Raw genomic sequence first — 57,671 nt, forward strand, 5'->3', positions numbered from 1 at the left:
ACATGATGAAAATTCTTAAATTGCGTTATAAACTCGTCAAACTATGCAAATAAAAGTTGATACGGTAGAAGAATTAATCGGTGAACTTGCCACAAAAATTACCGTTGATGAATGGATTAAAACGTATGAAGAAAAGTTTGGAATCGCATAAATCATGATAAAGAAAATCTCTAAAATTAAAACTCTTTTCAAAGAGAAAAGTTAAACTTATAGAACAATCAATTATTGAAAATATGGTAATTATTATTGGTGCAGGGATTGCAGGTTTAACTTGTGCAAAGTATTTAAAAGATAGAGGAATTCAATCTTTAATTTTAGAGGCTTCCGATAACATTGGCGGTCGTGTTCGCACGGATGTACACGACGGTTTTTTATTAGATAGAGGCTTCCAAATTTTATTGACGGCTTATCCAGAAGCGAAACAATTGCTTGATTATGAATCTCTTGGTTTGAAAGCGTTTAAGTCAGGGGCGATGATTAGAGACATTCAGAAACAAGATTTTTCAGTAATGGCGAATCCTTTTAAAGAACCTTCAACGATACTTTCTTCTTTGACTTCCAATGTAGGTTCATTGGCAGATAAATTACGAGTTTTACGTTTGGTGATGGACACAGGTAACATTCAAGAGGAGGTTTTTGAGCATCAAGGCAAATCAACCCTTGATTATTTGCATGATTACGGTTTTTCGGATAACATGATTCAGCAGTTTTTTAAACCATTTTTCGGGGGTGTTTTCTTGGAAAATGAGCTTTCGACTTCTTCCAATTTCTTCAAATATATTTTTGGCAAATTTTACGAAGGCGATGCCGTAATTCCTGCAAATGGTATTCAACAAATAGCCGAACAAATAGCTAAAAAATTGTATGTTGGCACGGTCAAATTAAATACAAAAGTGGCTAAAATTGAAGGAAATAGAATTTATTTAGAAAATGGGGATAAATTGTACGGTGAAAAAATTGTTTTGGCAACAGACGGTTTTCAAGCGGATAAATTATTAGGAAAAACGACAGAACGTAAATTCAACGCAACTACCTGTACTTATTTCTCGGCTGAACGTTCTCCTTTGAAAGAAAAAATGTTAGTATTGAACCCGAACCGTGCATCATTTGTACATAATATGTGTGTGCCAAGTGACATTGCTCCTGCGTATGCACCCGAAGGAAAGTCGCTAATTTCGGTTTCTACACAAGGGTTTGATTTATTTGATGAAAACGAATTAGCCAAAAATATTAAGCGTGAATTAACCACTTGGTTTGGCAAAGAAGTAGATTCTTGGAATCATTTAAAAACGTACCACATTCCACAAGCTTTATCAACTTTCGACAGCTCAGCAATGGGAGATAATCATCTGAAATTATCGGACATTTTATATCAATGTGGAGATGCTACGGCATATCCGTCATTAAACGCTGCTATGGCAACGGGGAGAAAAGTGGCGGAGATGTTGTCGGAAGTGTAGTGGCGAATAGCATTCGCCAATTGAAATATAATGTAGTGACAAATAGCATTCACTAATCAAAATATTATGTAGTGGCGAATGCTATTCGCCACTACATAACCTCTTAAAAATACCGACCCACCGACGGATTTTCTACAATCATTGTCTTCATTTTCAGAAGATTAATTGTTCCTTGTTTCTGATAAATAATTTTACCGTTTGGCTCAATTAAAAGGGTGTAAGGTAAAGCTCCTTGCCATTTCGGGTCAATTAATTCAATCAATTTATAAGCATCATCCGAGTTGAAAATATAGTTTTTACTCGAAGCCTGCAATCTTTTCAAGGTTGCCAAAGCCTTCTCTTTTTTGTCAGGTTTATCAGCACTAATAGTTACTAATTCAAAATCACGGTGACGATACATTCTATTAATATTCAAAAAATCAGGGATTTCCGCCACGCAAGGGCCGCACCAAGTTGCCCAAACATTTACTAAACGTAATTTCCCAGAATCATTTTTCAATAGCTTTTTGATACCCTCGTCGTCAATGCTTTCTAAAGTAACAGGTTCTTTTGCCCAATCCTCTTTTTCATTATTTGTCAAAACTCCTTTTTCCTTCCATTTTATTGAGCAACCAAAGGTTTTTGTTTTTTCTACGGGTACTTTTTTGCCTGCTAATAAAGCCTCAATGGCATTTCGGGCATCTAAGCTTTTAGGTTTGCCCGTTGGTTTTTCAACGTCGTCAATTCGTCCAGAATAACGAAGAATACGTTTTTCATCGAAAATGAAAATATGAGGTGTTGCCACAGGGCCATATTTTTTTGACGTAATTTCTGTATCTCCATCAAATAAATATGGAAAATTAAAACTTGCATTTTTAGCTCTAATTTTCATGTCTTCGTAGGTATCCCCCAAATCTGTATAACCCATTTCGTCTAATCTAACAGAGGTTGGGTCATTGGGAGAAATCGCTACAACTTGCAAACCATTTGCTTTGTACTCAGCTGCAATTTTCTTAATTCTTTCTTCATAAGCTTGTGCGGTTGGGCAATGATTGCAGGTGAAAACAATGGCTAAAACTTTGGCTTTTGCAAAGGACTGTAATGAATACATTTTGCCATCTACGCCTTTTAAGCTGAAATTAGGAGCAGATGCCCCAATTTCGAGACTTGGATGTTCATCTGGTCTGAACGAAAACAGGATTGTGACAATCAGTAAACCGAAGAGTTTTTTCATAATTTGAATAATTTAAGTATTGAGATTGGATATTAGTAATTTTGTTCAATTTTAAATCAATGAACACTATTGAAATTTAGTAAATTTACGGAACACTAATATCCTGTATTATGCAAAACCTATCGGTTACTCTTATTCAGACGGATTTATTTTGGGAAAATCCAACGGCAAATTTGGCAAATTTGGAAGAAAAAATTGCTCAAATTTCTTCTCCGACAGATTTGATAATTCTCCCAGAAATGTTCAATACGGGTTTTACAATGAATGTGAAATCGGTAGCTGAACCGATGAATTTCACAACTTTCAAATGGATGAAGCAACAAGCGAAAAAGGCAAATGCCGTTGTGACGGGAAGTTATATCGTAAAAGAAGGCGAAATTTGCTATAATCGGCTAATTTGGATGCGTCCCGATGGCAGTTATGAGACTTACGACAAACGCCATTTATTCAGAATGGGAGGTGAGAATAATAACTTTTCGGGTGGTGAAAAACGCCTCATTGTGGAATTGAAAGGCTGGAAAATATGTCCGCTGATTTGCTACGATTTAAGATTCCCTGTTTGGTCAAGACAAGGAATGTTAGAGGATAGAGAACAGAGTTTAGAATTTAGAGGGGAGAGTTTAGATGATAGAAATAGTGACGTTAATTCTGCTCCCTCCTCTAAACTCTATCCTCTATCCTCTAATTCCTACGATTTACTAATCTACGTCGCCAATTGGCCTGCGGTTCGTTCCAAAGTTTGGGATACACTTTTACAGGCACGAGCTATTGAAAATTTGAGTTATTGCATCGGTGTCAATCGGGTAGGAGAGGATGGAATGGGTTTACATTATAATGGAAATTCTGCCATTATTGATTATAAAGGAAATCAAACTTTCTATCAGACTGATTCGGAAGTAATGTGTACACAAACGCTCAGTAAGCAAGATTTGGATGATTTTAGAACGAAATTTCCAGCATTTTTAGATGCAGATAATTTTGAAATTCAGTAACATAGGTTTTAACCTGTAAGTATAATTATTACAGGTTAAAACCTGTGTTACTTAAACTGCAACAGGAGCTTTAATTCCTGGATATGGATTATAGTTTTCCAGTGTGAAATCTTCGTATTTGAAGCTAAAAATATCTTTTACCGCTGGATTAATTTTCATGGTTGGTAACGGACGTGGTTCACGGGCAAGTTGCGTATTTACCTGTTCAAAATGGTTTGAATAAATATGCGTATCGCCACCTGTCCAAATAAAATCACCTAATTCTAAATCACAAACCTGAGCAATCATCATCGTCAAGAGTGCGTAAGAGGCAATGTTGAAAGGTACGCCCAAAAATACGTCTGCCGAACGTTGGTATAATTGACACGACAATTTATTATCTGCCACATAAAACTGAAAAAGAGCATGGCAAGGCATCAATGCCATTTGTGATAATTCGCCTACATTCCATGCACTCACAATGATACGACGTGAATCTGGACTCTTTTTTAATGTCTCGATAACCTCTTTCAATTGGTCAATTACTTTGCCGTCGGGCGTTGTCCAACTTCTCCATTGCTTGCCATAAACAGGACCTAAATCTCCATTTTCATTCGCCCATTCATCCCAAATACCTACGCCATTATCTTTCAAATATTTGATATTGGTATCACCATTGATGAACCAAAGTAATTCATGGATAATTGATTTCAAGTGGACTTTTTTGGTAGTTACCATCGGAAATCCATCGTTTAAATTGAATCGCATTTGATACCCAAAAACAGAAGTTGTTCCTGTGCCAGTACGGTCAGTTTTTTGAGTGCCAGTTTCAAGGATATGTTTAAGCAGGGCTTGATATTGTTGCATTTTTTATATTGTCTATTTCTCAAAATTACTTCTAAAAAAACATCTTGCAAAGATAATCTGATAAAACCCGAAGAATCAGTGGTAACCTTGATTTTAGGCTTTTACGAGTTTTTTGCTTAAATTTGTGTCCTAATATGTAGTTAAAAGTAACCATACCCAATAGATGAACGCACAAAAACGTTATTCTATGAGCCAATTATTTTATTAACTAAAAAGTAACAAAATTCAATTTTTAAATTACAATCAATTGATTATTAGTAATTTAGAATAAATATAAGCGAATAGAGTTACTTATCAATTATGATTTTAAAAAGTGTATTTGCTTTTGTTTTCCTTGCTGTTGTTAAATTCGTAAACCCTTCAAACGAAGACAACGTTTCCTCTGGTAAAGCGTCTTATTACGCTCATAAATTTGAAGGAAAACGTACTTCAAGTGGACAACGCTACCGAGCTTCTGATTATACTGCTGCTCATCGTTCTTATCCCTTTGGAACTTTATTGGAAGTTACAAATAGAGCTAATGGGGCAAAAACTTTAGTCAGAGTTAACGACAGAGGTCCACATTCTCGGTCACGTTTATTAGATGTTTCTTATTCCGCAGCCAAAGATTTGGGATTAGTAAGTTCGGGAACTGGCAATGTTAGTATTAAAGTAGTTTCGTTAGGTTCTGGATTTATTCCGAATAGCGAAGATTTAACAGATGATTTTACGGTAGATAATTCAGAAAATAAGCCCCAATCTTTACCTTCATTTCCAACCTTTTCTAATACGAAACATCAGTATATGGTTCTCGTAAAAAATCCAGATGGAAGTGTAAAAGTTGAATATTCTGAAACTCGTCCGAATCCTTAATTAGTTATCGGTGATTAGGAAATGGGGAAAGGGATTATTGGCAACATAATTTCCAAGAACGGCTTAAAAGAGAAGTTGAATAAAACTCGCATAAATTGGAAAGTAATATTATCCAGTTTATGCGAGTTTTTTATGTAAAATGCAATAATATAAAAAAGCCTTCCAAATATGATTTGGAAGGCTTTTCATATAGAAAATCAGTTCTTAGTTTTTCTTTGGAGCAGCAGTTGCTGGTGTTGTTGTTGCTGGAGTAGCAGCAGCAGGAGCTAACGGCTTAGGAGTTACGCCCATTCTCTTCAAGATTAAATCAGAAATGTTAGCATCTTCTGGTGCGTGCAAAACGATAGGAGTTGTTCCTTGTCCTGCATCGTAGTTGAATACAAATGCAAAACCGTTTTCTTTAGCAGTTGCGTGCATATTGTCTTCAATTTTCTTTAACAAAGGTTGTAACAATTGAGCTTGTTTCTTTTGTAAAGAAGTTGAAGAATTTTGACGAAACTCTTCGATTTGTGATTGTAAAGCTTGTAATTCTTTTTCTTTATCAGCTTTGATAACGTCTGCCATTGTAGCACCGTTTTTCTCATAATCAGCCAATTTAGTTTGAAAATCCTTCACTTTAGACTGATACATATTATCGTACTGCGTCTTTGTCGTTGTCAATTCAGTCTCTACTTGTTTTGCTTCGGGCATTTGGGCTAAGATGTAGTCTAAGCTGATGTAACCGATTTTTTGTTGTGCATTTGCGTTAGCTACGGCTAAGCCAAAAAATGCGAATAAAGCAATTAAAAATTTGTTTCTCATTTTGTTGTTATTATTCTGGTTGGTTTTACTCTTTTTTAGGGGTTGTATTTTTTCTATTTGACTTTGGTTTTTCAGTTGCGTCACTTCCCTTATTGTCTTCGCTTGTTTTAGCTTCGTTTTCTTCTCGTTCTTTTTCCTTGATTTGGTCTGGCGAGATACCTAATTCCTCCATTACATAATCTGTATAATCATGGATTGGATTGGTATAAAGCATCGCTATCCCATCAGATGATTTATCGAAAAGAAAGTCTAACTTTTTAGACCTTGCTATTTTTTCAACTGCTTTGGCTACTTCGTCAAGCACAGGTTTCATAATATCCTGTTTCTTTTTGAGTAATTCACCGTTGATTCCGAAAACTTTATTTTGAAGGTCTTTAGCTTCTTTTTCTTTTTCGGTAATAGTTCTTTGACGTTGTTGTTTCATTTCTTCGGTTAGTAGAATTTCTTCTGCCCGAAAACTTTTCTCTAACTTAGCAACCTCATCATTTTTATCTGATACTTCCTTTATCCACTTAGTCGTGAGTTTTTCAATTTCTGCCTGTGCAGTTTGGTACTCAGGCATTTTTGAAGTGATATATTCTGTATCAATGTACCCAATCTTTTGTGCCTTCAAATTGAGGGCTACGCAAAAGAATGGTAAAATTAGTAAAAATATCTTCTTTTTCACGGCTTTAAGGAATAGTTAATAATTTACAGTTAATAATTAATAGTAAAACGCTGATAAATCAGGCTGATTTGTTGTATTAACGTATCTCAATTTAGGTTATTGTAGAATGCTTTTTTTTAACAAAAGATTAACAATTATGATAGAATTTAAAGAGTAGATGATAGAGAATAGATGGTAGAGTTTAGATTTCAGTGTTTAACTAAATAATTCATCCAACCACTAACTTCTGAGTAATTACTCTATTCTCTTTACTCTAATCTTATCTATTCTCTAACTAACTATCTAATCTGCTGTCCAATTGAGAAGGTAAATGCTTGACGACCTCCATCTGAAACGCCTGGAATTTTGTCAAATGCAAAGCCATAGTCAATACCAATCATACCGAATGCTGGCATGAAGATTCTTGCTCCAAAACCTGCTGACTTATACAATTTGAATGGATTGTATTCTGTATAGTTAGCAAAATTGTTGCCACCTTCTGCAAAACCTAACAAGAAAATTGTAGCAGACGGATTAAGTGACACAGGATAACGTACTTCCATTACAAATTTGTTGTAAGCCACACCACCATTTGGCACAGAACCTTGCGAACCTAATGAACGGTCTTTGTATCCACGCAAAGCAATAATATCACGGCTAATTACATTGTAACCAGTTTGCATACCCGAACCGCCTAAGTCAAAACGTTCGAAACGTGTAATGTCTTTATCTGGACTATATGAACCCAAGAAGCCCATGTGTGTTCTCATGTGGAATACCAATTTATTTGTGATTGGCGTAAACCATGAGGCATCAAACATCCATTTATGGTATTCAATTAAGTTGCTATTATTACCACCAAATAATGAATATGGAGGTGTTAATGATGCTGTTAATGAGAAACTTGAACCTGAACGTGGGAAGGTCGGATTGTCAATACTGTTTCTTGAGAAGTTTGTTACAAATGCCGCTGAAACAGATTGCCCTTCTGGATACCCATAGTAAGGAAGGTTTTTTACATCAATTAATTGGAATGAAAGCGAATTACTCAATGAGAAATAATCATCAGGCCATTTTAAGCGTTTTCCTAAACTAAATGATAGTGATGTACTATTAAAGTGAGCGTCAGATTGTGCTTGTGATGCACTGTCAGATACAGAAGTTGTTCCTAAGGTACTTCCATATCCATAACTACCTAAACCTCCTCCATATAAACTGCTTCCATAGCCACTTCCATATCCGCTACCATAACCACTTAATTGGTTGTATTGCTGAATACGATAAGGATACGAAATACTACGACTTAATGTTACCGAGAATGAGTTTGGTTTTTTACCACCTAACCAAGGCTCAGTAAATGACAACGAGTAGTTTTGGAATGATGAACCATTCGCTTGAAAACGTACAGAAAGTTTCTGTCCATCGCCAGATGGAAGTGGTTTCCATGCTGATAAATTGCCAATGTTACGAGCTGAGAAGTTATTGAAGGTTACTCCCAAAGTACCCACAAATCCAATATAGCCACCCCAACCACCAGAAAGTTCAATTTGGTCAGAAGGTTTTTCTTCTACGTTATATTCGATGTCAACCGTTCCATCAGCTTTAGGAATTGGGTTTGGTGTGATTTTCTCAGGGTTAAAATAACCAATTGTTGAAAGTTCACGAACGGTACGAATAATGGCAGATTTACTGAATTTTTGTCCAGGAAGTGTTCTGATTTCACGCATAACTACATGGTCAGATGTTTTTGTATTCCCGTTCAGAATTACTTTATTAATTGTTGCTTGTTTTCCTTCTGTAATTCTAAAAGTAATATCAATTGAATCTCCTGCTACGGCAGTTTCAACGGGTTCGCATTGGTAGAATAAATAGCCATTATCCATATAAGCAGAACTTACGTCTTCGCCTGGTTTACCGTTTAAGCGTTTATCTAAGTCTTCAACATTGTAAACATCACCTTTTTTTACACCTAAAACCTCCGTCAACACGGTGTCAGGATAAATATAGTTACCTTCCCAATAAATATTACGGTAATGATATTGTTTTCCTTCATCAATTTTCATGATGATTTTTACCGTTTTATCACTGTCTTTATAAACAGAATCCATTAAAATTTGGGCATCACGGTATCCTTTTTTGTTATAAAAGTCAACCAATTTACCTTTGTCTTCTTCAAATTTTTTCGGGATATATTTCGAAGGACTAAAAAGACGGTAGAATGCTTTTTGTTTTGTATTCTTTAATTTACGGCGTACTGTTTTTTCAGATAGTTCAGCAACGCCATCAAATTCAATTTTAGCGATTTTTACTTTATTTCCTTTAACAATGTCAATTTTCATAACAGCATTATTTCCACGTGCTGTATCTGTTTTTTCGGTAATCTTGATATTGATATTCAGGTAACCTTTGTCTTGGAAGTGTTTACGAATAGCAAGGTCAATATTCTTTTTAACCGTAGCCGTTACAATTTTCCCTTTGTAGGTTTTAATTTTATCGCTAATAGTTTCTTGTTCACCTTTTTTGATACCCGAATATTCAAGTTTGAAAAGTCTTGGACGTTCTTTAATGGCAAGATTTAGCCAAATTTTATCGCCTTCAATTTTCAAGGCATCCACTTCAACTTCTTCCAAAATTCCTTGTCCCATCAATTTCTTAATGGCAGATGAAATGGCATCTCCAGGCACTTTGATTTTATCGCCCACTCGTAAGCCTGACAATGAAATCATCGAATTTCCATCGTAATATTTTGACCCTGTTGTCGTAATTTCAACAATTTCGTACTCTTTGGGTTCGGCATAGTTTAGTTCTAATTCACTGGCTGATGCCGTCGAACGTTGCCCCAAAGCACCACGCAACTGTGCTTGCGACAGATACGAAAGGATTAGAAGGGAAAAAAGCAATGTATATTTTTTCATATTTTAATGTAGCTTTCGGCGGTGTGCTTTCGGCTGTCAGTAGTTTTTATTCGTTCAGTTAGAAGTTGTTTTATCTGCCTTCTGATTACTTCATTAACTATTTTTCACTTGTTCTGATGTTTTTCCAAATCTTCTTTCACGGTCTTGATAGTCCAAAATAGCTTCGTGAAGATGTTCTTTTCGGAAATCAGGCCAGAATAATTCTTCAAAAATGAATAATTCGGCATAAGCCAATTGCCACAACAAGAAATTACTAATTCGGTGGTCGCCACCTGTACGAATCATTAAATCAGGATTTGGAATTCCTTTTGTATCCAATGATTCTTCAAATAATTGCTCGGTAATATCTTCAATGGCTAATTCACCATTTTGAACTCTTTGGGCTAATTTTTTAGTAGTATTTACAATGTCCCATTTGCCACTGTATGACAAAGCCAAAATTACGGTAAGCCCCGTGTTGTTTTTAGTTTCGTCAATGGCTGTTCTTAACTCTTTCTGCGAACTTTCGGGTAAAGTGTGGGTTGCTCCAATGGTTTCCAAACGAATATTATTCTTTTGCATTTTGGGCAATTCATCTTTGATTGTTTTCACTAAAAGCATCATCAAAGCATCAACTTCTGCTTTGGGGCGATTCCAGTTTTCTGTTGAAAAAGCATAAAGTGTTAAATACCCTATTCCTAATTCGCCACAACCTTCAATTACTTCATTTACAGCTTTGAGTGCGTTACGATGCCCGAAAATTCTGTCAACAAAACCTTGTTGTTTTGCCCAGCGTCCGTTCCCGTCCATGATAACGGCAATATGTTTTGGTAGATTGTTTGAGTCTAATTGTTCCTTCACTGATTTAACACAATTTAACAGAATGTCTTTTTTTGAGTTGGCTATTTAGTGCCGTGCCTTTCTCTCTATTTTTTTGAGAATGATTTTTATCTTTATTTCAAATCTAAAACAATATTGATGTTATTATTTTATTTCAATTATAAATGTCTGAAAATCAGAAATTTATAATTGTTTTTGAATAAAAAGAGAACGTCTAAATAAACCCTCATCTATCATTTGAAAATGAGAATACAAATTTACGGAATTATGAGTTAGTATAAAAGGTATCGGACTGCAAGAGGAGTAAAAGAAGGGATAAATTAAGAAAGGTTGTTCTGAATAATATTTCAAGAACAACCTTAGTTTTTTATTTTGGACAGTAAATTTTGATAAACTTGTAAGTAAGTGCGAGTGATGTGTAGTAGTACATATCTCCTCGTGAATAATCATTTTGGATATTGCGTGAAAGTGCAGGATTGTCGCCGCCTAAATTATCAAGATAATCAGTGAATGTTTTGCGAGTTCCAAATTCAAGGTTTAAGTCCCAAGGGCCAGTTAAATTGTATTTAATTCCCACTCCGAAAGGAATAATTACGCCAGCTTGTTTATAATCAGAAACGGGTGTATCTCTTGGCGAAAAGCCCATAAAGCCAATTCCACCAAATACATACGGTGACCAGTCTTTGTGCATACGACTGTACTGATAACTAAAAAAATTGTATTCAGTAATTAAACTTACTTCTTTAATACTGGTTTTGAAAGTCTGTCCACGTTGTTGATTAAATGAGTCACTCACTTCTTTATCATTGCCATAAATTGAACCAAAGGTGGTGCTTAATCTGAAAGTAACATCTTTTTTAAGATTATATCTGAACAATAGATGACCTCCCAATTGTGCAAAAGATGGGTGAAAATCGGGTGAAATGTCTCCTTTGTAATTCATGGCTCCCAAACCTCCACCAATTTCTATTTTTTGAGCAAATGATTCAATACTTAGGAGTATAAAACTGAAAACAAAAAAGAGGCTTTTGATTAATTTCATATCTAAAAAAATAGTCAGGTTTCGTTATACCTGACTATCATTATTTAATTTCTTTTATACTAACGAATGCCAGGGCATTTAATTTTACCAGGAATATGATAAATTAATTTGATGGTTGTTAGCATATAACTATCGTTATATTTTGGATTACCACGTTGGTCGGTACGGTCAGAAAAGCCTTGTACCGACGTTACAACGGTGAAAGGGTTTAAGCCAGAAGTAGGGTCATATAAACCTTGTTTTTCTAAATAATTAGCAACGCCTTGAGTACGGTCAATGCCACGATTAGCGGCATATCTTTCTAAAGTTCTATTGCCCATATCACGAGCTAATGGGCTTTGAGATGCTAAATCGTTGGGGTCAGCATAATTTCCACCTGCATCATCCAAATAATCAGTTAATGTGTAACGGAAGCCCATTTCAAAACCTAAATCCCAATTTGGATTTAATTTATAACGAACACCAAAACCAATTGGGAATGAAACACTGATTAAAGAATATGGTGTTGAGTAACCAGGTAAACCTTGTCCTTCAGTGTTGAGTGGTTGTAAACGTACCCAATCGTTGTTGTCATAAACACTACTGTCTGGACGAGCCACAGGGTCATGAGCAAAAACGGCAATGCCACCGAAAATGTAAGGAATAATTGGTTCACGACGTAAATAACTGCGTTCGGTACGAATTAAATCGTATTGTCCTACAATTGAAAGTTCTTTAATATCGTTACGGAAATGTAGGTTACGCATAAAATTAGCTTCATAACCTGTCACGCCATCCATATAACTGTCATCGCCCGAAATTCTTGCCCATGTAAGTCCAAAGCGGATACCTACTGTTGGTGAAATTTGACGAGTAAAATTAAAGTTAGCATTCCAACGAACACCATTGATAGTTGACTGTACAATACGACCATAAGGCGATAAATCTCCGTAATAACTTGAAGACCCAAAACCTAAACTAACCGTTGAGGTTGGTTCAAAAAGGCGATTTTTACGTGGTTTTTCTTTTCCTCCAAAAAGATTTGAAAACTTAAACTGTGCCACTACTGATTGCGAACTTAGGGCTACAATGAGTAATAAGCCAAGTAATTGAGGCAGTTTTTTCATATTATTAAATTAAATTGAATCGAATTTTCGACAAAGATACCGTTTTACTTTACATAAAATTTTAACGTAAAAAAAAACAGTTTGTTATACTTAGTATTTAGTTTTTTTAGCACGAAAATAATGCCAGTTTTACCGTTAAGGCTTTATTTGGATTAATCATCCGAATGATTAAGTTTGAATTTTAGTCAAGTCTAAATTACTAAAACCGATTGCCTAATTCCTAAAACCTAACACACTTTTCTTAAAATTTGTTAAAACCATTAAACTAATGCACCTCAAAATAAGTTTTAACGTTAATTTAGTGACACGATTTTTCAGTAAACGAAATTCGAACGAAAGGTTCGCCCAAGTTTTAAAAAACGTTTACTATTAACCAGTAATTTCGTTCATGAACTTTAAATTAATCACAAACATGGAAATTAAAAGTAATTTAAAAACCCTTGCGATTGTCGGAGCGTTGAGTAGTGCAACAACGCTCGGAGCTTATAAGTTATTCTTGGAGAAATCGCCTTCTGACTCTGTATTTACCAATACGCCTTCAGCTTTTACTCGTTTAGTTTCAGACGCTTCGTCAGTACCTGCGGGTTCTCCAGGCGAGTTTACGTATGCAGCCGAGAAAGCGACTCCAGCAGTTGTACATATCAAAACTAAAATGACTCGTAATGTTAGCCGTCAAATGATGGATCCTTTTGAAGAGTTCTTCGGAGGAAATCCTTTTGGTGGAGGTGGAAACCGTCGTCAGCCTGAGGCTCAAGAAGCGTCTGGCTCAGGTGTAATTATTAGTTCAGATGGTTTTATTGTAACCAATAATCACGTAGTTCAAGATGCTGATGAAGTTTCGGTTATTTTGAATGACAAACGAGAATTGAAAGCAAAAGTTATCAGCACAGACCCATCAACGGATTTGGCGGTTATTCAAGTAAAATCGAGTAATCTTCCTTTCTTAACTTTTGGTGATTCTGATAATATTAAAGTAGGAGAGTGGGTTTTGGCAGTCGGTAATCCTTTCAACTTAGAATCAACCGTTACGGCAGGTATTGTTTCGGCAAAAGGTCGCCAAAATATTATCGACCGTGACAAAGATGTTAATCCTTTAGAATCTTTCATTCAAACGGATGCGGCCGTAAATCCTGGAAACTCAGGTGGTGCTTTAGTAAACTTGAAAGGTGAGTTAATCGGTATTAATACAGCAATTTATAGCCGTACAGGTCAATTTGCAGGATATTCATTTGCAGTGCCAGTAAGTATTGTGAAAAAAGTATCAGGAGATTTGATTAAGTACGGAAATGTTCAGCGTGGATTCTTGGGCGTGAATATTCAAGAAGTGAACAGTAAATTGGTAGAAGAAAAAGATTTGAAAGTGAATGATGGTGTTTACGTGGGCGGCTTCCCTGCAGGTGGGAGTGCAGCACAATCAGCAGGTTTGAAAGTAAATGACGTAATTGTGAAAGTTGATGGAGTAGGAACACCTTCGCAGTCAAAATTAATGGAATTAGTTGGTCGTAAACGTCCAGGTGAAACTGTTGTGGTAACGGTAAATCGTGATGGTGCAATTAAAGATTTTAATGTGATTTTGAAGAATAAAGACGGCAATACCAACATTGTGAAAGGCGAAACGGCTACTTCGGTTTCAAGTGATTATTTAGGAGCTAAATTGGCGAATCTTTCTGAAAATGATAAAGCTAAATATAAAGTACAAGGCGGAGCAAAAATTACCGAAGTTGACCCAAATGGACGTTTAGGTTATCAAGGTTTTGACAAAGGTTTTGTTATCACAAAAATTGATGAAAAAGCAGTTACTGATGCCAAAGAAGTGGCTGAAATATTAGCAAACCGTAAAGGCAGAGTGAAAATTGAAGGAATTGATGTAGATGGTACTCGTGTAATTATGGTGCTTTAGTTTAATTGTGAATGAGTGAATTGTGATTTAGTGATTATTATTTGTCCGATAATCACTAAATCACAATTCACTCATTCACAAATTTTCAACTAATTGTATGTCCCATTTTATCTCTTTTTGTATTCAAATACTTCTCATTATGAGGATTTGCAGGAATTTCAATTGGTAGAGATTCTACAATTTCTAAACCGTAACCAAATAAGGCAGCCCGTTTTTTAGGATTATTCGAAATTAATCTAAGTTTGCTAACTCCCAAATCACGAAGAATTGAAGCACCTACGCCATAATCACGCTCATCCATTTTGAAACCTAATTCCAAATTAGCTTCAACCGTATCACGTCCCATTTCTTGTAATTTGTAGGCTTTCAATTTGTTGATTAAACCGATACCTCTTCCTTCTTGGAACATATACAAAATAACGCCTTTTCCTTCTTTTTCAACCATTTCCATTGCTTTGTGCAATTGTGAACCGCAGTCGCAACGACAAGAACCAAAAATATCACCCGTTACACATGAGCTATGTACACGTACCATTACAGGTTCATCTTTTTCCCAAGTTCCTTTGGTAAGTGCCAAATGAGTTTCTCCTGACTGAATTTGTTTGAAAGCAATTAAATTAAAATGTCCAAATTCGGTCGGTAAATCAACGCCAATTTCACGTTTAATTAAGCTTTCGTGTTTTAGTCTGTATTCTACTAAGTCTTTGATTGTTACCAGCTTAAGGTCAAACTTGTCAGCAATTGCTCTTAAGTCGGGTAAGCGAGCCATTGTTCCATCTTCATTCAAAACCTCAATCAATACACCTGATGGCTGAAAACCTGCTAAATGAGCAAAATCCATAGCGGCTTCTGTATGTCCAGTTCTTCTTAATACTCCTTCTTTTTTAGCTTTTAATGGGAATATATGCCCTGGGCGACCTAAATCGTCGGGTTTTGTAGAAGGGTCAACTAAGGCAGCAATCGTTTTAGCTCTATCCTGAGCCGAAATACCTGTGGTACAGCCATTGCCTAATAAATCCACAGAAACGGTGAAAGGGGTTTCATGTGAAGTGGTATTTTTGCCAACCATCATTGACAAACCCAATTCGTCACAACGTTCTTCTGTGAGAGATACGCACATTAAACCACGTCCTTCACGAATCATAAAATTGGTCATTTCAGGAGTGATTGCTTCAGAAGCACAAATCATATCTCCTTCATTTTCACGGTCTTCGTCGTCAGCAACAATGATGATTTTTCCTTGACGAATCGCTTCTATTGCTTCTTCTATTGTATCTAATTTTATCTTTGACATTTTAATAAATAATTAGCGAAGAGCGTTAAACTTTCGGCTAATTTTAATGGTTTTGTGTTTTTAGATTTTCTGATAACTCAAAAGAGAAGAATTATGTAAATTTTGAGTTCATAATTTATCGGAGTTCAAAGTTACGATTTTTTGTTTCTATACTTTATACTTATAACCAAACTCTATTCGAGTAAATTCAAATTACTTTAGGATAAATTCATAACGTGTTGACAATAAAATAATTAATGCCAAATTCTAAAATGAAATACATATAATTTGTTAAATTTACTATTGAAGTTATCCTCATAAAATTCCTTTCTTGATTAATATTTATCTTCACCTTGTCCAAAACATTTTTTGGCACGCAAATAGCGTATATTAACTTAATCCAAAAATTTTAACGGTAATCTACTCTTTAAAGAACAATTTGAAAAAATTAGCACAATTTTTGCTTGTTTTTTGCAATAACCCATGTGACAAAGCCTAAGAATTTCGTTCAAAGTAGTATTAAATTGTCAGGATAATGCTAAAGTTTATATTTAAGCGTTTTCTGATAGCTATTTGTAGAATTGGCTTTGAAGAGATTGATACCCATAAAATATGAATAAGATTATAAAAAACATTGCAACAATGATGATAGGCATTGTTGTTTGGTCTCTCGTATCAACAAAATCCTCAGCTCAATGTAAACCAAGAGCTGCTGCTGGTGAAGTGGCTGGTCAGTTGAGTATTAATGGTACAAAAGTGATTGTGGACGGTGATGCAAATGCTTCAAATAATATTCCCATCAAAATTTGTGAAGGTGAATTAATCACACTCAAAAGCACTCTGGCTGTATCCTCGGGTACGGATGTAAATTATTGGATAACAAGTCTGAATTCTTATAATACTTTATCTGCACCACCTATCAATCCAGGAAGTGCATCAGCGAGTTATAATCCTGCCACAGGAGGTGTAAATGTTGATATCAGAATGACTGATAAAACTGCATCGACTCCTGATGGAATAAGATTTTATGGTGGACCGGGGAAATATGTTATCACACAATATCAAACTGCTACCGCAATAGGAGGAGGCTCAACTATTACAACGCATACTTGCCAAGTAATTGACATTATTACTCCACAACAACCTGTTGCCACGGTTACTACTTGTTCTGGGCAAGAAGTACAAATTACTTTACCTGCCAATGCTGCTAATAATTTTGATGATTATGAAATTCAATTCAATGCCACGTCAGGTCCTTTTAATCCAATCTTAAAAACAGGAAAGCCAACCAGTTATCCATTTACAATTAAAAGTGGAACAACTTTGCCAGATGCTCAAGATAGAATTATTACGATAAAAGGACTTTCTGCAACGGGAGGTTGTCCAGCACCTTTAAATAATTTAGGTCAATTTGCCATCAATGGTGCAACCATGTTTAGACCCGCAATTAGTACCATTGTAGGAACAGTTAATAAAGGTGAATTCAAATTAGCGGTATCTGGGCAATCAAGTTTTGGGAGAAATATTTATATGCGAGAATCATCAGCTACATATAATTATTCGTCAACTTTCAAAACGTATGGTTCTTTAGCCGTAACACCTTTTGATACAACGACCTTACAAGTACCTAATGGTGATAAACAATATTGTTTTCAAGCAGAATCTGTTGATTTAGCTTGTGCAGCTTCTGGAAGTTTACTTAGTGCCGAAGAAATTTGCACTACTCCTGCCCAATTAACTGCTGAAAGTAACAAAAACGTAATCGAGTGGTCGCCTGCGGCTACGGGATTAATTGGGGGTATTTTTAACTTTTATCAAGTGGAAAGATTAAATCCAGATGGAACAATTGACAAAGTATTTCCTCCGATTACCAATCCTTCAGAGCTAAAAGTAGAGGATACAGGAGTTACTTGTGGACAAGAATATACCTACCGAGTAGAAACGAATTATAATCAGAAATCACTTTCACAGATTATGAAAGTAAGGGCAGTATCAAATGATGTTCCTTCAAAGATTCCGAGAGTTTTTGCTACCATGACCAACGATGCAAAAAATGCCAATATTCAAGGGCAATTTGACCCCGCTAATACACCTGTGAATATTAAAGCAAACAGTTATAAATTTTATAGAGCAAACTCCATCAACGGTGCTTATTCACTTTTATATACAGGAAATACGGTTTTTAGAGATTTGACAGCCAATGTTGAAGATAAGTCTTATTGTTACTATATGACATGGACAAACCTGTGCGATAAAGAATCGACCCCTTCCGAGAAAGTTTGTACTGTAAATCTGAAAGCGAGTGGTGCGAGTGTAAATTGGACTAAGGAATCGTCTATTTCATTGGGTACTGATAGTTATATTGTACAAAGAGTTAATCCAACTGACGGAACAAATATCAAAGAATTAGCAAGTAATTTGATAGGAGTTTACAGTTACAATACCCAGATTTTACCCGAAACAGAAGGACAAGAAATTTATATTCAAATTGAATCTCGTCCAGTAGGCTGGAATATCATCAGTGGAAGCACTTTACCAAGTACACTTTCTAATATCGTTAAGATTTTCAGACCATCTTTAGCCATTAGTCCACAGATATTTACACCAAATGGCGATGGGCAAAATGATAAATTTATGGTAAGAGGTAAATTTATCAAGGAATTAAAAATGACTATTTATGACCGTTGGGGCAATGCGATTTTCTATGATGAAACTAATAGTTATCCCATTGAGAGTAATCAAAACGAAAGTACAGTAGTCGGTTGGGACGGTACTATGAACAACGGCAATAAAGCTTTAGAAGGAAGTTATGCCTACAAAATTGAAATCATAGATACTATCGGGCAAACGACTGTAAGAGAAGGAGCTTTATTATTAGCATATTAAAGTAAATACGTAATCACTAACATAAAAAAGAAACCTCGACGGATATGTTGAGGTTTCTTTTTTGCGTTACATCAATAGTAATTGTAAATTGCAATAGAAATAAATCAATAATAATATGTTTGACATGATGGGAATGCTTGGGAAAGTGAAAGACCTCCAAGCTAAAATGAAAGAAGCTCAAGAATCTTTAGGCTCAATCACCGAAACGGGTGAAGCAGGAGCTGGAATGGTGAAAGCAACCGTTAATGGTAAAAAACAATTACTGAAAATTGAAATTGATGAAGACCTCATCAAACCTGAAGACCGTGAGGTTTTACAAGATTTAATTATAGCAGCTACCAATAATGCTATGGAAAATATTGAAGATAAAGTAAAAGCCCATCTTCAAAAAGCTACTCAAGGTTTGGTGCCTAATATTCCAGGAATGGATTTGGGAGGAATGTTTTCGTAATTAAGGTGTCAGGTTTTAGGAGTTAGGTTTTAGTGGTAAATAGCCTCTTTCCTAACTCCTAATATCTAATACCTAACCCCTTCAAAAATGCTAAAAGTACAGAATCTAACCAAAATTTACGGAATACAAAAAGCCGTTAATGATATATCTTTTGAAGCAAAAAAAGGTGAAATTGTAGGTTTCTTAGGGCCAAATGGTGCTGGAAAATCTACCACCATGAAAATTGCTACTTGTTATTTAACCGCTACATCTGGAACGGTTGAAGTTTGTGGTTTTGATGTTCAGAAATCACCGATGGAAGCTCGTAAAAATATTGGCTATTTACCCGAACATAACCCACTTTATTTGGAAATGTACGTAAAAGAGTTCTTAGAATTCATTGGTGGTATTTACGGACTGAAAGGGCAAAATCTCCAAAAAAGAATTGATGAAATCATAGAATTGCTTGGTCTTACGCTTGAATACAAAAAGAAAATCGGGCAACTTTCAAAAGGTTATCGCCAAAGAGTTGGACTTGCTCAGGCTCTCATTCATGACCCACAAGTATTGATTTTAGATGAACCTACCACAGGACTTGACCCAAATCAATTAGCTGAAATCAGAGGAGTTATCAGAGATATTGGTCGTGAAAAAACGGTTATTTTTTCAACCCACATTATGCAAGAAGTAGAAGCTATTTGTGATAGAGTTATTATCATCAATCGTGGAAATATCGTAAAAGATACTTCATTAAGTAGTTTACAACAGGCAGGAAAAACGATGGAGGAGGTTTTTAGAGAATTAACAGCAAATTAAGTATTTAGTGATTAAAATGGATTTGCAGTTCAAATATCACATAAAACAAAAATCCCTCATTGGTATTCAATGAGGGATTTTTTATTCTTTTATTAAATCTGAATCTTCTTCTTTTGTATTTTCTTCAATAACAATATTTTCTATTTTATCAGAAGTTTCTTCATGGGTGCTATTTCCTATTTTTTCAACATTTTCTTCAATTTCTACATCTTTAGGTTGTTCAAAGAATTTATTTTGAAAAATTAGAATTGTCACAACTCCGCAAAAAATAGCAGCATCTGCAAAATTAAAAATTGGAGTTGAATACCAAGTTCCACCCCATAAAGGTACCCAATCTGGAATCCAACCTTGATATGGGTCAAAGAAAAACATATCAATAACCTGTCCATGAAACCAAGGAGTAGGTGAACCGGGAGGATTATTCCCCAATAGTTTTCCGTAAAATGTACTATCAATTACATTTCCGATTGCTCCGCCCAAAATAGCAGCAATACTCCATAAAAGTCCTTCTGGGGCTTTTCTGCTTGCCAAACGCACTAAATAAAAGCCAATACCAAACATGGCAGCTAAACGGAAAAGGCTCAAAACGATTTTGGCATATCCACCTGGAATAAAACTGAGTTCCATGCCAAAAGCCATTCCTCTATTCAAAACATAATGTAGCTTAAACCAATGTCCAAAAACCTCAATCTCATTGCCTTCGTACCGCATATAGTGATGTACCGCAAATTTGATGAGCTGGTCAACAACAATCAATAAAAGTGTAAGCAAAAAATATTTATACGGAGAACGAAACATAATAAATACAGTAAACAGTTTTCAGTGAACAGTTATCAGTCGGGTGGCGAACCGCTATTGGTAAACAGTTATCCTTAAATGAGTCTAAAATATAGTAGTTAAATTACAATATCAAGAAATTTTTCAGATAACGGTTCGCCGTCCGACTGATAACTGTCTGGCAAAGATACGAAATAAAGAAGCCACAAATTGTGTAAATCTGTGGCTTCTTTGAAATTTTTGGAATAATTAATATTTACTTTCCTTGAAACATAAGTCTTTTCCGACGAACAATTTCTCTTTTTATCAACGTAAATTCCCGACTTGCTTGTCCTGCTACCGAAGTATTTTCATCTGCTCTTCTGAATAAATAAGGCATTACCGCATCAACAGGGCCATAGGGTACATATTTCGCAACATTATAACCTGCCTTAGAAAGATTGAATGAAATATTATCAGACATTCCTAATAATTGTGCAAAGTAAAAATGAGTATCTTTTGCTTCAACTTGATGTTGTGCCATTAAATCAACCAAAAGTTTACAACTGTATTCATTATGAGTACCCACGCAAATAGATATAACTTCACGATTTTCAACAGAATATTCCATCGCTAAATTAAAATCTCTATCGGTATCTGCTTTCGTTTCGTGGACAGGTTCACAATAATTATCTTCGTGAGCTCGTTGGCGTTCTTTTTCCATGTACGCACCTCTAACCAGTTTTACCCCCAAATAATAATTATTTTTGCGAGCTTGTTCAGTAGCGTGCTTCAAATTCAACAACATTTCTTTACGATACATTTGGAAAGTATTATAAACCACACATTTTTCGTGGTTATATTTTTCCATCATTTCGTAAGTTAAAGTATCAATAGCGTCTTGAATCCAAGACTCTTCTGCATCAACAAAAATTCTAACATTCATGTCAGCAGCTTGCTTACATAAGGTATTTATTCTGTCTTTAACACGTTGAAAAGCATCTTTTTCCTCTTCGTCCAAAATACTATTACTTTGAACTTTCTCTAATAATTCGGCACTACCGATACCCGTAATTTTAAATACAGCAAAGGGAATAGCTAAATTTTGATGAGCTTTTTCGATAGTTAAGAGAATTTCTTTGGCTGTCTTATCGAAACTTTTTTCATCGTCTTCACCTTCAACGGAATAATCCAAAATTGTGCCGATTTGTGATTTCCCCAAATTTTCTATGGTTTTATTGCACTCTTGCAGATTTTCCCCTCCGCAAAATTGTTCAAATACCGTAATTTTTATTAGTTTTTTTATCGGAAAATGAAGAAAAAGGAAGAGTTTGATAAAAAAAGTCCCTAACTTTACGAGCCAATTCTGATTCATACTTGCAAAAATCAAGTATATCTTTTTTAACTGTAAGTTTGACTTGGAAGAGAAAGCAATAGAAGTATCCTCAAAACTAACTTTGGGAGCCTTCAAAAAGGTTTTGGTGGTTGGCATTTTGGTCATGTTACAGACTTGATGTTCTATAATATTTAGAAAACTGAAAAAATAATTTAATTGTTGATAATCAGTTTAATATGATTCAGAGTCTCGTCACTTGTTTTACAAAAACGTGCAAATATAGTATATTAGAATAATACAAAAATACGTTTTGCCATATTAAATTTATAAGAGGAAGATTTTTATTGTATTTTCCGTATTATTTTTTTGTAAAGTAACTATAATTTTGACGATAAGTCATACCGTTTAGTTACATTTTGTGATTAAAAATTGTTTTAAAAGAATAACGAATAAAGTTAACCAAATGAATGCGAATTTAGAGATAACGCCGATGCAGGAATGGATTAATACTGACGGCAAACCATTGATAATTGCTGGACCATGTTCAGCTGAAACTGAGGAGCAAGTGTTGGAAACAGCCAACCGTATCAAAGCGGAAGGTTATGCCCACATTATGCGTGCAGGAGTATGGAAGCCACGTACTCGTCCAGGAAGTTTTGAAGGAATGGGTGAACCAGCTTTGAAATGGCTCGTGGAAGCGAAAAAACAAACGGGTCTTCCGTTAGCAATTGAGGTGGCAACACCAGAACACGTTGAACTTGCTTTGAAATATGGCGTTGATGTGTTGTGGATTGGTGCAAGAACAACTGTAAACCCTTTTAACGTTCAGGATTTAGCTGATGCTTTGAAAGGTGTTGATGTTCCTGTCTTGGTGAAAAACCCAGTAAACCCAGATTTAGCTCTTTGGGTTGGTGCGTTTGAACGTTTACAGAACTCTGGTATCAAGAAATTAGGTGCTATCCACCGTGGTTTTTCGAATGCTCAGGAAACAAAATATCGTAACTCTCCAATGTGGCAATTAGCCGTTGAGATGAAACGTTTGTTCCCTCAATTACCAATGATTGGTGACCCGTCGCACATGGCAGGAAAACGTTCATTGTTAATGGAATTGTCGCAGAGAATCCTTGATTTGAACTACGACGGTATGATTATCGAAACTCACCGTGAGCCTGATGCCGCTTGGTCTGATGCTTCACAACAAGTTACTCCAGAAGTTTTGGGTACAATGTTACGTGAATTGGAAGTTCGTAAAGCAAATTATGGTGCAGATTTTACAGATGAATTAGCTGCAATGCGTGCTAAAATCGATAATATCGACCGTGAGTTAATGGAAGTATTGGCAGCTCGTATGGCAATCGTTGAGAAATTAGGAGAATATAAGCGTGATAATAGCGTAGCTGTTCTTCAACTTGACCGTTGGAAACAAGTTCATGCTGACCGTGCTAAACAAGCTTCTGGTTTAGGTTTATATCCTGAATTTGTAGAAGAATTGTTTAAATTGGTTCACTTAGAATCAATCCGTAAGCAAACTGAAGTGATGAGTTCAATTGTAGCTTAATTAATAAGTTACTTAGTTTGATTCAGACTTAAAAATAAATTAGCAAAAAAGCTGTTTTCGTTTAGGAAACAGCTTTTTTGTTTTTGGAAGCTATTGATAATTTACTTCGAAAGAAATAAAAAATGACTAATTGGGTATTATCGTCTGCTCTTTTGCTTAATTTTGAATAGACGAAACAAATACCAAGAATATACATGAAAATAGCCATTCACGGGCGAAACTTTAAGGAAGAAACCAAGCCTTTTTTGCAGTCGATGTTTGATACATTGGCACAAAAAAATATCGAAATTCAAATTTCAGAATCTTATCAACAATTTCTTTCGGAGGTTGGCGTAGTTCATACAAGCAATTCATTTTATTCAAATAAATCTACTCTTTTTGATGCTGATGTCGTTTTAAGCTTAGGCGGTGATGGTACACTTCTGGATGCTGTTACACACGTGGGTGACCGTGAAATTCCAATTTTAGGAATTAATACTGGTCGTTTAGGTTTTTTGGCAACGGTTTCTCCTGATAAAATTCAGGAAGGTTTAGCCGAAATATTTGCAGGCAATTATTCACTTGACCAAAGAACGTTGGTTAGTATTAGTTCACGATTGAATGATGAGCCATTGGATATTTTTAATGGAGTAAATTTTGGTTTGAATGAATTAGGAATCATGAAAACGGATTCATCGTCAATGATTATGGTTCGAGCATATTTGAATGGCGAGTTTTTGAATACCTATTGGGCTGATGGTTTAATTATTGCAACTGCCACAGGTTCAACGGGTTATAATTTAAGTGTAGGTGGCCCTTTGGTAATGCCAAGTTCAGATATTTTTGTAATATCACCTATGAGTCCACATAATTTGAATGTACGACCTTTGGTGGTTTCTACTGATGTGGTTTTGGATTTTGAAATAGAAAGTAGAAGTAGTAATTGTTTGATTTCGTTGGATGCTCGTTCAAAAGTGGTTCATAGTAATGTGAAAATCAGAATGGAACGAGAAAAATTCAAAGCAAATATCATTAAATTATCAGGTACTAATTTTTTAAATACTCTCAGAAGTAAACTAAACTGGGGCTTTGATGTTAGGAATTAATTGTGATTGAGTGAATTGTGAATTAGTGATTGTCGGACGAATAATAATCACTAATTCACTAAATATGATTTGTAATTGTCGGACGAATAATAATCACAATTCACTCAATCACTAAATAAATCACGCCACTGCGATTTCTTTCACCGCAGGTTTTAATTCTTCTTTTTTAGGAATACCTACGTGTAAAATACCTTCTGCATAAGTTGCATCAATTTTATCGCCATCTACATTTTTGGGCAAATTGAAAGTACGCTGAAAAGACGTGTAGTTAAACTCTTGGCGAGTATATTTCTCATTTTTTTCCTCCGAATTTCCTGTTTGTTTTGCTGAAATTGTTAAGCGGTTTTCATGAAGACTTAATTTGAAATCTTCTTTCTTTAAACCTGGAGCAGCGACTTCGATTTGAAAGCCGTTTTCGCTTTCTTTCACATTTACGGCTGGAATATTATTATAAGTTACGTTGTTGAATGATTTTGATGGAAACATAGTGTCTAATTGGTTAAAGAATTGATTGAATTCTGAATTGAAAAAGTTATTTGTTGGTTGGTTAAATCTCACAATTTTCATGATTTTATATTTTTTATGATGAATTTAAGTTTTACTAATTTCTCTCATTTTGAGATATTCCCTTTTCATCAAAAGCTGTACCAGTAGATTTTCAATGACACTTTGTCTTGATTTTCCTAAAAGCCTAAATTTTCAAATGACATAATTTCCGATTTCAATTAAATAGCAAACCCAAATTGTCAGAATACTTAATTATTGAGCGTTCCTAATTATTTAGTAAATGGTCAAATAGACTTATTAAATGGTTAACAACATCTGATTTAACCTTTATACCTTGCATCCATATTAAAGTCCACAAAATCCATCAGAATCATGAAAAATCATATTATCCTTGCCTTGTTATTAGTTTGTATGAGTGGTACAATAGCATTGGCTCAGACCAAGAAACCAACGACTACAACGAAGAAACCAACGACTACGGTGAAAGCTTCACCAGCGAAAAAAACTACTAAAACTACCACCACAACTTCAACTCCTGTGGTTTCGCAACCAATAGAACAGAAGAAAACGACAACAACTACCACGAGTTCATCTCCACAACAGACAAATTCTTCAACTACCACAACGATACAATCTACTGGCCCATCAAAAGGGACAAAAGCAAAAACTCCTGAGCCTGAAAGAGAAGAAAAGGTAGAAAAAGTACGAGAAGAAAAGCCTGAGAAAGTTAGAATTCCGAAAGTTGGTCCTGACAATGATGGTAAAGTCAGATTTGGTATTAGAGCAGAAGCAACACAACTTTATACACTCGAAAGCGGAGGTAATTATGATTTGTCGCCTGGGGTAAATGCAGGTTTAATCGTTAATTTACCAATAAGCCAAGTTGTTTCAATTCAACCAGAAATATTATATTCAATGACTACTGGTAAAATAACTGAGGATGCTGATAATTATGCAAAATCTACAGGTAGCAGCATTTTAGTACCATTGATGTTTAATTTTAATTTCGGAAATGGCTCAACTAAATTTATGTTAAATCTTGGAGGGTACGGTAATTATGCTCTAAGCCAAACATCAAAAGTAGTAGTAGGAGGTACAACAATTATTGATGGTTCTGTTGACCTCGGGAATGATAAATTTGACTACGGTGCAGGTTTGGGTTTAGGTGTAAAGTTGAATAATAGCTTAATGATTGAAGCTCGTAGTTTTTATAGTTTGAAAGACAATATTAATAAAAGTGGTATCGGTACAATTGGCATTGGATACCTTTTTTAGAGAACTTAATTTAGAGAATAGTTTTTAGAGAATAGAGGTTAGATTTTAGAGAAAAGAGTTATCTTCAAAGCAAACAAAACGCCCTGTCATTATTTGAAAGGGCGTTTTGTTTTATATCTATGAAGTATTTTATTGAATTTATATAGAAGACAATTCTCTAAAATTATTATCTGTTCTCTATTCTCTAAAATCTGTTCTCTGTCATCTATTCTCTAAAATCTAACCTCTATTTTCAAATTTCAACTGATACTAAATTTCTAACAATATCGTCAAAAGTATCACGCTTACGAATCAATTTTGCTTCTCCGTCAATCACTAAAACCTCCGCAGGTAAAAGTCTTGAATTATATTGTGAAGCCATCGAAAAACAATACGCTCCAGCATTTTTGATAGCAATAATATCGCCCGCCGAAACTTTATTCATCAGACGTTCGCCTTGTTTCCCTTCTGGAGTCCATGAAAAAGTATCTGTTTCACAAATATAACCCACTACTCGATATTCATTTTGCTCGGTTTCATCCTGATTTGAAGCATTAAAAATATCGTGGTATGCCCCGTACATCATCGGTCTGCCCAAGTGATTTAACCCTGAGTTGATGCCTACAAATGTTTTGATAGGGTCAGTTTTTACGACGTTGGCAGTGGCTAAAAATGTTCCTGCTTCGCTTACTAAAAATTTACCTGGTTCAAACCATAATTGTAATTCACGACCATAATTTTTACAAAACTCTAAGAAAGCATTGCTCAGCACTTCGCCAACTTCTGCCATGTCAGTTACAGAATCACCGTCTTTGTAAGGCACTTTGAAACCTCCACCTAAGTCGATGATTTCTAAGTCTTTAAAGTTAGACGCAATATCTAAAATTGCCGTTGCCGCTTGGGTAAAAGCATCGGCATTTTTCACGTCTGAACCCGTATGTTGGTGCAAACCGATGATTTTCATATCGTATTTATTCACAATTTCAAGAATTTCTTCTTTTTGATGAATAGAAATTCCAAATTTAGATTCTGGATGAGCCGTCATGATTTTTTCGTTTCCACCACCAAAAACGTGAGGTTTCAAACGAATCAAAGCTCCTTTTGTATTTCCGTATTGTTTCCCGAATTTTTCTAAGACATCTAAATTATCCAAATTGATACGAGTACCTAATTCGGCAGCTAATTCGATTTCATCAAACGAAACACCACTCGGCGTAAAAGTAATCTGCGAACCTTCAAAACCTGCCATCATTGCCAAACGTAATTCTTCTGGCGACACCACGTCAATTTCCACACCATGTTTACGCATCAATTTCAAAATGCTCAAATTGGTATTTGCCTTACAAGCGTATTTTATCTTTAGATTAACATTCTTGAAAGAATCACGTAGAATGGCAATTTTTTCGATAATTTTGTCAGCGTCATAGACGTACAAAGGCGTGCCAAATTGTTTAGCTAAATCAGTAAGTGGGATGTTTTGGATATTGTAATACATTTTTTCTTTTTCTTATTGAATGGAGAACTTCCCGAAAGTTGTACCCACAATGGATATTGTTTCGGGAAGTTTAGACCCGAATACTTTTTTACAAATATACTTCCAACTATTTGCCAACTAAAAACAAAACCAATGAAAAAACTAATTTTATTATTCCTTATCGTTCAAGCTACGTTTGTAAATGCCCAAATAAAAAATGGTCCAATGGTTGGATATTCTGAGATGAAGGAAGTTTTGCTTTGGGTACAAACCGAAAAACCTGCTAAAGTAAAATTTGTGTATTGGGAACAAACTACACCTACGAAAAAAATGACAACTGATGAGGTTGTTACTAATAAAAAGAATGCTTTTGTGGCAAAAATTGTTTGCGACCAAGTAACGATGGGCAAAAAATACAATTATGAAGTATTGGTGGATAATAAAAAAATAACTCGTAATTATCCTTTAACGTTTCAAACGCAAGAACTTTGGCAATACCGTAAAGACCCTTCAGCATTCAAATTTGCTTTTGGAAGTTGTAACTATATCAATGAGCCAGAAACCGACCGACCTGGTCGTCCGTATGGAGGATATAATGAGATTTTTAAGTCTATTTATGATAAGAAACCTGATTTTATGATTTGGGGTGGTGATAATAATTATTACCGTGAAGCTGACTGGAATACTCGTACAGGTATGATTCACCGCAATACTCACTCACGCAATGTGCCTGAGTTGCAGCCACTTTTGGGCAATACGCATCATTATGCCATCTGGGACGACCATGATTACGGTAACAATGATGCTGACCGTTCTTTTTGGATGAAAGATACTTCTCTCGAAATCTTCAAATTGTTTTGGGCAAATCCCAATTATGTATTCAAAGACCAAGCTTGTACGGGAACATTCCAATGGGGAGATGTTCAATTTTTCATGTTGGATGACCGTTGGTTTAAAGCACCTAACGAGAACTTTACGGGTGACCGAGACTATTATGGAAAAAAACAGCTTACTTGGTTAATTGATGCTTTGACTGGTAGTAGTGCCACTTTTAAAGTAATTGTTACGGGCGGACAAATTGTGAATCCAGCAAAGGTATTTGAAAATATGTCTAATTATGAAGCTGAACGGCAAGAATTATTGAAGAAAATTACCGATGCTAAAATCAAAGGTGTTTTGTTCTTTACGGGTGACCGTCATCATACGGTACTTCAAAAATTAGACCGTTCAGGAGCTAATTATCCATTGTACGATTTAACGGTTTCGCCACTTACCTCTGGCCCTGCAAAAACGGTGAAAGAAGAAGATAATTCTCCCATTGTGGAGGGTACATTATTTGTAGATAGAAATTTTGCCCTTTGCGAAGTATCTGGAACGTTGAAAGAGAGAGTATTAAAAATCAGTATTTTTGATTCAAAAGGTGTTCAGAAATGGACGAGAGATATTAAAGCGAGTGAGTTGAAGTAAATGCAAGTTCTCAGCCTGTTCTATAAAAGAACAGGCTGATTTTTTATTCCTACAAAACTTCCTTCAATAAATGAGGACGTTCTTTTTCGAGTTTCAAAATCATTTCTCCAAACAAAGTATTTGCCCACGCAAACCATTTTCTGGTAAATTTATTGGCATCGTCTTTATCGAAAGATTCGTGCATGAAACCTGTATTGGCGTGTGTATTTTTCAAGAAACGTAATTGCTGTAAAATCTCTTTGTCATTATTGGAAGTCATCGCTCGCATAATGATGCTCAAATGCCAAATCTGATTTGATAATGTATGCGGACTACCAATTCCTTCGGCAGCTTTTCCTTTAAAATAATACGGATTCGACTCACTCAACATTAATTTACGAGTATTTTGGTAAACGACATCGTCGGGTTTTACGGCTCCTAAATATGGCAAACTCAATAAATTGGGTACGTTTGCATCATCTTGCAATAAACAGTTTTCAAATCCATCTACTTCCAAAGCGTAAATTTTGCCGTATTTTGGGTGGTTGATAATGGCGTATTTTTTTATGGCATTTTCAACCTCAGTCGCAAAACTCAAACAGTCTTTTGCAAATGCTCCATTTTTATAAACTTTTTCCGAAATCTCCGCAATTTGTCTGAACGAAACTACCGCAAATAGATTTGAAGGAATTAGAAATGGATAAACCGTAGCGTCATCGGAAGGTCTGAAAATACTATGAATCAATCCATTAGGTTTGGTGATATTTCCGTAGCCATCACCAGGAACGGTATCGGTTGACCATGAAGTAGTACGTCCAAATTTATATTTTCCTCTACCTTTCAAACGTTGTTGTTCTCTACAAGTTGTAATAATTGACTGTGCCGCTTTCATCCATTTTTCGTCAAAAATGCTCGTGTCTTGCGTGATTTTCCAGTAATTATAAGCTAAACGAACGGTGTAACAAAGAGAATCTAATTCCCATTTACGCTCGTGCAATTCTGGTTTCATATCCGTGTGGTCTTTCAACCATTCCGAATGCCCAACGCCATCATTAAACGCATTGGCATAAGGGTCAATTAAAATACATTCCGTTTGGCGATTAATGACTCCTGCAATGAGTTGTTTTAGTTTTTCGTCTTGTTTAATCAACGATAAATATGGCGTAACTTGAGCCGTACTATCACGTAGCCACATGGCGTGAATATCTCCTGTGATAACAAAAGTGTCGGGGCGAGAGCCTTTCATTTTGAAATTAACCGTAGTATCTAAGGTATTTGGGAAGCAATTTTCAAACAACCAAGCCAATTCAGGGTCTTTGATTTTTACTTTCATGCGGGCAATGGTGTCTTCAATAGTGGCACTACTGAAATTCCGTTTTTCAGCGGGAACTCTTACCACAGGAAATGATTTTTCCGATGCTTTTGATTTTAAGAATGTGGCAGTAGTTAAAATTGCGGTACTTTGGATAAACTTTCTTCGGTTGAGATTTTTCATTTTTCCTGTAAAATTTTAAAGTGCTTTTGTATGAAATAAATTGATTTAGGTTTTAATAACGTCTGGCTCAGAGATTACAAATGAAAAAGCTACTAAAAGCGTAAACTTTTAGAGCGTAATCTGCCAAATTAAACGTTATCAGGATTTAAGAGATGATTGGATATAAATGAAAATCTTAGATTTTTATTTTAGTCTCACAAAATACGATTTATCATTTAATTTTCTGTCTTGATTTTTATGTTTTTGAGTGATAATGGCACTGAAATCAGGATAATGTCGTAATTTAAAGTAGTTTCTTTTTAACCAATCATTTCATCAATAACGAAGCATTTATCATGAAAAAACAAATTCTACCTTTATTCCTTTTATTGTCATCAACTACATGGAGTTTTGCTCAAAAACTAAGTCCGACTGAAACCAAAATTATTGCCCAAGTCAATGCTCAAATGCCCCAAATGGAGGAAATTTTGAAAAAAGTTGTCAATATTAATAGTGGAACACTTAATCATGAAGGTGTACGAGAAGTTGGGGCTATCTTTAGAAAAGAATTTGACGATTTAGGCTTTAAAACGGAATGGATTTCTTTGCCAGATTCACTCAATAGAGCGGGTCATTTAGTAGCTGAACGAAAGGGAACAAAAGGTAAAAAACTGTTTTTGATTGGACATTTAGATACGGTTTTTGAAAAAGCCATGTCTTTCACCCCTTACACGTATCTGAATGATTCGACGGTGACGGGACAAGGAGTTAGTGACATGAAAGGTGGCGATGTCGTTTTGTTAGCCGCTCTTAAATCTTTGAAAGACAATGGATTATTAGATGATACTTCCTTGACGATTTACTTTACGGGAGACGAAGAAAGTTCTGGAAAACCCACAAGCGTAAGTCGCAAAGATTTTATTGATAGAGCCAAAAAATGTGATATTGCTTTAGCTTTTGAAACGGCGATTGGCTTGAATACCGTTGCAACGGCTCGTCGTGGTTCAAGTGGTTGGAAATTGAATGTCAAAGGAATTATGGGACATTCATCAACTGTTTTTAGTCAAAAAGCGGGTTACGGAGCAATTTACGAAGCCGCCCGAATTTTGAATGATTTTAGAGAACAAATGAGCCATGAAAAGTATTTAACCTTTAACCCAGGTTTAATTGTAGGCGGTTCTGAGATTAACGATAATAAAGAAGCCATCGGGAAGGATAATATTATTTCTCCAAGAGTAAGTGTAACGGGCGATTTACGATTTTTGACAGAAGTACAAAAAGAAAAAGCTCGGGTAAAAATGCGTGAAATTGTATCGAAAAATTTGAATAAAACTAAAGCAGAAATTATTTTCCAAGATGGAATTCCTGCAATGGAACCAACCGCTGAAAATGAGAAAATTTTAGCTGTATTGAATCAAGTAAGTTTAGATTTGGGTTTTGGCGAAGTAAAAGCAGGTGACCCAGGGTCGAGAGGAGCAGGGGATATTTCTTACATTGCTAAATATGTAGCGTGTTTAGATGGATTAGGTGCATCGGGAAAAGGGGCTCATGCACCAGGAGAAACTATGAATATGAAAGAATTTCCCAAATTGGTTCAACGAACAGCACTGCTAATTTATCGTTTGACGAGATAAAACACAGATTTTTAAGGATTTGGCAGATTTACACTGATTTGTAGAGGTTTTGCCAATCGCTTTTCGCTCAATATTTTTATTCCAAAACACAAATAAAATGAAACAAGAAATTATTAATCTGTACGACGAATACACGCATAAACCACTTTCAAGAGGCGAATTTTTGAAAAAGTTAAGCCTTTTGACGGGTGGAATGACGGCTGCTTTAACGATTTTACCATCTTTAGAAAGTAATTATGCCATTGCTCAAGTTTCTGAGAATGAATTATTTACAGAAATGGTGACTTACAAAGGAAGCAACGGCGAAATGAAAGCGTATGTGGCTCGTCCGAAGGAAATGAAGGCGTATCCAACCGTTATCATTATTCATGAAAATCGTGGTTTAACTCCTCATATCGAAGACGTTGCTCGCCGTGCGGCACAGGCTGGTTTCTTGGCAATTGCACCAAATGCTTTGTCAATGGCAAATCCTGTTCCTGCCAACGAAGACGAAGCAAGAACGGCATTTTCACAATTGAAAGCAGAAGATAATTTAGCCAATTTTATCAAGGTTTTTGATTATTTGCCTTCTCGAAAAGACTCAAACGGAAACATTGGTTGTGTAGGTTTTTGTTGGGGCGGAGCAATGGCAAATAGCTTAGTCGTTGCCGTGCCAAATTTAAAAGCTGCCGTCGCTTTTTATGGTCGTCAACCCGCAATTGCCGATGTTCCTAAGATAAAATCTGCCGTACAATTACACTACGCAAGCCTTGATGAAAGAGTAAATGCAGGTGCAAAAGAATACGAGGAGGCCTTGAAAGCGAATGGCAAAAACTACGAATTGTATATGTACGAAGGCGTGAACCACGCTTTTCATAACGATACTTCGGCTGCCAGATATAACGAAGCTGCCGCAAAATTGGCTTGGCAACGCACGATTGATTTTTTTAAAAAATATCTAAAATAAGTAGAAGCGAAAAGCGAATAATGGACTTAATGTTAACAGTATTCGCTTTTCGTTTTTCTTCAACAAAAATTATCAAAAAAACAAACGGAACTATCTACAATTTGTCGCAGAATAAAATTAGCCCACAGATTGTACTGATTCAACGGATTTACACGGATAAATTTAAAGAAAAATCAGTGTAAATCTGTTTTATCTGTTCTATCCGTGGTCTAATTTTGTCTTGCGACAAATAGTAGATAATTCCGAAAACAAATGACCATTACCAGATTTTTATTCTCGCTACTTACTTTCTTTTATTTTACTCCAAATGTGATTGCACAAAAGCAAAAAATATGGGTTGATACCGACATGGCGAATGAAATGGACGATATTTTTGCCCTAACTCGTTTGTTAGTGGATGCCGATAAATACGAAATTATGGGTGTCAGTTCCGTCCATTTTATGAATGTTGATTTGATGACCTCTGATAAATGGAATCAATATCCAACGAAGGGCATTAATACTGTGAAGTTGAGTCAGGAGGAAAATGAGAAACTTTTGCAGGCTTTTGGTATGATGAATTTACCGCATCCAATGGGAGCTGAACGCCCAATGGGGCAGGCGTGGGGAGGCGATACACCCAGACCGTCGGAAATGACTACGAAATTTATTGAGGTTGTGCAAAATTTGCCCGAAGGTGAAAAATTAGACGTGCTTTTTATTGGTGCCGCCACTAATATCGCTTCAGCAATAGCCCTTGAACCTAATATTGCCAAGAAGTTACGTCTTTTCTGTATGGGAATGCGATTTGATGCGAAAGAGAAAATTTGGGATAAAAACGAATTTAATATCAGAGGAGATTTGAATGCGGTAAACTATTTATTCAATAATCCAGACATTGAATGGTCAATTATGCCCGCTCAAACTTGCGAAGTTCTGACCTTTGAGCGTGAAGATACTTATGCTCGTTTAGACTCAAAATATCCAGTTGAGAAATTGCTTAAACAACGTTGGGTAGAATCAAACCCAGATGATAAAACCCGTATTATTTGGGATTTAGCTTTGGTAGAAGCCTATCTTTCTCCCGACTTAGCCAAAGTAAAAACCGTAAAAACGCCACCCGAAAATCATCAGCATAAAGTAAATGTTTATGTGAAAATAGACAAGGAGAAAATGTTTAAGAAATTTTGGGAAAAGCTGCGGGCGTATCGTGGAAGAAAATAATTGAAAAAGATGGTTAAATTTGTGTAGATAAAAACCAAGCAAATGTTACAAAAAGTTAGCATACAGAATTTTAAGAGCCTTAAAGACGTAACGCTCGAACTCCAAAGAGTAAATCTTCTCATCGGACCCAATAACTCTGGGAAGAGTAATTTTTTGAAGGCGTTAGAGAGTTTTAAACTATTAATTGATGATTATTCTAAATATTTTCATCAAGTTGATCCTTCATCAGATTTATCAATTCATAAAATTTCAAATATTGACTCAATAATTAGAAAGAATGATTTTTTTTTGAAAGCTAAGGCTGAGAGGATGGTTTTTGATTTTCGTATTTTAAATGGTTATACTTATTCTACATTTTTTGAAATTTCTAATGAATTTTATCTTAATATTGGTAATAATGGAAAGTCTATATCTTCTGGCGAAGCTGTCTGTTTGATAAATCGTGATTTTGAAACTGATGCTATTATTGATGAGGAAGATGATATTTTAATTGATGATGATTATATATGTGGTTATTTCAAAAAAATATTTAATGATATAGAAATTTATAAACCAGACCCTAATAAGCTTCAAAAGTCATTTCCAATACTACCTAATCAGTCTCATGTAAGTAATGATGCTTCAAATCTAATTGCTTTTTTAGATACACTTCGAGATGAATATCCTGAGAATTTCAAAGTAATTGAAAATGATTTGAATAAATGTATTCCAGAATTAACTGGGTTGAGATTTGAGAATGTAGAAATTCAAAAAAATGATGATTTATATAAAATTTATGGAGATAAGACATTCAAAAGACTTGGGCTTTTTGATGCAAATAATAAAGTAACTTATTGGGCTGATGAGCTTTCAGAAGGAACGTTATACTTTCTCGCTCTTCTCTGCATCGTTCATCAGCCCAATCCACCCAAGCTATTATTATTAGAAGAACCCGAAAAAGGGATTCATCCACGTCGTATTCGTGAAGTGATGGATTTTATTTTTCAATTAGCGGAGGATAAGGATATTCAAATAATTATGACAACCCACAGCGAACGAGTTTTGGATGAATTTGAGGATATTCCCGAAGCTGTTTTTGTTTTTGATAAAGACGAAGAAGGAGCCACGCAGGTAAAAAATTTATTGAAAGATATTATTGAACCTTCAAATGAAAAGATGGATGCGAATGATTTACCGAGAATTAAATTCGTAGAGTCTTTGGGTTCTCATTGGGTTACAGGTTTTATAGGAGGTGTACCAAGATGAGAATTTTAAAATATGGTTATTTTGGAGAAGATGAAGCTCACCGTATCTTCTTGGCAAATTATCTTGAACTTTTAGTGCTACATCTGGGAAAATCAGAAGAACTTATTTTTGACTTTGACGAATTATTTACTTATAAATTCAGAGGAAGAAATAAATCAGAGGTTGATGCCCGTTTCGCAGAAGCAGTGCAAGAAGGTTTTGTGGACTATCAACACGATATTTTCTTTGTTGGAAGAGATTTAGATACTTTTACAAATCATGAATTTAAGGATAAAATAAAGGTAATGAAAAGTCAGTTGTCGGCTAATTTTCACGATAAAACTTTCCTGATGATTCCTGTTCAATGTATTGAGCATTGGCTTTGGTATATCAAAATTAAGTTGGAAAACCCTTCTTCTACGAAGAATGAGTCATTGGAATCTAAGCCAAGAAAAGATGCTAAAATAGCTCTTTATGGAAGTGCAAGGGCTACCAATCAAATGTCAAACCCAATTGTTGAAGAGCTGTCAATGAAATTAGACTTTGATTATCTTGAAAGTCGTTCGGAGAGTTTTAAAATCTTCCATAAAGAAGTTTTCAATTTCATTAATTCTCTTGAAACTTCATAAACTATCAAATACTTAACACTTTTTAACTAAGCTATCATACCAATCCACTCCACAAAAAGCGTTATCTTTACGTGTTATACTAAAAGTATTCTGATTTGTAAAGAATATAAAATTCAATTTTTTATTTACTAAACAGTTGTTGTTTGCTTTTTGCAAGTCGCTTTTCGCTTAAATATATTAATTTTTTGTACATGAAATTCCTGAAAAATCTTTTTTTACTACTCATCGTATCGGTTATATTCCAGCAGTCATTGACGGCACAAACGCCTGTGGTGCTTGATAAAATCATTGCGAAAGTCGATAATTACTACTTACTGAAATCCGAATTGGAGGCTCAGTTACAACAGTATGCACAAAGTCAGCAACCTGCTCCACCCAAATGCCAATTATTAGAAAGCCTTGTGGTTGGTAAATTAATGTTAGCGAAAGCAGAAATTGACTCTGTTTTGGTAGAAGATAAAAGAATTGAAGGAGAATTGACTTCTCGTATGGAGCAAATGGAACAACAATTTGGCTCTACAAAAAATATCGTTGAAGCTTATGGAAAGACTATTTCTTCACTGAAAGATGAACTCCGTTCGGCTATCAAGGAACAATTGACAACTCGTAAAATGCAAGAAAAAATTACGGGAGAAGTAAAAGTTACACCAAAGGAAGTTAGACGTTTTTATGAAGAAATACCTAAAGACTCTTTACCGTATTTACCTTCGGAAGTAGAAGTTGGACAAATTATTAGAATGGCAAAAACCACTAAAGCCCAGAAAGACGAACTTTATAAAAGACTGTTAGACTATAAAAAGAGAGTTGAAAATGGAGAAAAATTTGAAGACTTAGCCAAACTTTATTCAGAAGATTTAGGTTCTGGGAAACGTGGAGGAGATCTTGGTTTTGCTAAACGTGGACAAATGGTTGCACCTTTCGAAGCAGCAGCATTGAAGATGAAGCCAAATCAAATGTCTGACGTTGTAGAGTCTGAATTTGGTTATCACTTAATTAAATTGTTAGAAACTCGTGGACAAGAATATCACGCTTTGCATATTCTTCTTCGCCCTGATTATCAGAGACTTGATGTGACTGAGCCGACACGTTTCTTGGATAGTGTTCGTGTATTAATTCAACGAGATACTTTAAAATTTGAGAAAGCTGCAAAGCAATTTTCGGAAGACAAAGCCACTCAAGATGCAGGTGGAATGTTGACTGATCCTCAGTCTCGTTCAATCAGAATGCCATTAGACGGCACAATGGAATCAGGTTTATATTTCACGATTGATACTATGAAAGTAGGAACACTTTCAGCTCCAATGTCATATCGTACAGAGGATGGACGTTCATCCATGAGAATTCTTTATTACAAAGCAAAACATCCTCCTCATTTTGCTAATTTGCAGGATGATTTTCAAAGATTATCAAACTATACATTGAATAGAAAGAAAAATACAGCCATTGAAAAATGGTTTGCCAAAGCCAAAAATGATGTTTTCATTTACATCGTGGATGAATACAAAGAATGTAACGTCATGAAAACTAATGAACGGTAAAGGTTTTTAATTATTAGTAAACAGTAATCTGTTGATTATTAGTCTTTTGTAAAGACATAATTAGGAGACATAAATATCTACTTAACACTTTATATTAATTGTTTACTGATAACTGTTTACCGTAATAACTTTTGGCAATAATTTTGTTTAGTAATATGAAGTGTCAGGTAGCAATGCCTGACACTTTAATTTTTATATTTGTAAAGCAAAAGCTTGTTGGCTACTGAACATTAGATAATTAGCTTTCATTTTGAAATATTAATGCTGTATTTCCATTATAGTTACAAGAAAAACAAACAACTTTAAATCAATTAACTGTGGCATTCGCTTTTCGCAAATCGCTTTTCGCTTACTATAAAATCCTAAATTAAAAAATATGGCTCAATACCAGTCAGATGTTGAAGCAGTAGATGCTTTGAAAGATTCTTATAAAAAACTCACCGCCGAAATCGGGAAAGTAGTTATCGGTCAAGAAGATACCGTTAGAATGTTGCTCACCGCTATTTTTTGTCAAGGACACTGTTTGTTAGTAGGTGTTCCAGGTTTAGCCAAAACCCTTCTGATTCAAACCATTGCGGGTGCTTTAGATTTAGATTTTAATCGGATTCAATTTACGCCAGATTTAATGCCTTCAGATATTGTTGGTTCTGAAACATTGGATAATGAGCGTAATTTTCGCTTTGTAAAAGGACCTATTTTTGCAAACATTATCCTTGCCGATGAAATTAACCGTACTCCACCCAAAACACAATCTGCTTTGCTTGAAGCGATGCAAGAATATGCTGTAACAGTGGCTGGACAAAAATATTCTTTAGATAAGCCATTTTTCGTATTGGCAACTCAAAACCCAATTGAACAGGAAGGTACATATCCACTTCCAGAAGCTCAATTAGACCGTTTTATGTTTTTGGTAAAATTAGATTATCCTTCTTATCAGGCAGAGTTAGATATTGTGAAAAGTACAACTTCTGAGAAAAAATACCAAGTGCAGAAACAGGTTTCGGGAGAACAAATTTTAGCTTATCAACAATTGGTAAGACGTGTTCCTGTGGCAGATAACGTAGTTGAATATGCTGTGAAATTAGTACATAAAACTCGTCCAAATACTGAATCCGCAGATGCAATAACGAATAAATATTTGGAATGGGGTGCAGGGCCAAGAGCATCACAAAATCTCATTTTAGCCGCAAAATGTAATGCTTTATTAAACGGCAAATATTCTCCAGATATTGAAGACGTTAAATCTGTTGCTATGGGCGTACTTCGTCATAGAATTGTCAGAAACTTCAAAGCTGAAGCTGAAGGAGTTTCAGTGGAAGATATTGTGAACAAGTTGATGTAGTTGTACTAAAATATTTTTATAAAGTGAACCTCTCGAAATATTTTCGAGAGGTTTTTTATTTTAGGGAACTTTTAATGGTATAATATTTCATTAGTACAAAATAAAGGAAAATAGTATTATTCTAATATTGTCATTTAGCTAACATTCTATTTTTTTTGTTTTCGTTACTTTTATAAAGCCATATTTAAAGAAAAATATAAAGAATTAGGTTTTTGTTTAAAAGTCTGATTTTCAGCTAATTGATTGATTATTTAAACTGCTATTTAATAAAATTTAATATTTTCTTAAAACTCATAACATTGAAATAACATATTTTTCAGAGTTTTTTTATTATTTTGTATTAAAATTAGAATTGAACTAAAATAGTATAAAACCGTTATTAAGTATATATTGATACTAAAATGGTGATTATTAATTACAATCAATATAAAATACTACTAAGTCATCCACAAATTCTCAAAACACTAAAATTTATGAAATATCAAATTCACGAAGGAAACGGCTATAAATATATCGACGAAGGAGAAGGTGAAATATTATTACTTCTTCATGGTTTATTCGGGGCGTTGAGTAACTGGGCTGGTGTAATTGAAGGCTTTAAGTCGAAATATAGAGTTATTATTCCGATGATGCCCATTTATGAAATGCCAATTCTCAAAGCAGGTTGTGAAGGACTTTGTGAGTTTATTGAGGGATTCGTAGATTGGAAAGGTTATGATGAATTAACCCTTTTAGGTAATTCTTTAGGCGGACACGTTTCATTGATTTATACCCTTAAAAATCCATCAAAAGTAAAAAGATTGGTGCTTACAGGAAGTTCAGGTCTTTTTGAAGACGGAATGGGTGGTTCGTATCCTAAGCGTGGAAACTATGCTTACATCAAAGAACGTGTCGAATATACTTTCTATGACCCAGCTACTGCCACCAAAGAATTAGTTGATGAAGTATTTGACATCACTAACACAGCTTCTAAGGTTATTCGTATCATTTCCATTGCAAAATCTGCTCAACGGAACAATATGTCTAAAGAGGTTGTTAATATAAAAGTACCAACACTTTTGGTTTGGGGACTTAATGATACAATCACTCCGCCACAAGTTGGTCATGAATTTAATCGGCTCATTGAAAATTCTGAATTACATTTTATTGATAAATGTTGTCATGCCCCTATGATGGAGCGTCCAGAAAGATTTAACGAAATTTTAGACGGATGGCTTGAAAAAACACCGATTCACACGGAAGTTATGGTCTAAGAGTAACGTGTAAGGCAAAAGAACGCTTATCATTATTCATTAAGTTCAAATTAATAATAATTTGGAAATTATTTGAAAATCAGTAATTTAGTGTAATAATTTGCCACTTCAAATCAACAATATGTTCGCAAAAGACTTCATTAATCCTATGTTGCCAGTTTTAAAATCTACCGATACGGTCGGAGAGGTAATGGACTGGATGGAAGAATACAGAATAGGACAACTTCCCGTTGTAAATGAACAAGAATATCGAGGATTAATAAGTCATGATACTTTATTGGATGCTGATGAAGATTTGCCATTATTAGCTCTGCAACCCGAATTTGGGAATGTATCGGTTTCCGAGAATCAGCATCTTTTTGAAATATTATCAGTTACCCAAAAGCACGATTTACAAGCAGTTGCTGTTTTAGACGACGAACGAAAATTTTCGGGAACAATCAGTGTAAATGAATTATTGAATCAATTTTCAAAGAATTTAGGTACGCAAGAAATGGGTGCAGTTATTGAAATTGCCGTTGAAAATAGAAGTTATTCATTAGCTGAAATTAGTCGTCTTATTGAATCTAACGATACAAAGATTATTAGTTCGTATTATACAAGCGGTACTTCTTCTGACGATATGAAGGATGTATTGACCTTAAAATTGAATCGAAAAGATATTACGCACGTAGTAGCAACTTTAGAAAGATATAGTTACGACATTGTAGGGGCATATAATTTTGATGCCATTGAAGCTCCTGACCGTGAACGATACGATATGCTAATGAGATATTTAGATATGTAAATTTGGTAACACAGACTTCAGTCTGTAAAAGTATATTTACAGACTGAAGTCTGTGTTACTAAAAAATATATCGTTCAAAGAACTCATAAATTCTCAACATTCTGTCAATTTTCTGACGTACGTTTCCACTTCGTGAAAGTTCATGCGTGCCTCCTGGCATACGAACATATTCAACTTCTTTTCCTAAAATCTTCAAAGATTTATACATCATCTCTGATTGAATCACGCCTGTTCTCAAATCATTTTCGCCGTGCTTAATTAATAAAGGCGTTTTAATTTTATCAACGTAAGTGTAAGGTGATTCTCGTTCTAAAATATCTTTCGCTTTTGCTTCCCAAGGATAACCAAAATAATTTGGAGTTAATCGCCAAGCGTTTCCTTCACCCATGAAAGTGGTCAATTCATACACACCACGTTGAGCGAATGCTGCCTTAAAACGATGGTCGTGTCCAACAATCCAAGCGGTTAAATAACCTGCATACGAACCACCAGTAATAACCTGACGAGCAGTATCAACCCATGATTCTTTAGCTGCATTGGTAGCCGCTGCTAAAACATCTTCGGTAGGGCCAGTTCCCCAATCTTGATAATTAGCAAATTGAAAATCTTTGCCATAGCCACCTGAACCTCTTGGGTTTGCATATACAATACCGTAACCTTGCGAGCAGAAATATTGAAATTCGTGCCACATTGAGTTTTCTCCAGGTCCCCACATTGCCGTTGGTCCTCCGTGCATATTGAGTAATAATGGATATTTTTTTCCTACTTCAAAATTGGTAGGTTTCATAATCCAATACTCTACATTTTGACCTTTAGAATTTACGTAAATATGCTTTTCAGGGAAACTTAAAGCCTTGTTTTTCAATAAAATATCATTGTGTGAAGATAATCTCAATGAGGTTTTCATTAATAAATCAGCAGAATATAATTCTGAAGGATTTTTGACCTCAGTTTTTGCATAAACAATACGGTCTTTGGCAATGTCAAAACTTGAAATTCCCGAATCGTAATCTGTTAATTTTTCTACTTTTTTAGTAGTAATATCAAGGCGATAAAGTGGAATTCCACCGTTTGAATTTGCCGCAAAATAGACGAATTTTGAATCATCTGTCCATTCAAAATTATTAACGGCACGGTCAAAACTAATTGGTGTTACATTTGTTCCATCAGCGTTGGCAATCAGCGTTTGGTTAAAACCTAACCAATCTATTTTTGACATCGTAAAAATCATCGACTTTCCATCAGGTGAAAGGGTAGGATTGCTATACGAAATTCCTTTCTCTGCAATTAACGTTTGCAAGTTAGTACCATCAGCATTTATTCTGACAAGTGATGTATTTTGTTCACGGTCAGGGTGTTGTGACGAATCACGCCCGCAAACTGCATAAATCTTTTTACTATCTGCCGACCATGTTACTCCATTAAAAGACCAAAACCCACGACTGATTTGTTGTGGTTTTGCACCTTCTTTAGCATCAATCACGAAAAGTAAATTGAAACGCATTTCTGGCTCAGTAACGGCTTCACCTTGAAAATTGAGACGACTAAAAACTTTGGCTTTTTTATCGTCAACGTCTTTATCTAAATACGCTCTGATTTCCTCTAAAGAACCATCTGGATTTGCCTTGATTTTTTTATCCTTTTTTAAAAAATCGTTATTTTTAAATCCTGCTTTTTCTACCGACCATGAAGGTAGTTTTTTGCTCGGATTTAAGACTGAATCTTTCAATAATTCTGAAAAAGTAACATTTACTGAAAAAGAAATTTTATTTCCATCGGGCGAATACTGCGGATTATTTGCTCCATATTTGAAGTCTGTCAATTGTACTGCTTCGCCACCATCAAGAGGCATGATAAAAATTTGTGATTTACCTTTTACATTTCTCGTAAAGGCAATTTGTTTGCTATCGGCACTCCAAGAAGCTCCGCCAACACTTTCTGTACCACGAGTTAATTGCTTAACTGTCTGAAAATCAGTAATCCATAAATGGCTTCTGTAATCAAAATCTAATTTATCGGTTTCATTTGGTTCGTTGGTACGAAGGGCATAAACGGCACGTTTCCCGTCGGGAGAGATAGCAACATTGGCAACTTGTTTAAGTTTGGTCATATCTGTTACCAAAACTTTTTCTTTACCTGACTGTGCAAATGTGAGGTTGGAAATGAGTAAAAAAAGGAGAAATAGTTTTTTCATTGTTGATGAGTTATTTTGTTTAAATGTCACTATTCAAATTTAGGCATATTTCGTTTACGAGATACACAATGAAAAATGTATCTCGATTTTATGCCCTACAAATCAGGATTGACTTATATTGAATTACTTAAAATTATTTGAGTGAAATACTATTCAACTAATTAAAATTTGTGAATTTGAATCATTAAATAGATAATTTGTCTAAATATTATTTATTTTACTTCATAATTTGACTTTAAATGGTCTAATAAATAGATTTGTCATAAATAATAAAAAATATTACCTTTGTAAGCACAATCACATTAAATTATTTATGTTTTTAGATAGAATAAAGTCGAAAGAGTCAGGAATATTATTGTACGGAATAACGCCTCCTAAATCACAAGTTGAACCTCAAAAAGTTGTTGAAATAGCAGAGAAAACGTTGGCTCGTTTGCACTCATTGGATATTGATGCCTTAGTGGTTTATGATGTTCAAGATGAGTCCGCTCGTACTACTGAAGAAAGACCTTTTCCTTTTTTGTCGGCTCATGACCCTTTTGAATTTGCTAAAAACCATCTTCATTCACTTAATATTCCCAAGATTATTTATCGTCCTGCAAGTAAATTTACACAAGAAGAACTTGGTGTTTGGGTTGATGATGTGATTGCTCATAATTTTTCTCCTGTATTTGTGGGTGTACCTGCTCCAGATTTTGTGCCAATTACTACTTTGCCAGAAGCATATAATGTATGGAGAAAACATCAAGACGCATCTGTTATCGGAGCGGTAATGATTCCAGAACGTCATGCCGTTTTGAATGATGAAGACCAGCGAATTTTGGATAAAGTATCATCAGGAGTAAGTTATTTCATTTCTCAATGTGTCTTTAATGTCGATTATGCAAAGCGTGTTGTAGATGATTTAGCAAAGACTTGTAATGAGAAAAATATAGAAATTCCAACGCTTATTTTTACTTTAACTGCCTGTGGGTCAATAAAAACACTTCATTTTATGGAATGGTTAGGAATCCATATTCCAGAAGAATTGAAAGAAGAATTAAGAAATTCTGAAAATATATTAGAGAGGTCAGTTGAAGTTTGTATTACCATTGCTGATGAATTAATTAAATATTGTTCAGAAAAAGGAGTTCCATTCGGTTTTAACATTGAAAGTGTTGCTATTAGAAAAGACGAAATTGAAGCCTCAATTTTTATGGTGAATAAAGTAGGAGAGATGATGAAAGAAATTGGAATTCGTAAGTAGTATAACCAATGTTGCGTGCAAATTGCCAATCATCAAAAGCGGCTATTTCTGATAAAGAAATAGCCGCTTTTGATTTGAATAGACCTGTCAATAATTTAGGAATTGATTTATTTCGGTTTTTCGTAACTTGTGGTATCCAATTTAGTTTTGCCATCTTTATCACGATATACCTTTATATATGCGTGTTGTCTGAAGCCATTCTGATAAATTTCTTTAGGTTTAGTTGCTTCAGTTTTGTTTGAGTTACTTACTGCTTGAGAGGTCGTTGGTGCAGTTGGTGAAACGGTTTTGGGTTTTTCCTCAGTTTTATTGGATTGATTTGTCGTATTTTTCGCCAATTGTACGGGAGCTTTTTGAGTAGTATCTAATCTAATTCTGCCTTCGCTATCTGTATAAACTCTCACGTATTGATGTTGACGAAAACCACTAATTTGAGTATTGGATTGTGTTTCTTCGACCTCAACACTTTTCATAACGCTTTGAGTATCATTATTAGTGGCTTCTAATGCTTTTATCTCTGTTTTTGCTCTGGTTGGTCGTGGCTCAAAAGTTGGGTTTTTTGAGGTTTGTGGAGCAACTGAATATACTTCTTGTGGAGTTGGTGATGTAACGATTGAGGAATCAAGACGATAACGCCCATCGCCATCCTTAATTACCCTAATGTATTTATGTTGACGAAACCCCATTTTATCTCCTTCGGCTTTTTTTCTTTTTAAGCTGTCAGCAATCACGAAAGCTTCTGTTACGGGCTTTAGTTGCAAACTTTTCACATCTGTAATAGTTGAAGCGAAAGAGGTATCAATAGGTACTTTTGACGTATTTTTTTTATCAATGACAATAGGTTCATATTGACGAAATTCACGCCTAAATTCATCTTTAGTTCCTGCATAAAATGTTGAAATAGTATATTCAGGATTATCCATTGCGATAACTCGCATTTCTACTTCTGCTTCGCCCGAGCCTAAAAGTTCTAAATCTTTTGCCGCAGCAAATGAAAGGTCAATCATACGATTATAGGCAAATGGACCTCTATCGTTGATTTTTACTACTGCTGTTCTATGGTTGGAAGTATTGAGAACTTCTACAATGGTGTTGAAGGGAAGTTCTCGATGTGCGGCAGTGTATTCTGCACGGTCATAAGTTTCTCCACTTGATGTGGCTCTACCATGAAATTTGTCTGCGTAATAAGAAGCTCTACCATAAAATTTTTCCCCAACCTGAGCCTGTACATTAACAAAGACTAATAACGATAAAGTAATAAATAATAATGGTTTGGTGAATCTCATGCAATCTTGGGTTAAATTCTCAGGGAATGTCAGTGAAAATTCAGGAATTATCCTAATAATAATCTGTAAAGATACAAAATAGCAACAAGTTTACAAAACGGTCAGATTATCAAGCCCTAATGTATAAAACTGGATTGGATATAAACAAAAAGAGGTTGCTTTTGACGGCAACCTCTTTTTATCTTTTTATAAATATTAAGCTCTTTCGCTCATTGAAACGTAAGCACGCTCAGTTGCTCCAACATATACTTGACGTGGACGACCGATTGGCTCTTTGTTAGCTTTCATTTCTTTCCATTGTGCAATCCAACCTGGAAGACGACCAATCGCAAACATTACTGTAAACATATCTGTAGGAATACCTAAAGCACGGTAAATAATACCTGAGTAGAAGTCAACGTTTGGATATAATTTACGTGCTACAAAATACTCATCACTCAAAGCGGCTGCTTCTAATTCAGAAGCAATTTTCAACACTGGATCATTGATACCTAATGCTGCCAAAACATCGTCTGCTGCTTTTTTGATGATTCTTGCACGTGGGTCAAAGTTTTTGTAAACACGGTGTCCAAAGCCCATCAAGCGGAAGCCTGAATTTTTGTCTTTAGCCATTGCGATATATTTTGAAGTATCGCCACCGTCTGCTTTGATTGCTTCCAACATTTCAATTACTTCTTGGTTTGCTCCACCATGTAATGGACCAGAAAGTGCATTAATACCTGCTGAAATTGAAGCATAAAGACTTGCATGAGAAGAACCTACCAAACGCACTGTTGAAGTAGAACAGTTTTGTTCGTGGTCTGCATGAAGAATCAATAATTTATTCAATGCTGTTGAAACAACTGGATTTACTTGATATGGTGCTACTGGCAAAGCAAACATCATGTTCAAGAAATTTGAACAATAATCCAAAGAGTTATTTGGGTAGTTTACTGGATGCCCTTGTGATTTTTTGTAAGACCAAGTAGCCATTGACGGCATTTTTGCCATCAAACGAATAATATTTAATTCGTCAGAACCTGATTTATCACCTGTATAGAAAGCTGACATAGCACAAACCATTGCAGATAATACACCCATTGGGTGAGCATTTACAGGGAATCCTTCAAAAATCTTACGCATATCCTCATTTACGATGGTGTGCATTTTGATAGAATTCTCAAATTCAGCGTATTGTTCTGTAGTTGGTAATTCGCCATAAATTAAAAGATAAGCAACTTCTAAAAAAGAAGCTTTCTCAGCCAATTCTTCAATTGAATAACCTCTATAACGAAGAATTCCTAATTCTCCATCCAAGAACGTAATAGCACTTTTAGTTGCTCCTGTATTTTTGTAACCTGAGTCAATAGTTATATGACCTGTTTCATCACGAAGTTTAGCAATATCAATTGCCTTTTCATCTTCACTTCCTGTTATTACGGGAAATTGATACTTTTTGTCGCCTAACGATAATTCTGCAAATTCTGACATGACCTATATATTATTGGGCTTTATCTTTAAAAAATATGTTTTTATTTTGTTGATACGAAATTAAGAGAAAAAACGTCTTTTTGATGCTCTAATGTTTTTTTCTTAGCAAAATTAATATAGTTATTGAAAATATACCATTTTTGGATATTTACATTTATCTTTTATTAAATCTTGTTGCAAGATAAACACGAAAATTTAAAGGATTGTTACCTTTACTGATAAATGTAATTGAATTCTAATATTGAGTTATAAAAAAATACAATAATGCTCAACAAATATAATAATACAGTCACGGAACGCTTTGTTAGGTACGTTCAGATAGATACACAGTCAGACCCATATTCTGAAGTACAACCTTCTACTGAAAAGCAGAAAAATTTAAGTAGTTTATTAGTAGCTGAACTATTGGAAATAGGCGTTTCTGATGCTCATTTAGACGATTATGGTTATGTTTATGCTACTATCCCAAGTAATTCAGATAAAAATGTACCAGTCATTTGTTTTTGCTCACACGTAGATACTTCTCCTGATTGTTCTGGAGAAGGGGTAAAACCTATAATACATCCTAATTATCAGGGGCAAGATATAATTTTACCAGATGATAATTCGCAGATTATTAGACTTACTGACCACCCAGATTTGACTCATCAATTTGGAAATGATTTAATCACTGCGAGTGGAACAACACTTTTGGGAGCGGATAACAAAGCTGGCGTAGCTGAAATTATGGATGCGGCTTATCATTTGATGAATCATCCTGAAATAAAGCATGGTACAATCAAAATTTTATTTACACCCGATGAAGAAATAGGGAGAGGAACGGCAGCAGTTGATTTGCAAAAATTAGGAGCTGATTTTGGCTATACCATTGATGGTGAAACGTTAGGGTCATTGGAAGACGAAACGTTCTCTGCTGATGGTGTTAGAATTTCAATTACGGGTGTCAGTCAGCATCCTGGATTTGCCAAAGGACGAATGGAAAGTGCTTTGAAGATAGCTGCCGAAATTATAGCTAAATTGCCCAAAAATACTTTATCCCCCGAAACAACGGAGGGAATGGAAGGCTTTATTCATCCAACGAATATCTCAGGGGCGGTTGAATCAGCCGTGATAGATTTTATTATCAGAGACTTTACTGTTGAAAAACTACACGCTCATGAAGCCGTTTTAAAAGCTATTTTGGATGAAGTTCTACGTGCTTATCCTAATGCCAAAGCTACGTTTGAAGTTAATGAGCAGTATAGAAATATGAAGGAGATTTTGGTTAAATTTCCTCACGTAACTGAATACGCAATGGAAGCAATTACGAGAAGTGGCATCGAAGCCAAGTGTATGAGTATAAGAGGTGGAACAGACGGTTCACGCTTATCATTTATGGGTTTACCTTGTCCTAATATTTTTGCAGGAGAACATGCTTTTCACGGTAAACACGAATGGGTAACGGTACAAGACATGGAAAAAGCAGTGGAAACTATTGTAAATCTTTGTGTAGTTTGGGAGGAACGAAGTTAGTCAGAGGTGTTATAAACAAGCATAGCCAACTTTTCATAAGTTGGCTATGCTAATTTTAATCTAATATACGTTTGATTTCTTCTTGATTAATATCTATTGGATATTTAGATTTTAATTGATTTATCCAATTATCGAATAATACTTTTTGATAGTCTTTCATTACTTGTCCACGAGCTTCTTTGAATGTTTTGGCTCTTGGTTCTTCAACTTTTTGAATATTTAACCAAACGTGTCTGCCTTTATTTTCTGAATTACTCTCGCCCACTACCCAATTGGCATTATCTAAATATTCATTTTCTCCTTTTTTGAAATAACGCTCTTCTGCGGTGAGGCTTCCAGGTTTGAGTGCATTAAAGCGTTTTACTACATCTTCCATTGAATTGGAAAAGAATTTTACTCCTGCTCTCATATTCTTTGACCGTTCAGTTTTAGAGACAGGCTTGTATTTTCCATCATCTTTCTCAATAATTCTCATCGGCGATATTCCTTTGTTAATCAAGTAATTAACGATTTTTCTGGCTCTTTGAGATGAAATGCTTTCGGATTCTTCGGGATCTGAGTTTCCTGTAATTTCAATGGTAAAATCCCTATTTCTTGTCATAATAATAGTCAAATCATAGAGCATTTTTTGCGTATCATTTGAAAAATCAGATTTGTCTTTTTCAAAATAAATATCAGGAAAACGACGGTTCATCGGATAAGGAGCTTTGGCAAGAACCGTTTTTACTTGCTCCATAGTCTCTTTGCGGTCAGTAGTGATAAGTTTTGCTAATACCCGATTCGTGTATTGATACCCTTGACTGTTCTGATTGAAATATCTTATTTGTGCCAAAGAGTCTAATGATTTTTCGAGTACAGTTTCATTAAGAATTTCTTTTTGTAAAATCCCATATCTAAAATCCTGAATATCAGTACGGAATTCTGGATACTTAATTTCAAGATTGCTCTCTTCGTAACGTAGAATTCTGTCTTCCACAAATAAGTTGTACCAATCACGTTCCGACTTATCATTCAAAGCTCCAATTTTAGCTAATTGGCGTTGGAGTTTAGTTACAAAACTATAAAATTCACGAACGGTTGATGGTGATTGATTAATTGTGAAAATGGCTTTTGATAAGTAGTCTTCACTTCCAACTCTATCTTTATAAAAACTATCAAAAGCTTCTTGTTTAACCGAAATGGACTCTTGAAAATTATTATCTTTCTTTAATTTTCTGACTAAGTTTCCTTTAATAACAGCTCCTCTTGAAGCATCGGCTGTTACTTTTTCACGAATAAATTGAGCTAATTCTTCAAATTTCAAAAGAGCTTTTTTATCTACTAATCTGAAAATATGCCAACCTAAAGCAGTCTGAATAGGAGGTGTGTATTCGCCTTTATCTTTGAGAGCAAAGACGGCTTCTGCCATTTTTTCATCAATTAGAGTACCTGCCTCATACCAACGACTTAGTACACCTCCTTTATCTTTTGTTTTTGGGTCAGTTGAAAAAACACGACAAACTCCTTCAAAGGGTTCATTCTTTTTAAGATAGTTATAGGCTTCTTCAATTTTTTGTTTGGCGGAAGCTGCAACCTCAGCACTGGCATTTGCAGGTACACTTACCAGAATGTGGGCTAATTTCACTTTTCCTCTTGAAGAACGTTTTTCTAAAACTTTAATTAAATGAAAACCTTTATCGGTACGAAAAGGAAGTGAAATTTCTCCTTTGGGTGTATTGTAAGCCGTCGATTCAAAGGTATAATGATTTTCTAAAACGGCAATAAAACCCATATCACCGCCTTTTTCAGCGGTTTTAGCATCTTGCGAATAATTTTTCGCTATTTGGTCAAATGGTTCTCCTTTTAAAATTCTAAGTCTTAACGTTCTTACATCGTCATAAGCTGCCATTGTATCGGCAGGACTGGCATTATTAGGTACTGGAATAAAAACCTGAGCCACTCTTACTTCTTCACGCATACGCTCATAAGTTTCTTGAATTAATTTTTCAAGAACGATTTTATCGACTAAGTAAGGTGTCGCTAACTCCTTTCGATAGCCAGAAATCTCTTCACGAAATGCTTTTGTAGTATCTTTACCCATGCGTTGTGCAGCGTAAACCATCAAATTATAATTGATGTAATTATCCAAAAATTCTTTGGTATTGTCTTTTTTTACGCTATCGCTCTGGAGTAGTTTGCGATAAGTTTGCGAAAGTTCAGCTGGAGTAATAATTCTATTGCCGATTTTAATGGCATAAGGTTCTTTCTGAGCATTTACAGCAAGGGTACTGAATAAAAAGCAAGCAGTTAGTGTATAAAATAATCTAAGAGTATAAGTCATATTTTCTAATTCTTAATGTTTGAAAGGGCGGATTTTCAAACGTATTATGCTACCAGAAATGCTCTCACACAAAATTTTCTTTATATTGTTCTGATATTATTTTTTAACTAATTAGTGTGTTGATTTATTGTATTGGGGTCGCAAAAATACAAATAATTATTCAGACAGTCTATGTTAAATTAGAAAATCAGCTAATCCTTATTTATACTTTAATCATTTGTTTTCTTTTCTCTAACCTTTAATTCGTAGGTTAATTCATATCGGAATTTATTTTTTAGATGTTCGCCTTCAAAAGTTAAATTGACTGGATATATTTTTTGTTTTTCAGAAAGAGCTTTCACACTGAGGTCAAAAGTGTTTTGTCCGAGCAAATCGTCTTGGTCGAAATGTTCAACTGCTTTCAGACCAATCCCAGCTGCTTGGAGACTGGCAAAAACAATGGCTAAAGGCGTTTCATATTCTCCTAAAGCGATAAAAAGTGTTGGAATTTTCCCCAATCCGCCAAATTCATTAATTTTTTTAACGGTACTTTGAGCCTTTTTATAATCTTCAATTTCTGTTAAAATAACCGAAGCCAATACTTTTCCTTTTATCGGAATTTGTAGTTCGATAGCTTTAAACCTTTCTTCCAAAGCAATTTGCCCTTTTTTCATACTTTCAACGCCCCAAGAACCATTGGCAACTTGAACCACTTTATTATTTTCATCGACAGCCGTCAACGAATATGTAAGCGTAATTTCATCAGCAAAAGTTAAATCTTCTTCCAAATCAACAGCTTTCAAAGATTTAACCTGAAATGCTAAGGCTTTTGAAGAAATAATATCTTGTTTTTGAACTTGGTTCGATATTGTATTTTTTGTGCTTTTGCAGGAAGAAAATAATACTGCTACGCTCATCAGAAAAATGATAGTAGCGATGTAATTACGTTGATTTTTTTTATTTACCATAAGATTTCTTGGATGATGTATTCATTATTCTCTGAATTACACACTGGGTTCTTGTTGTGAAAGACAGTGAAAACTTCCTTGTCCCCAAATAATATCCGTAGCTTCCAAACCAATCACTGGACGGTCTTTGAAACACTGAGAAAGAATATTTAATGCAATATCGTCATTTTTACATTGATATGTTGGCACAATAACCCCTGCATTACAAATCAAGAAATTAGCATAAGAACCTGGTGTTCTAAAATCATCAATGACTACTGGGTCTGGCATAGGTAATTCAATGATGTTCAATTGCTTGCCATTTAATAGACGCATCTGTTTCATCAATTGCAAATTGTCATTGAGTACCTCATAATTATCATCATTTTTATTGTATTCAACAGCTGCTACAATCGTATCTTCATTGACAAATCGGGCGGTATCGTCTATATGTCCATCGGTATCATCACCCACGATACCATCATTTACCCAAAGAACCTGTTCAACCCCATAATAATTACAAACATATTCCTCAATTTGAGCCTGTGTCAAATGTGGATTTCTATTCGGATTCAATAAACATGAGCGACTGGTTAATACACTACCAGCTCCGTTAAAATCTACCGAACCACCTTCCATAATGATATTGGGAGTTACGTAGTCCAATCCACGATATTTAGCGATTTGTACAGGCAGATTATTATCATCGTCAAAAGGTGGATATTTCCCTCCCCAAGCATTATAGCCCCAATTGACAATCATTCGCTGTTTTGTCTCTGGATTAATCAAAAAAGCAGGGCCATGGTCTCTGCACCAAGCATCGTTTGTTGGACTAACCAAAATTTCAATTTGATTTGCGTCAATAGCATATCGGTCTAATTCTTGCAAAATAAAAGATTGCAATTTTTCATCATTCACATTCAAGCCAACCTTTTCACCTTTTGAAATTGCTTTAATAAGTTGAAAATATTGAGGATACATTTTTGCCAATTTATCACCTTGCCAAGAATGGTCGTTATGAGGAAATGTCAACCAAGTTGCTATGTGATTGTGCCATTCGGCAGGAAAGAAGAAACCTTGTTGTTTAGGAGTCATTTGAGATTTTATAATTTTAGTTTTCAGTCTGTGGAATTTGCGGTAGAATTAATAATCAATTTTACCACGATGAGCTTTTTTCTCAGAAGCCTTTTTTTTGTCTTTTAAACGCTCCGCAATCATGGCGGCAGTTGGCGTTACCTTAACTCGTTTTTTAGGAATCGTTAACGCTTTAATCAGTAGTTCACGGAATTTCTTGATAACGATATTTTTATTTCTCAATTGCGTTCGTTCTTCCTGAGAAACAATGATGAGTTCACCTTCTGAATTAATTTGATTTTTTAACTTCTCGTGAAACAGTCTTTTTTGTTCATCATCCAATAATTGCGAATTGGTAACATTAAAACGTAATTCCATTTTTGTAGAAACCTTATTGACATTTTGTCCACCCGCTCCACCACTTCGAGAAGCCTGAAATTGGAATTCGGGAGAAAAGTCTTGTTTTAGTAATTCGGATAAAGTCATGATTTTGAAAACAGAAGTTTGTTTTGAGGTAATAAGTACAAATTTAGATTGCTTCGTTGGACTTTAAAACTATCAATAGACATTTTAACTCAATACGAAGTAATTTAAAACAGACATTTGGGTGGATTTTATCGTCGATTTACCAAAATGATAAATTGAATGAAAAAAAAATCAAAAAAAATGAGTTTCTAATCTTTTGAAAATCAAAAACTTATAAATTATTTTCATTTTTTTTAATTTTTTCTTTCTAAAAGACTTGCACAGCAATAAAAAACGCCCTAATTTTGCATCACGAAAAACGAACAACGCTTCTGAAAAACGAAACAAAATGTAAGTTAATCGTTGAAAAAAGCCTTCTTAGCTCAGCTGGTAGAGCAACTGACTTGTAATCAGTAGGTCATTGGTTCGATCCCGATAGAAGGCTCAAAAATTGAAAAAACCCTTCATACATGGCGTATGAAGGGTTTTTCGTTTTTAGATTTGGGGTACAAAAAAACTTTGTACCTCGAACTATTACTAAAGAACTTATTTCGTGGTGTAGTTTATTGGTTTATCTTAACGTCGATTCTACATTTTATAATAAAATTTTTCCGAAACTATAATTCGCAAAGGTGTCTTAAAAGGTATCCGAAAAGGTGTCCTAAAAGGTATATTGCTAATAGTGGCTATAATTTTTATGTAAGCGTTAAAGATAGTTTTATAATCTACTTGTCGGACACTTGAAAGGGTACATTAGAGGGTATATGAAAGGGTACTTGACTGGCTACTTAAAAATAAACTTCAAAAGCATTTTATGATTTTGTAATGTTTCAGAATTTTAGATTGCATTTAGGTTGCTTTTAGAATATATTTAGAAGATATTAGGTTTCGTTTTGGTTTATTTTAGGTTTCATTTAGCCTATTTCATTATCTAATTCTTTTAATTTCAATTTTTTGACTTTAAACATTACTGAAGAATCGACTTTTTTCTAAATTATTTCAGCGTTTTTCAACTCTTTTCAACTTTATTTCACCCTTTTTTACAATTTATTTCAACTAATTTTTACGTTTTTTTACTCAAAAACTCATTAAAATCTTTGAATTTATCATAAATCTTAGACCTATCAACAAGATTAACCCCTTCCATTTTAAGTTTCTCGACTGCTTTAACGCCTTGTGAATCCCTATCCAAGAAAGTATGTAATGAGTCAGCCTTATTTAGCCGTTCTTTGGCTTGTGGTAACAATGACAAGGAATTAAGCACAATGACTGTATTTAATGGCTTAGTCGTGCCAAAAAACGCTAATGCTGATAGAAAATCAAAAAATCCTTCAAACAAATAAACACTTTTACTATTTGGTACTTCAAACGTTGTAATTGCTTTGGGAGTGGTACAACCTTTAAAATACTGGTTACGTAGTTCAAAACCTCCTTTGTCGTTTTTAAATCCTAATGAGTAGTATTGTTTTCCGTTGTTGTTGTAACGTATCTCATGGAGAAACTTAAAAGCTATGTGAAAAGGAATTTTTCTATTTTGGCAATACTCAATCAACGAATTAGCCTGTAAAGGTTTAACCGTCTCAATGGTTATCGTGTTATTATGATTAATTACTTCATTTCCGCAAAAAGAAAAGGAATTTTCGGTAATAGTTTTAATAAAGTCTTGCCCAAACTTTTCTAAGTGGTTGCAAGCGGATATAAAATCTAAACCTTCCAAATATTGAACTAAGCGGATAACGTCCCCTTTCTCATTACTCGAATAATCAAAGAAAACATTTTTGGAAGGATTGACAAAAAACGAAGGCGTTTTCTCTTGTGTCTTTGGAGAATAATAAACCAATTCTTTACCTACCGATTTGACAGGCTCTAAACCTAAATTTTGTAGATAATCAGTAATTGGATATTTCTTTAAATCTTGAATTTTCATTTTTCTTTTTGCGGAATATTCTCTTTTACTTGTTTAGTAAACCATTCATTAGCCTTTAAAAATTGTTCCATTGCAATATCATAAATTTTGCCTTCGCCCAATGGTTCGCATATTTTAAAGCATTTATCCATTAATCCGTCTAATCTGATAGCTTCTTTTTCTGAGAAACACGGTTTTTTTGTTTCTAAATTTATGTAGTTAGTAAATGAATCTTCAGGGTGAAAAGCTAAACTTGCATGATTCAAAGCCTTGAAAAAGAGTCTAACACCCTTTAAACTGTTTATTTCCTTTGTTGATATGATTAGTTGTTTCATTTGCTTATTATTTTATTTTGCTTTTAGGAAATAATTATATTTTAAATACTTTTTGTTGTTGAAAACTTTTGAAAAATCGTTTTCATCTTACTTAGTTACTCGAAAGGTATTTAACTGTCTAATAGTCAATTAGTTAAATATTTAATTTTCGAGTAAGATACTTTGCTTTAATCTTACTCGTTCTTACTCGAGATTGTCTATATTTGCCATTTTTTCGAGTAAGACAACATACAAGACAATTAGTATCTTACTCGAAATACCTTTTACAATGTACTCATTATTAATACTTTATAAATAATTCGAGTAAGATTAGAAAAAGTATCTTACTCGAATTTTAGACGTTTAACTAACTGATTATTAATATATTATATAATTTCGAGTAACTAAGTAAGATGATTTACCAAAACTTTTACAGAATAGCCTTTTTTTGAATAACCCAACTCATTATCATATTTTCTCGATTCTTGGAAATTTAATACTTTTAGTGCTTTGCCTAATTGAATATTATTAATCTGAATGTTGGTAAATCGTTTGAGTTTCTCTAAGATTTCAGTAGTTGTTAAAAACTCAGAATTATCTTTATTTTCCTCAGAGGGTTTAAAATTTTTCTGTATTAATTCCATTTCCGTACTGATACGCATAAATCGCTGATTTATCTTTTCTTGCATCTGTATATCTGCTTTACTCATCACATAGTCAAAGTTTCCACTCATTAGTAAATGGTAGGCTTGCGACCATACCAAATCTATATTTATGTTTGCTTGATAACCATTCTCTTTTCCGTTATCATGGTTAATATCTTTCACCACAAAAGGCAACCATCTAACGTTTCCTGTTTCATCGGTTAAGAACTCGTATTGGTTGGTACTTGCCACGAAGTTTGCACGTCTATAATGAGTTGTTTCGCTCTTAGCAAACAAGCCTCTAAACTTCACTACTGATTCTGTTAAAATGGTTTTGAAATCATTGTTTAGTTCCTTTTTTTCAAAACTTGCCAATTCGTCTAAATTGATAATGAAGTTTTGACAAAGTGATATTTTGCCGTCTTTATTCCCTCCAAAATCAAAACCTTTTTTGTAATATTTTTTCAATTTAGGAGGTAAAAGAAACTCTAAAAAGGAGGTTTTCCCATCGTTTTGTTTTCCTACTAATGTTAGACATTGTTTATTGAAAGGTATTGCTAAAATCCCTTGTGCTACCATTCTAACAAGATGCTTTTTAAACATTGTTTCCCACCAAATCTTGTCTTCTACTACCACGTACTCAGATAGTTTTTGAATGTAGTCAGGTTGAGAATTATCCCATTTTGGCAAGCTTTCAAAATACTCTTTAATTGGGTCGTATTTTCTGACTTTATTTGAAATAATTACAGGTAAAATTTGATTAAATTTATTATACCCTGCATTGAAAAGTTCATAAATTATTGTGTCTTCATTAAATAATTCATATTCCTTTTGCCCTTTGATTCTTCCATCTAATTCATTAGAAACTGTA

46 protein-coding genes and 1 tRNA gene (1 of these 47 cut by a window edge) are annotated in these 57,671 nt (G+C 34.8%); 23 read left to right on the plus strand and 24 right to left on the minus strand.

What is annotated here, in order from left to right; translation table 11 throughout:
- Positions 1–221 precede the first annotated feature (221 nt).
- Positions 222–1,460, plus strand: coding sequence for an NAD(P)/FAD-dependent oxidoreductase (locus tag VB796_RS07670; RefSeq protein ID WP_323346059.1), 1,239 nt, complete (start codon positions 222–224; stop codon positions 1,458–1,460).
- A 103-nt stretch (positions 1,461–1,563) separates the two neighbouring features.
- Here VB796_RS07670 and VB796_RS07675 read toward each other — a convergent pair whose 3' ends face one another.
- A complete protein-coding gene (locus VB796_RS07675; protein ID WP_323345937.1) occupies positions 1,564–2,673 on the minus strand; it encodes a redoxin domain-containing protein in 1,110 nt (369 codons plus the stop codon).
- A 110-nt stretch (positions 2,674–2,783) separates the two neighbouring features.
- On the opposite strand from VB796_RS07675, the gene VB796_RS07680 reads away from it, so the two are divergent.
- Complete coding sequence (locus VB796_RS07680; protein WP_323345938.1) at positions 2,784–3,665, plus strand: nitrilase family protein; 882 nt, start codon at positions 2,784–2,786, stop codon at positions 3,663–3,665.
- 51 nt (positions 3,666–3,716) lie between these two features.
- Here VB796_RS07680 and VB796_RS07685 read toward each other — a convergent pair whose 3' ends face one another.
- The gene (locus VB796_RS07685; RefSeq protein ID WP_323345939.1) at positions 3,717–4,511 is read right to left on the minus strand and encodes a thymidylate synthase; all 795 of its coding nucleotides are present in this window, start codon (positions 4,509–4,511) and stop codon (positions 3,717–3,719) included.
- A 300-nt stretch (positions 4,512–4,811) separates the two neighbouring features.
- Between VB796_RS07685 and VB796_RS07690 the strand changes: the two genes are divergently transcribed.
- Complete coding sequence (locus tag VB796_RS07690) at positions 4,812–5,363, plus strand: septal ring lytic transglycosylase RlpA family protein (RefSeq protein ID WP_323345940.1); 552 nt, start codon at positions 4,812–4,814, stop codon at positions 5,361–5,363.
- A 204-nt stretch (positions 5,364–5,567) separates the two neighbouring features.
- On the opposite strand, the gene VB796_RS07695 is transcribed toward VB796_RS07690, so the two are convergent.
- The 6 genes from VB796_RS07695 to VB796_RS07720 all read right to left on the minus strand — a co-directional run bounded on the left by VB796_RS07695 (position 5,568) and on the right by VB796_RS07720 (position 12,692).
- Positions 5,568–6,164 (minus strand): OmpH family outer membrane protein, encoded by a 597-nt coding sequence (locus VB796_RS07695; RefSeq protein WP_323345941.1) that lies wholly within the window; start codon positions 6,162–6,164, stop codon positions 5,568–5,570.
- A gap of 25 nt (positions 6,165–6,189) precedes the next feature.
- A complete protein-coding gene (locus tag VB796_RS07700) occupies positions 6,190–6,831 on the minus strand; it encodes an OmpH family outer membrane protein (protein ID WP_323345942.1) in 642 nt (213 codons plus the stop codon).
- 278 nt (positions 6,832–7,109) lie between these two features.
- Positions 7,110–9,725: an outer membrane protein assembly factor BamA gene (gene bamA / locus VB796_RS07705; RefSeq protein WP_323345943.1), complete on the minus strand. Its 2,616-nt coding sequence runs from the start codon at positions 9,723–9,725 to the stop codon at positions 7,110–7,112.
- 93 nt (positions 9,726–9,818) lie between these two features.
- On the minus strand, positions 9,819–10,565 hold the full coding sequence (locus VB796_RS07710; protein WP_323345944.1) for an isoprenyl transferase: 747 nt from the start codon (positions 10,563–10,565) through the stop codon (positions 9,819–9,821).
- Positions 10,566–10,911: 346 nt separating this feature from the next.
- Entirely contained in the window at positions 10,912–11,586 is a 675-nt protein-coding gene (locus VB796_RS07715) for a DUF6089 family protein (RefSeq protein ID WP_323345945.1), read from the minus strand.
- Between the two features lie 59 nt (positions 11,587–11,645).
- Positions 11,646–12,692, minus strand: coding sequence for a DUF6089 family protein (locus tag VB796_RS07720; protein WP_323345946.1), 1,047 nt, complete (start codon positions 12,690–12,692; stop codon positions 11,646–11,648).
- Between the two features lie 412 nt (positions 12,693–13,104).
- On the opposite strand from VB796_RS07720, the gene VB796_RS07725 reads away from it, so the two are divergent.
- Positions 13,105–14,592: a Do family serine endopeptidase gene (locus tag VB796_RS07725; RefSeq protein WP_323345947.1), complete on the plus strand. Its 1,488-nt coding sequence runs from the start codon at positions 13,105–13,107 to the stop codon at positions 14,590–14,592.
- An 85-nt stretch (positions 14,593–14,677) separates the two neighbouring features.
- Here the strand turns inward: VB796_RS07725 and VB796_RS07730 are convergent, their stop codons facing one another.
- The gene (locus tag VB796_RS07730) at positions 14,678–15,886 is read right to left on the minus strand and encodes a bifunctional 3,4-dihydroxy-2-butanone-4-phosphate synthase/GTP cyclohydrolase II (protein ID WP_323345948.1); all 1,209 of its coding nucleotides are present in this window, start codon (positions 15,884–15,886) and stop codon (positions 14,678–14,680) included.
- A 591-nt stretch (positions 15,887–16,477) separates the two neighbouring features.
- Here VB796_RS07730 and VB796_RS07735 point away from each other — a divergent pair.
- The 3 genes from VB796_RS07735 (at position 16,478) to VB796_RS07745 (ending at position 19,997) form a co-directional block, all read left to right on the plus strand.
- On the plus strand, positions 16,478–18,751 hold the full coding sequence (locus VB796_RS07735; protein WP_323345949.1) for a gliding motility-associated C-terminal domain-containing protein: 2,274 nt from the start codon (positions 16,478–16,480) through the stop codon (positions 18,749–18,751).
- A gap of 115 nt (positions 18,752–18,866) precedes the next feature.
- Positions 18,867–19,202, plus strand: coding sequence for a YbaB/EbfC family nucleoid-associated protein (locus VB796_RS07740; RefSeq protein ID WP_323345950.1), 336 nt, complete (start codon positions 18,867–18,869; stop codon positions 19,200–19,202).
- An 87-nt stretch (positions 19,203–19,289) separates the two neighbouring features.
- The gene (locus VB796_RS07745; protein ID WP_323345951.1) at positions 19,290–19,997 is read left to right on the plus strand and encodes an ATP-binding cassette domain-containing protein; all 708 of its coding nucleotides are present in this window, start codon (positions 19,290–19,292) and stop codon (positions 19,995–19,997) included.
- 81 nt (positions 19,998–20,078) lie between these two features.
- Here the strand turns inward: VB796_RS07745 and VB796_RS07750 are convergent, their stop codons facing one another.
- Both VB796_RS07750 and VB796_RS07755 read right to left on the minus strand, forming a co-directional pair.
- Positions 20,079–20,795 (minus strand): lipoprotein signal peptidase, encoded by a 717-nt coding sequence (locus VB796_RS07750; RefSeq protein WP_323345952.1) that lies wholly within the window; start codon positions 20,793–20,795, stop codon positions 20,079–20,081.
- Positions 20,796–21,030: 235 nt separating this feature from the next.
- Positions 21,031–22,245 (minus strand): proline dehydrogenase family protein, encoded by a 1,215-nt coding sequence (locus VB796_RS07755; RefSeq protein WP_323345953.1) that lies wholly within the window; start codon positions 22,243–22,245, stop codon positions 21,031–21,033.
- A gap of 307 nt (positions 22,246–22,552) precedes the next feature.
- On the opposite strand from VB796_RS07755, the gene VB796_RS07760 reads away from it, so the two are divergent.
- Together VB796_RS07760 and VB796_RS07765 are read left to right on the plus strand one after the other, a co-directional pair.
- Entirely contained in the window at positions 22,553–23,647 is a 1,095-nt protein-coding gene (locus tag VB796_RS07760; protein WP_323345954.1) for a chorismate mutase, read from the plus strand.
- A gap of 194 nt (positions 23,648–23,841) precedes the next feature.
- Positions 23,842–24,732, plus strand: coding sequence for an NAD kinase (locus VB796_RS07765; protein WP_323345955.1), 891 nt, complete (start codon positions 23,842–23,844; stop codon positions 24,730–24,732).
- A 120-nt stretch (positions 24,733–24,852) separates the two neighbouring features.
- Here the strand turns inward: VB796_RS07765 and VB796_RS07770 are convergent, their stop codons facing one another.
- Positions 24,853–25,299, minus strand: coding sequence for an Hsp20/alpha crystallin family protein (locus VB796_RS07770; RefSeq protein WP_416233518.1), 447 nt, complete (start codon positions 25,297–25,299; stop codon positions 24,853–24,855).
- 312 nt (positions 25,300–25,611) lie between these two features.
- On the opposite strand from VB796_RS07770, the gene VB796_RS07775 reads away from it, so the two are divergent.
- Positions 25,612–26,514, plus strand: coding sequence for a porin family protein (locus VB796_RS07775; protein WP_323345956.1), 903 nt, complete (start codon positions 25,612–25,614; stop codon positions 26,512–26,514).
- A 232-nt stretch (positions 26,515–26,746) separates the two neighbouring features.
- Here the strand turns inward: VB796_RS07775 and lysA are convergent, their stop codons facing one another.
- Complete coding sequence (gene lysA / locus VB796_RS07780) at positions 26,747–27,988, minus strand: diaminopimelate decarboxylase (protein WP_323345957.1); 1,242 nt, start codon at positions 27,986–27,988, stop codon at positions 26,747–26,749.
- 132 nt (positions 27,989–28,120) lie between these two features.
- Here lysA and VB796_RS07785 point away from each other — a divergent pair, with 132 nt between their 5' ends.
- A complete protein-coding gene (locus VB796_RS07785) occupies positions 28,121–29,434 on the plus strand; it encodes an alkaline phosphatase D family protein (RefSeq protein WP_323345958.1) in 1,314 nt (437 codons plus the stop codon).
- Between the two features lie 49 nt (positions 29,435–29,483).
- On the opposite strand, the gene VB796_RS07790 is transcribed toward VB796_RS07785, so the two are convergent.
- Entirely contained in the window at positions 29,484–30,908 is a 1,425-nt protein-coding gene (locus tag VB796_RS07790) for a glycoside hydrolase family 125 protein (protein WP_323345959.1), read from the minus strand.
- A 335-nt stretch (positions 30,909–31,243) separates the two neighbouring features.
- On the opposite strand from VB796_RS07790, the gene VB796_RS07795 reads away from it, so the two are divergent.
- The 9 genes from VB796_RS07795 (at position 31,244) to VB796_RS07835 (ending at position 41,443) form a co-directional block, all read left to right on the plus strand.
- A complete protein-coding gene (locus tag VB796_RS07795) occupies positions 31,244–32,521 on the plus strand; it encodes a M20/M25/M40 family metallo-hydrolase (protein ID WP_323345960.1) in 1,278 nt (425 codons plus the stop codon).
- Between the two features lie 97 nt (positions 32,522–32,618).
- Complete coding sequence (locus tag VB796_RS07800) at positions 32,619–33,467, plus strand: dienelactone hydrolase family protein (protein ID WP_323345961.1); 849 nt, start codon at positions 32,619–32,621, stop codon at positions 33,465–33,467.
- 252 nt (positions 33,468–33,719) lie between these two features.
- Positions 33,720–34,670 carry a nucleoside hydrolase gene (locus VB796_RS07805; protein WP_323345962.1) on the plus strand — a complete coding sequence of 317 codons (951 nt, stop codon included), beginning with the start codon at positions 33,720–33,722 and terminating at the stop codon, positions 34,668–34,670.
- A gap of 42 nt (positions 34,671–34,712) precedes the next feature.
- Positions 34,713–35,915: an AAA family ATPase gene (locus VB796_RS07810; protein WP_323345963.1), complete on the plus strand. Its 1,203-nt coding sequence runs from the start codon at positions 34,713–34,715 to the stop codon at positions 35,913–35,915.
- On the plus strand, positions 35,912–36,523 hold the full coding sequence (locus VB796_RS07815) for a hypothetical protein (protein ID WP_323345964.1): 612 nt from the start codon (positions 35,912–35,914) through the stop codon (positions 36,521–36,523). Before VB796_RS07810 ends, VB796_RS07815 begins: the two co-directional genes overlap by 4 nt.
- Before the next feature lie 191 nt (positions 36,524–36,714).
- Positions 36,715–38,061, plus strand: coding sequence for a peptidylprolyl isomerase (locus VB796_RS07820; protein WP_323345965.1), 1,347 nt, complete (start codon positions 36,715–36,717; stop codon positions 38,059–38,061).
- Between the two features lie 376 nt (positions 38,062–38,437).
- Positions 38,438–39,403: a MoxR family ATPase gene (locus VB796_RS07825; protein ID WP_323345966.1), complete on the plus strand. Its 966-nt coding sequence runs from the start codon at positions 38,438–38,440 to the stop codon at positions 39,401–39,403.
- A gap of 473 nt (positions 39,404–39,876) precedes the next feature.
- Positions 39,877–40,656 (plus strand): alpha/beta fold hydrolase, encoded by a 780-nt coding sequence (locus VB796_RS07830; RefSeq protein ID WP_323345967.1) that lies wholly within the window; start codon positions 39,877–39,879, stop codon positions 40,654–40,656.
- 121 nt (positions 40,657–40,777) lie between these two features.
- On the plus strand, positions 40,778–41,443 hold the full coding sequence (locus VB796_RS07835) for a CBS domain-containing protein (protein WP_323345968.1): 666 nt from the start codon (positions 40,778–40,780) through the stop codon (positions 41,441–41,443).
- Positions 41,444–41,501: 58 nt separating this feature from the next.
- Here the strand turns inward: VB796_RS07835 and VB796_RS07840 are convergent, their stop codons facing one another.
- Positions 41,502–43,637 carry a S9 family peptidase gene (locus VB796_RS07840; protein ID WP_323345969.1) on the minus strand — a complete coding sequence of 712 codons (2,136 nt, stop codon included), beginning with the start codon at positions 43,635–43,637 and terminating at the stop codon, positions 41,502–41,504.
- Between the two features lie 313 nt (positions 43,638–43,950).
- Between VB796_RS07840 and VB796_RS07845 the strand changes: the two genes are divergently transcribed.
- Entirely contained in the window at positions 43,951–44,883 is a 933-nt protein-coding gene (locus VB796_RS07845) for a methylenetetrahydrofolate reductase (RefSeq protein ID WP_323345970.1), read from the plus strand.
- 107 nt (positions 44,884–44,990) lie between these two features.
- Here the strand turns inward: VB796_RS07845 and VB796_RS07850 are convergent, their stop codons facing one another.
- Positions 44,991–46,169 carry a septal ring lytic transglycosylase RlpA family protein gene (locus VB796_RS07850; protein WP_323345971.1) on the minus strand — a complete coding sequence of 393 codons (1,179 nt, stop codon included), beginning with the start codon at positions 46,167–46,169 and terminating at the stop codon, positions 44,991–44,993.
- A 195-nt stretch (positions 46,170–46,364) separates the two neighbouring features.
- A complete protein-coding gene (locus VB796_RS07855; protein WP_323345972.1) occupies positions 46,365–47,639 on the minus strand; it encodes a citrate synthase in 1,275 nt (424 codons plus the stop codon).
- A gap of 264 nt (positions 47,640–47,903) precedes the next feature.
- Between VB796_RS07855 and pepT the strand changes: the two genes are divergently transcribed.
- Positions 47,904–49,151: a peptidase T gene (pepT, locus tag VB796_RS07860; RefSeq protein ID WP_323345973.1), complete on the plus strand. Its 1,248-nt coding sequence runs from the start codon at positions 47,904–47,906 to the stop codon at positions 49,149–49,151.
- Between the two features lie 55 nt (positions 49,152–49,206).
- On the opposite strand, the gene VB796_RS07865 is transcribed toward pepT, so the two are convergent.
- The 4 genes from VB796_RS07865 to arfB all read right to left on the minus strand — a co-directional run bounded on the left by VB796_RS07865 (position 49,207) and on the right by arfB (position 53,957).
- On the minus strand, positions 49,207–51,471 hold the full coding sequence (locus VB796_RS07865; protein ID WP_323345974.1) for a peptidylprolyl isomerase: 2,265 nt from the start codon (positions 51,469–51,471) through the stop codon (positions 49,207–49,209).
- 209 nt (positions 51,472–51,680) lie between these two features.
- Positions 51,681–52,418, minus strand: coding sequence for a hypothetical protein (locus tag VB796_RS07870; RefSeq protein ID WP_323345975.1), 738 nt, complete (start codon positions 52,416–52,418; stop codon positions 51,681–51,683).
- Between the two features lie 36 nt (positions 52,419–52,454).
- Entirely contained in the window at positions 52,455–53,492 is a 1,038-nt protein-coding gene (locus tag VB796_RS07875; protein WP_323345976.1) for an agmatine deiminase family protein, read from the minus strand.
- A gap of 48 nt (positions 53,493–53,540) precedes the next feature.
- Entirely contained in the window at positions 53,541–53,957 is a 417-nt protein-coding gene (arfB, locus tag VB796_RS07880; protein ID WP_323345977.1) for an alternative ribosome rescue aminoacyl-tRNA hydrolase ArfB, read from the minus strand.
- Between the two features lie 351 nt (positions 53,958–54,308).
- Here arfB and VB796_RS07885 point away from each other — a divergent pair.
- Positions 54,309–54,381, plus strand: a tRNA-Thr gene (locus tag VB796_RS07885).
- A gap of 618 nt (positions 54,382–54,999) precedes the next feature.
- Here the strand turns inward: VB796_RS07885 and VB796_RS07890 are convergent.
- The 3 genes from VB796_RS07890 to VB796_RS07900 form a co-directional block, all read right to left on the minus strand.
- Complete coding sequence (locus VB796_RS07890) at positions 55,000–55,863, minus strand: toprim domain-containing protein (protein ID WP_323345978.1); 864 nt, start codon at positions 55,861–55,863, stop codon at positions 55,000–55,002.
- Complete coding sequence (locus VB796_RS07895) at positions 55,860–56,177, minus strand: hypothetical protein (protein WP_323345979.1); 318 nt, start codon at positions 56,175–56,177, stop codon at positions 55,860–55,862. Before VB796_RS07895 ends, VB796_RS07890 begins: the two co-directional genes overlap by 4 nt.
- A gap of 383 nt (positions 56,178–56,560) precedes the next feature.
- Positions 56,561–57,671: the 3' portion of a VapE domain-containing protein gene (locus VB796_RS07900; protein ID WP_323345980.1), read on the minus strand. Its footprint extends 155 nt past the window's final position; only the last 1,111 of its 1,266 coding nucleotides appear in the window; the start codon falls outside the window, past its right edge; it ends in the stop codon at positions 56,561–56,563.

The sequence above is a fragment of the Arcicella sp. LKC2W genome, assembly GCF_034931005.1.
Classification (GTDB): domain Bacteria; phylum Bacteroidota; class Bacteroidia; order Cytophagales; family Spirosomataceae; genus Arcicella.

Excerpts from the sequence above, each read along its gene's own strand:
- VB796_RS07895 (WP_323345979.1), bottom strand. The coding sequence starts at position 56,177 with ATGAAACAACTAATCATATCAACAAAGGAAATAAACAGTTTAAAGGGT.
- VB796_RS07685 (WP_323345939.1), bottom strand. The coding sequence starts at position 4,511 with ATGCAACAATATCAAGCCCTGCTTAAACATATCCTTGAAACTGGCACT.
- VB796_RS07765 (WP_323345955.1), top strand. The coding sequence starts at position 23,842 with ATGAAAATAGCCATTCACGGGCGAAACTTTAAGGAAGAAACCAAGCCT.
- VB796_RS07890 (WP_323345978.1), bottom strand. The coding sequence starts at position 55,863 with ATGAAAATTCAAGATTTAAAGAAATATCCAATTACTGATTATCTACAA.
- VB796_RS07725 (WP_323345947.1), top strand. The coding sequence starts at position 13,105 with ATGGAAATTAAAAGTAATTTAAAAACCCTTGCGATTGTCGGAGCGTTG.
- VB796_RS07875 (WP_323345976.1), bottom strand. The coding sequence starts at position 53,492 with ATGACTCCTAAACAACAAGGTTTCTTCTTTCCTGCCGAATGGCACAAT.
- VB796_RS07745 (WP_323345951.1), top strand. The coding sequence starts at position 19,290 with ATGCTAAAAGTACAGAATCTAACCAAAATTTACGGAATACAAAAAGCC.
- bamA (WP_323345943.1), bottom strand. The coding sequence starts at position 9,725 with ATGAAAAAATATACATTGCTTTTTTCCCTTCTAATCCTTTCGTATCTG.
- pepT (WP_323345973.1), top strand. The coding sequence starts at position 47,904 with ATGCTCAACAAATATAATAATACAGTCACGGAACGCTTTGTTAGGTAC.
- VB796_RS07805 (WP_323345962.1), top strand. The coding sequence starts at position 33,720 with ATGACCATTACCAGATTTTTATTCTCGCTACTTACTTTCTTTTATTTT.
- VB796_RS07825 (WP_323345966.1), top strand. The coding sequence starts at position 38,438 with ATGGCTCAATACCAGTCAGATGTTGAAGCAGTAGATGCTTTGAAAGAT.
- arfB (WP_323345977.1), bottom strand. The coding sequence starts at position 53,957 with ATGACTTTATCCGAATTACTAAAACAAGACTTTTCTCCCGAATTCCAA.
- VB796_RS07770 (WP_416233518.1), bottom strand. The coding sequence starts at position 25,299 with ATGAAAATTGTGAGATTTAACCAACCAACAAATAACTTTTTCAATTCA.
- VB796_RS07795 (WP_323345960.1), top strand. The coding sequence starts at position 31,244 with ATGAAAAAACAAATTCTACCTTTATTCCTTTTATTGTCATCAACTACA.
- VB796_RS07690 (WP_323345940.1), top strand. The coding sequence starts at position 4,812 with ATGATTTTAAAAAGTGTATTTGCTTTTGTTTTCCTTGCTGTTGTTAAA.
- VB796_RS07850 (WP_323345971.1), bottom strand. The coding sequence starts at position 46,169 with ATGAGATTCACCAAACCATTATTATTTATTACTTTATCGTTATTAGTC.
- VB796_RS07810 (WP_323345963.1), top strand. The coding sequence starts at position 34,713 with ATGTTACAAAAAGTTAGCATACAGAATTTTAAGAGCCTTAAAGACGTA.
- VB796_RS07785 (WP_323345958.1), top strand. The coding sequence starts at position 28,121 with ATGAAAAAACTAATTTTATTATTCCTTATCGTTCAAGCTACGTTTGTA.
- VB796_RS07675 (WP_323345937.1), bottom strand. The coding sequence starts at position 2,673 with ATGAAAAAACTCTTCGGTTTACTGATTGTCACAATCCTGTTTTCGTTC.
- VB796_RS07820 (WP_323345965.1), top strand. The coding sequence starts at position 36,715 with ATGAAATTCCTGAAAAATCTTTTTTTACTACTCATCGTATCGGTTATA.
- VB796_RS07830 (WP_323345967.1), top strand. The coding sequence starts at position 39,877 with ATGAAATATCAAATTCACGAAGGAAACGGCTATAAATATATCGACGAA.
- VB796_RS07865 (WP_323345974.1), bottom strand. The coding sequence starts at position 51,471 with ATGACTTATACTCTTAGATTATTTTATACACTAACTGCTTGCTTTTTA.
- VB796_RS07740 (WP_323345950.1), top strand. The coding sequence starts at position 18,867 with ATGTTTGACATGATGGGAATGCTTGGGAAAGTGAAAGACCTCCAAGCT.
- lysA (WP_323345957.1), bottom strand. The coding sequence starts at position 27,988 with ATGTATTACAATATCCAAAACATCCCACTTACTGATTTAGCTAAACAA.
- VB796_RS07760 (WP_323345954.1), top strand. The coding sequence starts at position 22,553 with ATGAATGCGAATTTAGAGATAACGCCGATGCAGGAATGGATTAATACT.
- VB796_RS07775 (WP_323345956.1), top strand. The coding sequence starts at position 25,612 with ATGAAAAATCATATTATCCTTGCCTTGTTATTAGTTTGTATGAGTGGT.
- VB796_RS07730 (WP_323345948.1), bottom strand. The coding sequence starts at position 15,886 with ATGTCAAAGATAAAATTAGATACAATAGAAGAAGCAATAGAAGCGATT.
- VB796_RS07870 (WP_323345975.1), bottom strand. The coding sequence starts at position 52,418 with ATGGTAAATAAAAAAAATCAACGTAATTACATCGCTACTATCATTTTT.
- VB796_RS07815 (WP_323345964.1), top strand. The coding sequence starts at position 35,912 with ATGAGAATTTTAAAATATGGTTATTTTGGAGAAGATGAAGCTCACCGT.
- VB796_RS07790 (WP_323345959.1), bottom strand. The coding sequence starts at position 30,908 with ATGAAAAATCTCAACCGAAGAAAGTTTATCCAAAGTACCGCAATTTTA.
- VB796_RS07720 (WP_323345946.1), bottom strand. The coding sequence starts at position 12,692 with ATGAAAAAACTGCCTCAATTACTTGGCTTATTACTCATTGTAGCCCTA.
- VB796_RS07695 (WP_323345941.1), bottom strand. The coding sequence starts at position 6,164 with ATGAGAAACAAATTTTTAATTGCTTTATTCGCATTTTTTGGCTTAGCC.
- VB796_RS07835 (WP_323345968.1), top strand. The coding sequence starts at position 40,778 with ATGTTCGCAAAAGACTTCATTAATCCTATGTTGCCAGTTTTAAAATCT.
- VB796_RS07735 (WP_323345949.1), top strand. The coding sequence starts at position 16,478 with ATGAATAAGATTATAAAAAACATTGCAACAATGATGATAGGCATTGTT.
- VB796_RS07750 (WP_323345952.1), bottom strand. The coding sequence starts at position 20,795 with ATGTTTCGTTCTCCGTATAAATATTTTTTGCTTACACTTTTATTGATT.
- VB796_RS07715 (WP_323345945.1), bottom strand. The coding sequence starts at position 11,586 with ATGAAATTAATCAAAAGCCTCTTTTTTGTTTTCAGTTTTATACTCCTA.
- VB796_RS07800 (WP_323345961.1), top strand. The coding sequence starts at position 32,619 with ATGAAACAAGAAATTATTAATCTGTACGACGAATACACGCATAAACCA.
- VB796_RS07680 (WP_323345938.1), top strand. The coding sequence starts at position 2,784 with ATGCAAAACCTATCGGTTACTCTTATTCAGACGGATTTATTTTGGGAA.
- VB796_RS07845 (WP_323345970.1), top strand. The coding sequence starts at position 43,951 with ATGTTTTTAGATAGAATAAAGTCGAAAGAGTCAGGAATATTATTGTAC.
- VB796_RS07855 (WP_323345972.1), bottom strand. The coding sequence starts at position 47,639 with ATGTCAGAATTTGCAGAATTATCGTTAGGCGACAAAAAGTATCAATTT.
- VB796_RS07840 (WP_323345969.1), bottom strand. The coding sequence starts at position 43,637 with ATGAAAAAACTATTTCTCCTTTTTTTACTCATTTCCAACCTCACATTT.
- VB796_RS07755 (WP_323345953.1), bottom strand. The coding sequence starts at position 22,245 with ATGCCAACCACCAAAACCTTTTTGAAGGCTCCCAAAGTTAGTTTTGAG.